46 protein-coding genes, 4 tRNA genes, 2 pseudogenes and 1 riboswitch (2 of these 53 only partly in view) are annotated in these 57671 nt (G+C 72.4%); of the genes and pseudogenes, 19 read left to right on the forward strand and 33 right to left on the reverse strand.

The window, feature by feature from the left end; translation table 11 throughout:
* Positions 1-132: the 5' portion of a hypothetical protein gene (locus PZB77_RS16145; protein ID WP_275493306.1), read on the reverse strand. 186 nt of this gene lie to the left of the window's left edge; only the first 132 of its 318 coding nucleotides appear in the window; it begins with the start codon at positions 130-132; its stop codon lies off the left edge, out of view.
* A 497-nt stretch (positions 133-629) separates the two neighbouring features.
* Here PZB77_RS16145 and PZB77_RS16150 point away from each other — a divergent pair, with 497 nt between their 5' ends.
* The 4 genes from PZB77_RS16150 to PZB77_RS31255 all read left to right on the forward strand — a co-directional run bounded on the left by PZB77_RS16150 (position 630) and on the right by PZB77_RS31255 (position 4525).
* Complete coding sequence (locus PZB77_RS16150; RefSeq protein ID WP_275493307.1) at positions 630-1496, forward strand: winged helix-turn-helix domain-containing protein; 867 nt, start codon at positions 630-632, stop codon at positions 1494-1496.
* Entirely contained in the window at positions 1486-2187 is a 702-nt protein-coding gene (locus PZB77_RS16155; protein ID WP_275493308.1) for an HAD family hydrolase, read from the forward strand. The genes PZB77_RS16150 and PZB77_RS16155 overlap by 11 nt, the downstream gene beginning before the upstream one ends.
* 254 nt (positions 2188-2441) lie before the next feature.
* Positions 2442-3545: a DUF3578 domain-containing protein gene (locus PZB77_RS16160; RefSeq protein WP_275493309.1), complete on the forward strand. Its 1104-nt coding sequence runs from the start codon at positions 2442-2444 to the stop codon at positions 3543-3545.
* Between the two features lie 275 nt (positions 3546-3820).
* Positions 3821-4525 (forward strand): DUF6009 family protein, encoded by a 705-nt coding sequence (locus PZB77_RS31255; RefSeq protein ID WP_343299902.1) that lies wholly within the window; start codon positions 3821-3823, stop codon positions 4523-4525.
* 399 nt (positions 4526-4924) lie between these two features.
* Here PZB77_RS31255 and PZB77_RS16170 read toward each other — a convergent pair whose 3' ends face one another.
* Both PZB77_RS16170 and PZB77_RS16175 read right to left on the reverse strand, forming a co-directional pair.
* The gene (locus PZB77_RS16170; RefSeq protein WP_275493310.1) at positions 4925-5941 is read right to left on the reverse strand and encodes an ImmA/IrrE family metallo-endopeptidase; all 1017 of its coding nucleotides are present in this window, start codon (positions 5939-5941) and stop codon (positions 4925-4927) included.
* A complete protein-coding gene (locus PZB77_RS16175; protein WP_275493311.1) occupies positions 5914-6237 on the reverse strand; it encodes a hypothetical protein in 324 nt (107 codons plus the stop codon). Before PZB77_RS16175 ends, PZB77_RS16170 begins: the two co-directional genes overlap by 28 nt.
* A gap of 1324 nt (positions 6238-7561) precedes the next feature.
* On the opposite strand from PZB77_RS16175, the gene PZB77_RS16180 reads away from it, so the two are divergent.
* Positions 7562-7636: transfer RNA gene (locus PZB77_RS16180), tRNA-Trp, on the forward strand.
* Between the two features lie 50 nt (positions 7637-7686).
* On the opposite strand, the gene PZB77_RS16185 is transcribed toward PZB77_RS16180, so the two are convergent.
* A complete protein-coding gene (locus PZB77_RS16185) occupies positions 7687-8877 on the reverse strand; it encodes a glycosyltransferase family 39 protein (RefSeq protein WP_275493312.1) in 1191 nt (396 codons plus the stop codon).
* A 150-nt stretch (positions 8878-9027) separates the two neighbouring features.
* Complete coding sequence (locus tag PZB77_RS16190) at positions 9028-9981, reverse strand: bifunctional DNA primase/polymerase (RefSeq protein ID WP_275493313.1); 954 nt, start codon at positions 9979-9981, stop codon at positions 9028-9030.
* Positions 9982-10778: 797 nt separating this feature from the next.
* Between PZB77_RS16190 and PZB77_RS16195 the strand changes: the two genes are divergently transcribed.
* From PZB77_RS16195 to PZB77_RS16205, 3 genes are all read left to right on the forward strand, one after another.
* Entirely contained in the window at positions 10779-13946 is a 3168-nt protein-coding gene (locus PZB77_RS16195; RefSeq protein WP_275493314.1) for a glycosyl hydrolase 115 family protein, read from the forward strand.
* 332 nt (positions 13947-14278) lie between these two features.
* Positions 14279-14887 carry a SigE family RNA polymerase sigma factor gene (locus PZB77_RS16200; protein WP_275493315.1) on the forward strand — a complete coding sequence of 203 codons (609 nt, stop codon included), beginning with the start codon at positions 14279-14281 and terminating at the stop codon, positions 14885-14887.
* 84 nt (positions 14888-14971) lie between these two features.
* Entirely contained in the window at positions 14972-16621 is a 1650-nt protein-coding gene (locus tag PZB77_RS16205) for a long-chain fatty acid--CoA ligase (protein WP_275493316.1), read from the forward strand.
* Positions 16622-16771: 150 nt separating this feature from the next.
* Here PZB77_RS16205 and PZB77_RS16210 read toward each other — a convergent pair whose 3' ends face one another.
* Complete coding sequence (locus PZB77_RS16210; RefSeq protein WP_275493317.1) at positions 16772-21082, reverse strand: PAS domain-containing protein; 4311 nt, start codon at positions 21080-21082, stop codon at positions 16772-16774.
* Between the two features lie 323 nt (positions 21083-21405).
* A pseudogene (locus PZB77_RS16215) lies at positions 21406-21813 on the reverse strand (SSI family serine proteinase inhibitor); the annotation flags it as partial.
* Between the two features lie 717 nt (positions 21814-22530).
* Between PZB77_RS16215 and PZB77_RS16220 the strand changes: the two are divergent.
* Both PZB77_RS16220 and PZB77_RS16225 read left to right on the forward strand, forming a co-directional pair.
* Positions 22531-22621, forward strand: a tRNA-Ser gene (locus tag PZB77_RS16220).
* Between the two features lie 420 nt (positions 22622-23041).
* Positions 23042-23114, forward strand: a tRNA-Arg gene (locus PZB77_RS16225).
* Between the two features lie 156 nt (positions 23115-23270).
* On the opposite strand, the gene PZB77_RS16230 is transcribed toward PZB77_RS16225, so the two are convergent.
* The 3 genes from PZB77_RS16230 to sigJ form a co-directional block, all read right to left on the reverse strand.
* Positions 23271-23741, reverse strand: a complete 471-nt coding sequence (locus tag PZB77_RS16230) for a hypothetical protein (RefSeq protein ID WP_275493318.1) — start codon at positions 23739-23741, stop codon at positions 23271-23273.
* A 126-nt stretch (positions 23742-23867) separates the two neighbouring features.
* The gene (locus PZB77_RS16235; protein WP_275493319.1) at positions 23868-25103 is read right to left on the reverse strand and encodes an FAD-dependent oxidoreductase; all 1236 of its coding nucleotides are present in this window, start codon (positions 25101-25103) and stop codon (positions 23868-23870) included.
* Positions 25104-25217: 114 nt separating this feature from the next.
* A complete protein-coding gene (sigJ, locus tag PZB77_RS16240; RefSeq protein WP_275493320.1) occupies positions 25218-26165 on the reverse strand; it encodes an RNA polymerase sigma factor SigJ in 948 nt (315 codons plus the stop codon).
* Positions 26166-26292: 127 nt separating this feature from the next.
* Here sigJ and PZB77_RS16245 point away from each other — a divergent pair, with 127 nt between their 5' ends.
* Both PZB77_RS16245 and PZB77_RS16250 read left to right on the forward strand, forming a co-directional pair.
* Complete coding sequence (locus PZB77_RS16245) at positions 26293-27255, forward strand: DUF2797 domain-containing protein (RefSeq protein ID WP_275496084.1); 963 nt, start codon at positions 26293-26295, stop codon at positions 27253-27255.
* Between the two features lie 188 nt (positions 27256-27443).
* Positions 27444-28184, forward strand: coding sequence for a response regulator transcription factor (locus PZB77_RS16250; protein WP_275493321.1), 741 nt, complete (start codon positions 27444-27446; stop codon positions 28182-28184).
* 50 nt (positions 28185-28234) lie between these two features.
* On the opposite strand, the gene PZB77_RS16255 is transcribed toward PZB77_RS16250, so the two are convergent.
* A complete protein-coding gene (locus PZB77_RS16255; RefSeq protein ID WP_275493322.1) occupies positions 28235-29395 on the reverse strand; it encodes a serine hydrolase domain-containing protein in 1161 nt (386 codons plus the stop codon).
* A 495-nt stretch (positions 29396-29890) separates the two neighbouring features.
* Between PZB77_RS16255 and PZB77_RS16260 the strand changes: the two genes are divergently transcribed.
* Positions 29891-30682: a TetR family transcriptional regulator gene (locus PZB77_RS16260; protein WP_275493323.1), complete on the forward strand. Its 792-nt coding sequence runs from the start codon at positions 29891-29893 to the stop codon at positions 30680-30682.
* Positions 30683-30975: 293 nt separating this feature from the next.
* Here PZB77_RS16260 and PZB77_RS16265 read toward each other — a convergent pair whose 3' ends face one another.
* From PZB77_RS16265 to PZB77_RS16285, 5 genes are all read right to left on the reverse strand, one after another.
* Entirely contained in the window at positions 30976-31956 is a 981-nt protein-coding gene (locus PZB77_RS16265) for an NAD(P)-dependent oxidoreductase (RefSeq protein WP_275493324.1), read from the reverse strand.
* Positions 31957-31967: 11 nt separating this feature from the next.
* Positions 31968-32438 (reverse strand): PPOX class F420-dependent oxidoreductase, encoded by a 471-nt coding sequence (locus PZB77_RS16270; RefSeq protein WP_275493325.1) that lies wholly within the window; start codon positions 32436-32438, stop codon positions 31968-31970.
* A 210-nt stretch (positions 32439-32648) separates the two neighbouring features.
* On the reverse strand, positions 32649-33464 hold the full coding sequence (locus tag PZB77_RS16275) for a YceI family protein (RefSeq protein ID WP_275493326.1): 816 nt from the start codon (positions 33462-33464) through the stop codon (positions 32649-32651).
* Positions 33465-33634: 170 nt separating this feature from the next.
* A complete protein-coding gene (locus PZB77_RS16280; protein ID WP_275493327.1) occupies positions 33635-36106 on the reverse strand; it encodes an MFS transporter in 2472 nt (823 codons plus the stop codon).
* A gap of 23 nt (positions 36107-36129) precedes the next feature.
* Positions 36130-36711 carry a MarR family winged helix-turn-helix transcriptional regulator gene (locus tag PZB77_RS16285; RefSeq protein WP_275493328.1) on the reverse strand — a complete coding sequence of 194 codons (582 nt, stop codon included), beginning with the start codon at positions 36709-36711 and terminating at the stop codon, positions 36130-36132.
* Positions 36712-37049: 338 nt separating this feature from the next.
* Between PZB77_RS16285 and PZB77_RS16290 the strand changes: the two genes are divergently transcribed.
* Positions 37050-37265, forward strand: coding sequence for a hypothetical protein (locus tag PZB77_RS16290; RefSeq protein ID WP_275493329.1), 216 nt, complete (start codon positions 37050-37052; stop codon positions 37263-37265).
* 261 nt (positions 37266-37526) lie between these two features.
* On the opposite strand, the gene PZB77_RS16295 is transcribed toward PZB77_RS16290, so the two are convergent.
* The 8 genes from PZB77_RS16295 to PZB77_RS16330 all read right to left on the reverse strand — a co-directional run bounded on the left by PZB77_RS16295 (position 37527) and on the right by PZB77_RS16330 (position 42505).
* A complete protein-coding gene (locus PZB77_RS16295) occupies positions 37527-38381 on the reverse strand; it encodes an RNA polymerase sigma factor SigF (protein WP_275493330.1) in 855 nt (284 codons plus the stop codon).
* Between the two features lie 235 nt (positions 38382-38616).
* Positions 38617-39495 carry an RNA polymerase sigma factor SigF gene (locus PZB77_RS16300; protein WP_275493331.1) on the reverse strand — a complete coding sequence of 293 codons (879 nt, stop codon included), beginning with the start codon at positions 39493-39495 and terminating at the stop codon, positions 38617-38619.
* 528 nt (positions 39496-40023) lie between these two features.
* Entirely contained in the window at positions 40024-40317 is a 294-nt protein-coding gene (locus PZB77_RS16305; RefSeq protein ID WP_275493332.1) for a Dabb family protein, read from the reverse strand.
* Positions 40318-40330: 13 nt separating this feature from the next.
* Entirely contained in the window at positions 40331-40495 is a 165-nt protein-coding gene (locus PZB77_RS16310) for a hypothetical protein (RefSeq protein WP_275493333.1), read from the reverse strand.
* A gap of 289 nt (positions 40496-40784) precedes the next feature.
* A tRNA-Ser gene (locus tag PZB77_RS16315) sits at positions 40785-40869 on the reverse strand.
* Positions 40870-40914: 45 nt separating this feature from the next.
* Entirely contained in the window at positions 40915-41343 is a 429-nt protein-coding gene (gene tadA / locus PZB77_RS16320; protein ID WP_275496086.1) for a tRNA adenosine(34) deaminase TadA, read from the reverse strand.
* Between the two features lie 114 nt (positions 41344-41457).
* The gene (locus tag PZB77_RS16325; RefSeq protein ID WP_275493334.1) at positions 41458-42033 is read right to left on the reverse strand and encodes a hypothetical protein; all 576 of its coding nucleotides are present in this window, start codon (positions 42031-42033) and stop codon (positions 41458-41460) included.
* A 217-nt stretch (positions 42034-42250) separates the two neighbouring features.
* A complete protein-coding gene (locus tag PZB77_RS16330; RefSeq protein WP_275493335.1) occupies positions 42251-42505 on the reverse strand; it encodes a hypothetical protein in 255 nt (84 codons plus the stop codon).
* Positions 42506-42655: 150 nt separating this feature from the next.
* Here PZB77_RS16330 and upp point away from each other — a divergent pair, with 150 nt between their 5' ends.
* Positions 42656-43291: a uracil phosphoribosyltransferase gene (upp, locus tag PZB77_RS16335; RefSeq protein WP_275493336.1), complete on the forward strand. Its 636-nt coding sequence runs from the start codon at positions 42656-42658 to the stop codon at positions 43289-43291.
* Between the two features lie 90 nt (positions 43292-43381).
* Here the strand turns inward: upp and PZB77_RS16340 are convergent, their stop codons facing one another.
* The 5 genes and pseudogenes from PZB77_RS16340 to PZB77_RS16360 form a co-directional block, all read right to left on the reverse strand.
* The gene (locus tag PZB77_RS16340) at positions 43382-43981 is read right to left on the reverse strand and encodes a LytR C-terminal domain-containing protein (protein ID WP_275496087.1); all 600 of its coding nucleotides are present in this window, start codon (positions 43979-43981) and stop codon (positions 43382-43384) included.
* A gap of 179 nt (positions 43982-44160) precedes the next feature.
* On the reverse strand, positions 44161-44457 hold the full coding sequence (locus PZB77_RS16345; RefSeq protein ID WP_275493337.1) for a type II toxin-antitoxin system VapB family antitoxin: 297 nt from the start codon (positions 44455-44457) through the stop codon (positions 44161-44163).
* A 355-nt stretch (positions 44458-44812) separates the two neighbouring features.
* Positions 44813-46384, reverse strand: a complete 1572-nt coding sequence (locus tag PZB77_RS16350; protein ID WP_275493338.1) for a M20/M25/M40 family metallo-hydrolase — start codon at positions 46382-46384, stop codon at positions 44813-44815.
* A 155-nt stretch (positions 46385-46539) separates the two neighbouring features.
* A pseudogene (locus PZB77_RS16355) lies at positions 46540-47154 on the reverse strand (HhH-GPD-type base excision DNA repair protein); the annotation flags it as partial.
* A 73-nt stretch (positions 47155-47227) separates the two neighbouring features.
* Positions 47228-47659 (reverse strand): YciI family protein, encoded by a 432-nt coding sequence (locus tag PZB77_RS16360; RefSeq protein ID WP_275493339.1) that lies wholly within the window; start codon positions 47657-47659, stop codon positions 47228-47230.
* Positions 47660-47852: 193 nt separating this feature from the next.
* Here PZB77_RS16360 and cbiE point away from each other — a divergent pair, with 193 nt between their 5' ends.
* Together cbiE and cobM are read left to right on the forward strand one after the other, a co-directional pair.
* Entirely contained in the window at positions 47853-49127 is a 1275-nt protein-coding gene (gene cbiE, locus PZB77_RS16365; RefSeq protein ID WP_275493340.1) for a precorrin-6y C5,15-methyltransferase (decarboxylating) subunit CbiE, read from the forward strand.
* The gene (cobM, locus tag PZB77_RS16370; RefSeq protein ID WP_275493341.1) at positions 49124-49873 is read left to right on the forward strand and encodes a precorrin-4 C(11)-methyltransferase; all 750 of its coding nucleotides are present in this window, start codon (positions 49124-49126) and stop codon (positions 49871-49873) included. The genes cbiE and cobM overlap by 4 nt, the downstream gene beginning before the upstream one ends.
* A gap of 18 nt (positions 49874-49891) precedes the next feature.
* On the opposite strand, the gene PZB77_RS16375 is transcribed toward cobM, so the two are convergent.
* Positions 49892-51058: a cobalt-precorrin-5B (C(1))-methyltransferase gene (locus PZB77_RS16375; RefSeq protein ID WP_275493342.1), complete on the reverse strand. Its 1167-nt coding sequence runs from the start codon at positions 51056-51058 to the stop codon at positions 49892-49894.
* A 14-nt stretch (positions 51059-51072) separates the two neighbouring features.
* Between PZB77_RS16375 and PZB77_RS16380 the strand changes: the two genes are divergently transcribed.
* Positions 51073-51885, forward strand: coding sequence for a cobalt-precorrin-6A reductase (locus PZB77_RS16380; RefSeq protein ID WP_275493343.1), 813 nt, complete (start codon positions 51073-51075; stop codon positions 51883-51885).
* Here the strand turns inward: PZB77_RS16380 and cobJ are convergent.
* The 3 genes from cobJ to cobG form a co-directional block, all read right to left on the reverse strand.
* Complete coding sequence (gene cobJ / locus PZB77_RS16385; protein ID WP_275496088.1) at positions 51870-53315, reverse strand: precorrin-3B C(17)-methyltransferase; 1446 nt, start codon at positions 53313-53315, stop codon at positions 51870-51872. The genes PZB77_RS16380 and cobJ overlap by 16 nt on opposite strands.
* Before the next feature lie 113 nt (positions 53316-53428).
* On the reverse strand, positions 53429-54055 hold the full coding sequence (locus PZB77_RS16390) for a precorrin-8X methylmutase (RefSeq protein WP_275493344.1): 627 nt from the start codon (positions 54053-54055) through the stop codon (positions 53429-53431).
* 134 nt (positions 54056-54189) lie between these two features.
* Positions 54190-55533, reverse strand: a complete 1344-nt coding sequence (cobG, locus tag PZB77_RS16395; RefSeq protein ID WP_275493345.1) for a precorrin-3B synthase — start codon at positions 55531-55533, stop codon at positions 54190-54192.
* 208 nt (positions 55534-55741) lie between these two features.
* Positions 55742-55821, forward strand: a riboswitch (cobalamin riboswitch).
* Positions 55822-55875: 54 nt separating this feature from the next.
* Between cobG and cobN the strand changes: the two genes are divergently transcribed.
* Positions 55876-57671, forward strand: the 5' portion of a protein-coding gene (gene cobN / locus PZB77_RS16400; protein ID WP_275493346.1) for a cobaltochelatase subunit CobN. The gene runs 1813 nt beyond the window's last position; only the first 1796 of its 3609 coding nucleotides appear in the window; its start codon is at positions 55876-55878; the stop codon falls past the right edge of the window.

The raw sequence follows: 57671 nt of genomic DNA on the forward strand, positions 1-57671 counted from the left end.
GGGGGACTCGTGGGTGAGCGGGCCACGGAACAGGTCACGGTCCAGGCCGAGAGGCAACTCATCGAATCCGAGGGCCATTTCCTCGAACTCGGCGGGGGTAAGCACCTGATGGGTGCCGATGTACGTACGCATGGTGGATCTCCTGAAAGGCGAAGGGGCAAGGTGATCCGGAGCGGTCGCGGTCTTGTGGTGAGAGACGACCCGCCCCGGGATGGAACCCGTAACTTCCGGCTCCCCTCAGCCCCGCCCGTACAGCCGAAACGGCCGGACGGGCAGGGGAGGCAACCGGCGCAGCATGAGGCGCTGCGAACAGGAAGGGGTTGCGCTGTACATCACGCGGAGACCCGCGTGGCCGCCTACTTGGCCGAGGAGAGGCGGCGTGATCCCCATTCAGTTGTCAAAGATCAGCAGCTCCGAGATGAGTGCGGTAACCCTGGATCAGGGCTCCCGTTCACACGGGACTCACCAAGCGCTGATGGGCGCAGAACTGGGTAGAACCGTCCGACCCGGCCTGACCAACCTGGCTAGCCCGGCTCGGATGAGAACAACGTAGCCATCCTGGCTAGTCACGTCAACACCTGACTAGGTTGGCTGTCCTAATCGGCTCAGGAGGTCGTAACATCGAGGGCATGACCTTCACTCCCGAAGCACTGGACCCGGACGACGCCCGGCCGCCGTACGAGCAGGTGGCGAGCAGTCTGAGCGCCGCCATCAGGACTCGGAAGCTGGGCCCCGGAGAGAAGATCCCGTCTCAGAAGGAACTGACGGAGGCGTATGGATTCGCCCGCGCCACGATCCAACGGGCTCTCCGAGAGCTGGAAGACGAGGGGCTGATCGTCTCTCGCAAGGGCAGCGGCGTGTTCGTGCGGAACCGCACCGAACGGCCGGCGGGTCTTCGGCCGTACGTCGAGCAAGCCTTCGCCAGCCAGAACGTGTCGATCGACTTCGCAGGCTTCTCTAGCGAGACGCTCCACGGGGCACTTCAGGAGCCGATCGACAAGATCCGCGTGGGGCGTCTGACTCCGTCAACCATCAACATCCGCATCCTGGTGCCAGACATGTCGGTGCCCCAGGCTGCGCCTGTTCGGCGAGAGGACGGTAGTGATGACCCCCGGCTCCGGGCCCGGATGCACGACATGATGGTGAGCTTCACTCGGAGCATCGCCAACACGATGCATGAACTCAGCGTGCTCGGGCTGGTCAGCGAAGCGAAGGTCAGCGTGCGCGTTCACAGCGGCACGCAGTTCTTCAAGCTCTACTTGATCAACCAGGACGACGCCTTTTTCGGGTACTACCCGATCCGCCCGAACAAGGTCGTCACTCAAGGGGAGGTCATAGAGATCTATGACCTCGTCGGGGCGGAGGCCACGCTGTTCCACTACTCGATGAACGAGGGGGAGTCGTCCAGTGGTGCTCAGCAGGTGAGCCAGGCCCGTATGTGGTTTGACAGCGTGTGGGAGACCATCGGGAGGGACTTTGACCCGGATGGAAAGTAATGACCTCAGGGGCCTGTTCGGGGCCACCAGGGCAGTCCTGTTCGACTTTGATGGACCCATCTGCGATGTGTTCGCGGGGCAGCCAGCCCCCGACGTCGCGCGTCACCTGGCTGCGACTCTGGCGAGCTTCGATCGCTCTCTGGGGGACAAGGCGCACGGCACAGACGATCCGATGCAGGTTCTTCGTCTGGCTCCGCAGGCTGGGGAGGCAGCCTTGCGGGCGATCGAGGATGAGCTGACGGAAGCGGAGGTGAGTGCGGTGCGCGTGGCCGGTCTGCCTGTGTCAGGTGCTGTGACCGCGCTCGAAGCCGCCCGAACGCCAGGCCGGAAGGTCGCCATTGTCAGCAATAATTCGGCTGCGTGTGTAAATGCGTTCCTGCTGCTCCATGGTCTTCTGCCTTTGGTAGACACAGTGGTGGGCCGGGCCCCGTATCAGCCGGAAGCGATGAAACCCGCCCCCGGCTCATTGGTGCGCGCTGCCAGGGAGCTGGCTACTCCTCTGCGGGACTGCACGCTCATCGGGGATTCGGTGACCGACATCGAGGCCGCGAGGAGGACCGGCGGGCGCTCTGTTGGTTTCGCCAACAAGGCAGGCAAGGAACGTGCTCTAGCCGTGGCGGGGGCCGACGTAGTCGTAACCACGATGCTGGCTGTAGCTGATGCGCTGGGCCCCTCCCAGAGGCAGGCTTGACATAGCGAATGCGAGGTGTGCCGTCAAGCGATCGGCCCCTCGTGACATTCACGGCTGACATCAACATCGGCTTACAGCGGGTGCTTCAGGCTTCCGAGACAGGACTGAAACGGCTGGACGGAGCAGGTTCTCTCCAGTAGCCGCGCCGCTCCATGCCTACCCCACCTGTCAGTTCAGTTGCTCCGATCGATCCCGTCGAGCGAAGTGGGCAGAAGCCACGGTTGGTGTCAGACCTATTCACTACGCTGCCCGGCATGGATTCGCTCTTGCGTGAGGTGCTCGATCTCCAGCAGTCATGGACGGCCAAGAAGAACCCCGAGATGGATAAACGCGGTTCCCTGATCTCCTCTCAACTTCCCGCTGAGCTGCGGAAGTCACTACCGCTGCTGGCGTCGGTCCTCGGTGTAGCCGAAGCAGAGGTGGGTGTGGAAGGGAGCAACGGCGCGGGCTTCAATGCCAAGATTCCGTGGGTTCGCGTCTACGAGCCGCGTCGCTCCCCCGGAGCCACGATCGGCTGGTACCTCGTCTATCTCTTCAGCACCACTGGGGACCGGGTCTATCTGTCCTTGATACAGGGCACCACCGTGTGGACCGGAGGCATGTTCGCCCCCCGGAAGCCTGCGGAGCTGCAGTCACGTGTTGACTGGGCTCGCCCGCTGCTGTCGTCCAGCGTCACGAGTCGCACGGACCTCGTCACCTCCCTCACGTTGCAGGGCAATCAGGCCAGGTTGAGCAGTAGCTACGAAGCAGGCAACGTCGTCGCCATCGAGTATCAGCGCGAGAAGATCCCTGAGTCGTCCAAGCTGCTGGACGACCTGCTGTTCATGACCGGCCTGCTGCGAGATGTCTACCGCGCTGAAGACACTGCCTCCTACGTGCCCGGTGATCCTGTCCCCGAGGTGGTGGAGGCGCGGGAGGCCGCGGCACGGACGGCAGGTCGACGGAAGCGGACGGCGCCGGGCCAGGGCTTTCGCTTGTCCGCCGACGAACGGCGCGCTGTCGAGCTGCACGCGGTGCAGATGGCAACCGCCCACTTCGTGAAGCAGGGTTGGTCGGTCAAGGACGTGGGAGCCAAGGAGTCATACGACCTGCTGCTATCGCGGGGAGATGAGCGCCTGCATGTCGAGGTGAAGGGCACTACCTCTGCTGGCGGTCAGGTCATCCTCACCCGTGCCGAGGTCGAGCGTCAGCGAGAGTTGGCTCCGGACAATGCTCTTGTAGTCGTGCACTCCATCATCCTGGATAGGAGCGCCCCAACCAGCATTGCCGGCGGCGGCATCCTGGAGTGCCTCACCCCATGGACCATTGCGGACGAAGATCTGACAGTTGTCTCCTTCGTCTACCGGACAGGGCTTTGATCTGTACGGCTGACACCAACGCAGTCGAGCGAACCCAGACCGGAACCCCCGGTCACGTGCGGCCGATGGTCTTGCCCCTCTGAGCCATTCAGTTCGAACCCCCACGAACGCCCCCGAACGGCCGTGCGGAAAGTTGGAAAGCGTGAGGGATGGAACAGGTGGAAGCCCAGACAGACGGTCCGGGCTCGGGGCACTGGACTCGCGAGTGGGTCTCTCAGGTGTCCGGCTGTCTGGTTGAAGCGGAGCCAGCCTGGGGAGGCTGCGTTTTCAAAGACATGTGGGAGGGGCGGAGCGTGCGAAGTCAACCTGAGGACATCAAGCACGAGGACGAGATCGTATGGACAGAGGACGTCAGCTCATTCGACTACGTCCGCGAGACCTTAGTCGACGGTGTCGGCACTCGGCGGCGTCCCGTCTCATGGCGTGGCCAGGCAGGACGCCGAGTCGGCTACGCACTTCTCAAGTCCAACGCGCCTAGTGACCGGGATGCGCCGGGCATGTTCACGCGGCGCGTGTTCTGGGTGAAGGAGCACGATCGATCCGAACAACCGGACGGGGCTTACAGCTCCGGCGCACCATCGGAAGCGGTCGACCCTCGAACGGTGGCCCCACGGGTCTGTGGGGAGCTAACAGAGCGAGCATGGGGTGGACCTGTAGACGCCACTCCCCCCAAGGAGCGAGCCGCTGCGAAGCAATCACAGCGTGCTCGCCCCTCACGGGTGGCGGCAGAGGCAAGTTCGCCCGAGGCGCCGGCTGCCGTAGAGCAGGGCGTCAAGGAAGCCTTTGCCGACTGGCTACGCTTCCGCGATGTGAGCGTCCCCGAGACACTCGGCGCGGCTGCTGAGGAAGCCTTCTCTCGTTGGCTCTGGGGGAACTCTAAAGAACTGACGGAGGCGATCGCTGCGGCCATCGCCAAGCGAGTCTCGCTTACGGAGACGCCATCCCCCGCAGCTGCCGAAGCGCCCCGCGAACAGAAGTAGCGCCGTCACGCTCAGCGCGGCCGCCCTCCTACCTACTGGCGGACGCGGGCACCGGGCCGTCTCAGTTTCCGTCTCATTCAGTCCCGTTCAAGGGCGGCCGGAGGTGTCCGCGCGCAGCGTGGGCAGACGGCTGTGAACGGGTTCGTACGGACTCGGATCATGCTATGAGCAGCATGAACAGACCTCGAAAGCGAGTGTGGCGTAGCCCGATACCCTGGAGTCAAATCCCACCGCCTCCATCGGTAGGCCAAGGGTCCGACTCATCTGAGTCGGGCCTTCGCTTTGCCCTCCGTCTCAGATGGCCGGCGCTCGTTTCCCGCGAGATATCCGGGCACATCGGCCATTAAGCGCTCAGCGCCAGGCGTAGGCTGATCCAGCCCCTGCTCTGACGGGTCGCCATTAGCCTGCTGCCCTCTCCGCCCTTCTTTCCACGATGGCACGAGCCCTTTTATGCAGATATAGCGGAAACTCGTGATCCGTCAAGATCTCTCGCAAGTCAGAGTTCTCTTGGATTCGCTGCCAAACCACAGAAATGATTGCATTCTCATGCCAATGCAATTCAATGTTTCTAGTCATTCCGCCAACGACGCCATTGATCGACATGGCCTTGCTGTTAGCGCACTCTTCACCGAAAACTCTGAAGCAAGACGACACGAGTATCTGATTTGGTGTGCGCGAGTCCAGAAGCGCACGTTCCTCTTCACCTGAGCGGTCAAGCGATGGGATGGTGATAGCCCAATAGACCGTTCGGCCCTGATGCACAAAATCCTCGACCGTGACGGCTCGCTCAAGAAACCGCTCGATCTCGCATCTATCGAGAGGCGGAGTGCCGGGCCACGCGGTCCCTTGGCTGATAGCGAAAGACTCATCCACGAAAAAAGCGTGCCCGGGGATAAGGTGCCTCGACAAGGCGATTAGACCGGCGTGGGCCGAAATCTCAGCACTAGCCAACCGGTCCAAAACCAACTGCATCGAGTCTCGATCGATGGATGTCAATTCGCTGACCATCGTTGACAGCCAGCGATCCGGAGCGAGGAAACGGGAAGCAAACTCGTTGGCCTCTCGCTCTTGCATACCGCTAACTGCAGCAGTCGCAAATTCGCTGCCGATGGAAATAGAATCGAGCGAACAGTCAAGAGTGCCCGAATGCCAAGCTAGCTCAATATGGGCAAGCTCATGGGCAAGAGTGAAGCGTTCTCGGAGTGGAGGTAGACCACTTCGAACAAAGACTCGTGGCGTTTCCTCGCCCAGCACCGTCACGGCATCACATTCGTGCGCCCAGTCAACATACTCGACCTGTGCTCGGGCCTTGAGGATCGCCTTGACGTCAACGGGTGGTTTTAGGTCGAACTTTTGGACCAGCGTCTTCGCCCTAGTGCGGGCAGCTTTTAAAGACGGCCAGTTTTCTGAAGCCAAGTTAGGACGCCTTCAACTTCGTTAGCAGAGGCTGCGCGGGCAGCAAGCCGGAGCCCGTTGGCAGACTTAACCAATTCATCACTGATGGTGCGCCCGTGCCGATGGGCAGAGACGATGTACCGCAACGTGGTCGGCTTCTCGACCCAAAGACGGTACTCGTCCCAGGTCATGCCCAACCACTCATGCAACTCAAGGTCCGTGTCATCTGCGTCGTGCCAAGCATCGACGTAGGAGTCGATGTCATCGACACCCGCCACGCCCACGAGTGCGTCGTCGACGAATGTAGTATCAGACATCGATCCTCCTTCCCCTGACGGCGGGCTTGATCATTTCTCGCGTAACGGGATGAGCTACACCGAGATGGCGTCCTCGCTTATTGAACACCTCGACCTCACCCCCATGTTCCCCGTCCCAGGTGTAGATGCGCTCCCCATCGGGGGAGTACCAGCGCTTGGATGGGGAGACGAAGCGTGATTTGAGGCCGTGCAAGAAGCAGTCTTCTGGCAAGTTTACCCAGGGCACAGCAGTGATGCTAGCTCCCGTGACTCCCCGGAGCACCCGGTTTGCCTACATCAAGGCCCAAGATGCAAGCTCAGCAGCTGTGCCGCCGGGGCCAGCTACTAGCGCCTCTTGTCCTGTTTTTTTGTTCAGTCCGCTCGTGCCCGCAGTGGTTCGCCGTCGTACGTCGACCCTGGCTGAGCTGCCGAACGATCGCTCATGGACACTCCTGAACAGCCACGCGCACAGCTGGAAAGCGTGTTGGTGATGTAGCGCCGAGGACCAGTCCCGTCGCCAGGCGTGGGCCATGTGCGGGCCAGGCGTTAAGCCTGGCGAGCCGCATCGAAGATAAGCGCAGGTCGGCGCGCTGGTAGTTGGCTAGGGTGCCCGGTCTTGAAAACCGTCGTGGCAGCGATGTCACCGTGGGTTCAAATCCCACACCCACCGCACGTGAACGGCCCCTGACCGGGTGAATCGGTTGGGGGCCGTTCTCGCGAGTACGGTCCGTCGGCGACCGTGACTCTCCCGTTGTCTCCTCCCGGACGGGCACGGGAGGGCACGGTCACCCGGCGACTACTGTTCCGCCATGCCACCTGACCGAGCGAGTGCCCCCGAGACGAATGATGACCCGACAGCGGGTGGTGCGGGCTTCCTGATCATCGGCATGCTGGTCCTCGCCTTCGCCCTCTGTGCGCGTGGGAGAGGGTGGAAGCTGCCGCCGGAGGGCCCGTGGTCGGCACGGACAGCGCTCGTGCAGGGGGCGGCTTCCATGATCTTGGGTCTCGGGATGCTGGTCCATGGATATGCGTGCAGGTGAAACGCACTCCACCACCGCCTACCGCTTACCGCCTCCGCGACCCGAGCCGCCGGACGGTGAGGACACCGAGAGCCGCGAGGGCGAGGAAGGGCATCGCGATGATCGCCATTTCGACGGGGCGCAGTGCTGACAGCATGTCTGTCTCCTCCGCTGCCTGACGGCAGTTGGACGCCACGCGGGCGTGCGCCGCGTGGAGAGGAACCTCGCACACCGCACCTGCTTCCGGAGGCCGAAGCGGAGAGGCTTGAGGAGGTTCTGAGCTTGACCCCCGACTGCGGGCCGCGCGGTCCGGATCACGGCGGGGCGGAGCCGTAGCGCAGAGGTCGTCGCGCGCGGTCCCCAAAACCGCGAGGACACCGGTTCGAATCCGGTCGGCTCCGCCTCTCCGGCCCGTGCCGACAGCGCCCGTCCCTCACCGCGCCCCCCACCCCTACGGCGGCCCCGACCCCGTGAGCCAGAAGGCGCCGTAGACGGCGGAGGCGGTGGTGAGGACGGTGAGGGCCGTCCAGGTGAGGGCGGGCCGGCGTCGGGCCAGGGCGACGGCGAGGGGGATCAGGAGGGGGAACGCCGGGAGGAGCAGGCGGGGTTTGGAGCCGAAGTAGCCGGAGGCGCCGACGGCGAGCAGGGTGACGAGCGCCGAGTAGGCGAGGAGTGGCGGGGGTTGGCGCTGTTTCGCGCCCATGTGGTGCGGCCAGTACGCCAGGAGCAGCAGCGCGACGAGGGCGGCGACGGCGAGGGGGACGGAGCCGCCGGTCAGGAAGCGGGCGAACGCCCAGCCGCCGTCGAAGCCGTTGCCCCACTCGTCCTGTACGTCGAGGTATCCCAGCGGGTGTCCGCGCCGGGCGCCCACCCAGAGGATGTACGAGGCGGCGCCGACCGGTGCGACGAGGCAGCCGACGGCGGCCCGGGTACGGTCCCGGGAGCTGCCCTCCCCGGGGCGGTGGTGGAGCCGGACCGCGAGGAACAGGGCGGCCGTGACCGCGAGTCCGACCGGGCGGGTCAGACCCGCGAGGCTCGCCAGGATCCCGGCGGCCACCCACCTCTCGCGGAGCACGCAGAGGAGCCCCCAGGCGGCGAGGGCGGTGAAGAGGGACTCGCTGTACGCCATCGACTGGACGATCCCGACGGGTACCGCCGCCCACAGCACCACGCACACGACCCCAGCCCGTTCACCGTAGGTGCCGCGCACCACGAGGTGGATCCCCCAGGCGGCGAGGGCGGAGGCGACTGCGGAGACGAGGAGCCCGGCGGCGGGCAGGCTCAGGCCGGTCACCGCGCGGATACCGCGCTCCAGCCAGGGGAGCAGTGGGAAGAAGGCCGTGCTCGACAGGGAGCGGCCGTCCGGCGCGTGCAGCGTGTAGGTGTACCCGTGCTCGGCGACCCGGACGTACCAGAGGGAGTCCCAGCGTTCCGACAGCAGCACGCGCGAGCTCTCGCCGTCCGATGCCGCGCGGACGGTCAGGGCGGCGAGGGAGAACGCCCGTACGCAGAGGAAGAGGGCGACCGCGAGGAGCGCGTACCGGTCGACGCGGAGGGGACACCCCGGACGGAGCCGGCGCCGGAGGGCGTTCCGTGCGGTGCCGCCGTCGTGCTCCCGGGTGGTGGGCGCTGCGGCGGGCATGGGAGGCCGATCTCTCCGGGACGTACGTGACGCGGTTGGCGTGCACCGGTCCTGCGGGCTGCGGAGACCGGGAGAACCCTACTCCCCGCCCGGGCCGCCCCACCGGGCCGGGCGGAGACGGTCCGGCCGGACAGGTCCGGTCCCGGGGCTTCAGGCGGCCTCGGAGCGGCCCGCCGTCAGACGGGCGGCGGAGGCGAGGGTGGCGCGGGCCTCGTGCGCGGCCAGACCGGCGCGTACGGCCGCCTCGGTGAGGGCCGGGGCGAGGGCTTCGCCGAAGCCGTGTTCGTAGGCGCGGCAGGCGGCCCAGAACAGCCGGGTGTTGCGCTCTCCGGCGCGGGCGGCGCGCACGAAGTGGACCAGGCCCTCACCCTGTTCGAGCCCTCGCGGCGGCCGGGGTCCCGCTCTCCCCGTAGCCTCCGCCGTTCCCGCCGTTCCCGCCGTTCCCGCCGGGCGGACCGGGGGTGTCAGCAGGCGGAGCAGGGTACGCGGGCATGGGGCGGGCGGGAGGTTCGCGGTGCCGGGGGCCAGGCGGTAGCTGCCGTACGGGGTGTGCGATCCGGGGCCGATGAGGTAGCCGCCGGTCCCCCGGACGTCGACGCCCGGGGCGAGACGGCTCGCCGAACTGGGGACCACCACGTCCGTGGGAACGGTGAGCCAGAGGTGCCGTCCGCCGCCCGGGGTGAGCACGGTGAGGGTCGGCGGGATCGTGAAGAGGTGCTGCAGCGCGAGTTGGCGGAGCGCCCCGTCCGTCTGCGCGCCCGGGTGTCCGTCCGGCCGCACGGCCGGGCCGACGGCGTCCGCGTCCAGGTCGATGCCGATCAGGCGGTGCGGGCCGCGGCCGCACGCGATGCCGTAACCGGCCGTGTGCGGGGCCGCCGCGAAGAGCGCGCGGACGGCCGTCGGGTCGGTGGTCGCGTCGTGCACCCCGTGTCCGGGCCGGCCACAGCGCCCGGTGCAGGCGGGGCGCGCCGAGCCCTTCGGGTGCGGGGAGCGCAGTGCGGGGAGTTTGGCGGCGGTGAGCGGGATGACGGGGAGTCCCCGCTCCGCGGCGTTCAGCGCGTGGGCCAGGGCCAGGGTGGCGAGCTGCCGGTCGGTGGTGGCCATGGATTCATGTTCGTACACACGTTCGAAGAAGGCAATGGGGCGGGGGGTGACTCTCGGCACCCCCTCCGCTGTCGCCCCTCCCGGCCCGTCGCCTCCTCCCCCCGTCGTGACCCTCCCCGCGTCGTGGCCCCTCGCCCCGTCGTGACCCGTCCCCCGTGGCGACCCCTCGCCCCGTCGTGACCCGTCCTTCCACCCGTCGGGACCCCTCGCCCACCCGTCGGGACCCCTCGCCCACCCGTCGGGACCCCTCGCCTCGATCGACGCCCCTGCCTCCCGTCGCCGCAGTGCCTCACGGTCGCCGGTGCCCCTCCGGGTGCTCCCCCTCCGCAATCGATCGCTGCAGGGGGATTGACCGCTGGAAAAGCCGGGCTTTAGGTTCCAGAAAATTGCGGGTCGATATTCGAAATGTTTCGATCGGCGGCCGGATGTCTGTGCGGTCGTATGTCGGAATTCCTGGTATTCGAGTGCCTTGGCTCGATAAGGGAGAGATCGGTGAGCTGCGCGGCTCTGGCACCGGACGACTTGTCCCGCCCTGTCGACCGCCGTGACCTGCGCGATCTCTCCCATGTCCGGAGTGGCGACTCGTTTATCGAAACTTTTAGCGGAGGTCAATCGTGGAACCGCAGCTTCCGGGCTCACAGAATTCTGGCTCGGATCCGGAATCGCAGACGCCGGAATCGCAGGCGCCGGGGTCGCAGGATCCGGGCGCACCGCTCCCGGACTCGCACGCCCACCACCCGCAGGACGCCACGGACCCGACGAACCCGCAGGGACCGGGCCGTGCGAGCCGCCGGTCGGTGCTGGCGCTCGGGCTGGGCCTGAGCGTTCTCGCGTCCCCGCTCGTCTCCCTCGCCGGTGCGGCGCCCGCCGTGGCAGCGCCGAGCGGGGCGCAGGGGGTCGGCGGGTCGGTGGGCGGGACGTCCGGCGCCCGGCCCACCGACCCCGGGGCGTACCTCTCCTTCGGCCCGGTTCCCGGCGGATTCGCCCTGGTGGCGTCGGGCCGCGCGGTTCCGCTCGTCGTCAGCGGGTCCGACCACGCGGGGGTCATCCGGGCCGTCGGTGACCTGCGGTCCGACATCGAACGGGTCACCGGGGTGCGCCCGGCCGTGGTGCGGAAGGCGGGGGCCGGTCAGCGGGAGATCGCGATCGTCGGCACCCTCGGACGCAGCCCGCTGATCGACGCGCTGGTGGACGCGGGCAAGCTCGACGTGAGCGGGATCGCGGGCATGTGGGAGACGTCCCTCCAGACGATCGTGGAGCGGCCGATGCCCGGTGTGGACCGGGCCTTCGTGATCGCCGGCAGCGACCAGCGGGGCACGATCTTCGGGGCGTACGACGTCTCCCGGGGCATCGGGGTCTCCCCCTGGTACTGGTGGGACGACGTGGTGCCGGAGCACCGCGACCAGATCCACGTCCGCCCGGGCCGGCACACCCAGGGCACCCCCGCGGTGAAGTACCGGGGGATCTTCGTCAACGACGAGAACCCCGCGCTCGGCACCTGGGCGCCGAAGTTCTTCGGGCCCGGCAAGGCGGCCGGCTTCGAGGGCGGATTCAACGCCGACTTCTGGGCCCGGGTCTTCGAGGTGCTGCTCCGCCTCAAGGCCAACTACCTCTGGCCGGCGGTCTGGGGCCGGGCCTTCGCCGAGGACGACCCGCTGAACCACGCCACCGCGACGGCGTACGGCATCGTGATGGGCACCTCGCACGAGGCCCCCATGATGCGCGGCATCGAGGAGTGGAACCGGCACGCGGTCGCCGCCGTGCGCGACAGCGCGGGCACCATCATCACGCCCGGCCACGACCCCTACGGCGGTACCGGCGAGTGGTCCTTCCGGCGCAACTCCGATGCGCTGAAGGCCTACTGGGCCGACGGCATCCGCCGCATGAAGGAGCAGGACTTCGAGGGCGTGGTCACCCTCGGCATGCGCGGAAACGGCGACACCAGCCTGCCGGACGGTGACGCGATCGAGCTGATGAGCGAGATCATCGCGAGTCAGCGCGCCATCATCGCCGACATCACCGGTGACGAGAGGTCCGTCCCGCAGGTGTGGACGCTCTACAAGGAGGTACAGCGCTACTGGGACCGAGGGCTGCGCGTCCCCGACGACGTGACCGTGGTGCTCACCGACGACAACTGGGGCAACGTCCGCAAGCTGCCCCGGCTCGACACCGACGACCGGGCCGGCGGTTACGGCCTCTACTACCACTTCGACTACGTGGGCGTCGGCCGCAACTACAAGTGGGTGGACACCACGTCGCTGCCGAACATGTGGGACCAGCTCAACCAGTCGTACACGTACGGCAACCGCAACCTGTGGGTCACCAACGTCGGTGACCTGAAGGGCAACGAGCTCGCCACGCAGTTCTTCATGGAGTACGCCTGGAGCCCGGAGCGCTGGGACCTCGACCACATCCCCGAGTGGGAACTCGCCTACGCGCGCCAGCACTTCGGCGACAAGCAGGCCCGGCGGATCGCCGAGATCCTCTCCGAGTACGCGCACCTCCAGCAGATCCGCAAACCGGAGCTGCTGAACCGGCGCATCACCCTCGATCCCGCGAAGAACCCCGCCACCGACCCATCGGCGATCGTCTACGACGACCGGGCGACCCCCTTCAGCCTCGTCGACCACCGCGAGCTGGAGCGGGTCACCGACCGCTGGCGGGCGCTGGCGGCGAAGTCCCGCGAGGTCGGCGAGCGACTGCCCGCCGCCTCCCAGGACGCCTGGTTCGAGCTGGTCGGGTACGAGGTCGAGGCCACCGCGAACGTCTACGAGCTGCGCGAGGCGCAGTTCACCAACCTCTTCTACGCGGACCAGGGCCGGGCCCTGACCAACGAGCTGGCCGCCGCCGCCGAAGCCCGCCTCGCCGACGACTTCGCCTTCTCTAAGAGGTTCAACACCCGCGTCGCGGACGGGAAGTGGGAGGGCTTCCAGACCCAGCCGCACATCGGGTACGGAGACGTCGCCCGGTACGGGCCCAACGCTCCCTGGCAGCAGCCCGAGCTGAACAACGTCGCCCTGGTGGACGAGATCTACCCTCCGGTGAAGCGCATCGAGCTGCCCCGGGCGGCCGAGATGGGCGTCGCCGTCGAGGGCAGCGGGGAGTGGTGGCCGGTCGGCGGCTCGGGCGGGGCGACGCTGCCGGTCCTCTCCCCGTACGCCACCGGCCCCGACCCGTACCTCGACGTCTTCAACCGCGGGCGGACGCCGTTCGACTACCGGATCACCACGGGTGAGCCCTGGCTGGTGGTGGACCGGCCGCGGGGACGGGTCACCACGCAGACCCGGGTCACCCTGCGGGCCGACTTCGCACGCGCGCCCCGGGGCGTCAGCCGGGTACCGGTCACCGTGAGCGGCCCGGGCGGGGCGAGCGTCGTGGTGACCGCGGTGATCGACCGGCCCCGGACGCCGAAGTCGGGCCTCTCGGGGTTCGTGGAGGCCCGCGGGTACGTGTCGATGGAGGCCGGGCACTACACCCGCGCGGTCGGCAGCGGCTCGGTGCACTGGCGCCACCTGCCCGGGATCGGGCGTACGACGGGCGGTATGGAGCCCTTCCCGGTGACGGCGGCCCGGCAGACGGCGGGCCGGGGGCCCCGGCTGGAGTACACGGTGAGCCTCTTCACCACCGGACCGGTCACGGTCTGGGCGTACCTCTCCCCGAGGAACGACGCGCTGGCGGGCGACGGCCTGAAGTACGCGGTCTCCTTCGACGACGACGTGCCGCGCACGGTGAACGCCACGGCGGTCACCGGCCAGGACGACGGCACGATGAACCCGCAGTGGGCCCGCGGCACGTCCGACAACGTCAACCGCACCGCCACCGAGCACGTCGTCGTCCGGCCGGGAAAGCACGTACTGAAGTTCTGGATGATCGACCCCACGGTGGTGCTCCAGAAGCTGGTGGTCGACACCGGCGGCCTGCGGCCCGTCTACCTCGGGCCGCCCGAGAGCCTGCGACTGCGCTGACCCGCCAGCGTGGCGGACGGTCCGCACGGCGCCCCCGGTGCCCGTGCGGACCGTCCCTCCTGCCCGTGCGGACCGCTCCCGTCCGGTCCGGCGGTGACCGGGGGCCTCGGCGCCGTCCCCGTCCCGCCGTCCCCGTCCCGACTCCCCACCCGCCACCCGCCGCCGACCGGGGTCGCGGCCCCGAGCCCGTCCCCCATCCCGCCCCCGACTCTCCGCCCCGCCCCCTCCACCCCCAGAAGGTGGATCCCGCCCCGCGCCTACAACCTGAGGCGGACGCGCTGTCGGGACCTGGGGCCGATCCGTCACCCGGCCATCACTCCTAGGTTGGAGCAATGACCACGCCAGTCTGCACGGGGGCCTCCCGGCACTCCGCTGCCGCCGCCGGACACACTCCGCCCTACCCGTCGTTCTCCTGCTACGTCCGGGCGCGCGGTCCCGGCCTGCTGCGCACCGCCCGTTCGCTCACCGCCAACCCCAGCGATGCCGAGGACCTGCTCCAGACCGCGCTGGCCAAGACGTACGTGGCCTGGGAGCGGATCGAGGACCACGGGGCGCTGGACGGTTACGTCCGCCGCGCCCTGGTGAACACCCGTACCTCGCAGTGGCGCAAGCGGAAGGTCGACGAGTACGCCTGCGACGAGCTCCCCGAGCCGCGGACCGCGCCGGTCCCCGACCCCGCCGAACGCCAGTCTCTGCACGACGCGATGTGGCGGGCCGTGCGGAAGCTGCCCGACCGGCAGCGCGCGATGGTCGTCCTGCGGTACTACGAGGACCTCAGCGAGGTGCAGACCGCCGAGGTGCTCGGGGTCTCCGTCGGCACGGTGAAGAGCGCCGTCTCCCGTGCGCTCCGCAAGCTCCGCGAGGACCCGGAGATCTCCCTCGTCCCCCGGACGGACCGGGCCCGCGAGCACGAGTCCGCCGGCACGCGTTCGGATCGGTAGGGCCGGGAGTAGTGACATACCGCGCGGTATGTGCGCAGAATCAGCGGACCCCTACTGCCGCGTAGCGCCCACCGGGAGGATGCCGTGCTGAGCACCATGCAGGACGTACCGCTGACTGTCACCCGCATCCTGATCCACGGGATGACGATCCACGGGAAGTCGCAGGTCACGACCTGGACCGGAGATCCCGAACCGCACCGGCGAAGCTTCGCCGACATCGGGGTCCGGGCGATCCGGCTCGCCAACGCCCTCCGGGACGAGCTGGGCGTCGACGCCGACCAGAGGGTCGCCACCCTCATGTGGAACAACGCGGCCCACGTCGAGGCGTACCTCGCGATCCCCTCCATGGGGGCCGTACTGCACACGCTCAACCTGCGGCTCCCCGCCGAGCAGCTCATCTGGGTCGTCAACCACGCCGACGACAAGGTGGTGATCGTCGACGGCTCGCTGCTGCCGCTCCTCGCGCCGCTCCTGCCCCACCTGCCGTCCCTGGAGCACGTGGTCGTCGCCGGCACGGGCGACCTCACCCTGCTGGACGGGGCCGTACCGCGGGTGCACGACTACGAGGAACTGCTCGCCGGCCGCCCGGACACCTTCGACTGGCCCGAGATCGACGAGCGCCAGGCCGCCGCCATGTGTTACACCTCCGGCACCACCGGGGACCCCAAGGGGGTCGTCTACTCCCACCGTTCGATCTACCTGCACTCGATGCAGGTCAACATGACCGAATCGATGGGACTGACCGACTCCGACACCACCCTGGTGGTCGTCCCGCAGTTCCACGTGAACGCGTGGGGGCTGCCGCACGCGACCTTCATGTCCGGCGTCAACATGCTGATGCCCGACCGCTTCCTCCAGCCCGCCCCGCTCGCCGACATGATCGAGCGGGAACGCCCGACCCACGCGGCGGCGGTCCCCACCATCTGGCAGGGCCTGCTCGCCGAGGTCACCGCGAAGCCGCGGGACCTCACCTCGATGGCCCGCGTCACCATCGGCGGCGCCGCCTGCCCGCCCTCGCTGATGGAGGCGTACGACCAGCTGGGTGTCCGCCTCTGCCACGCCTGGGGCATGACGGAGACCTCACCCCTCGGCACCATGGCCAACCCGCCCGCCGGGCTGAGCGCCGAGGAGGAGTGGCCCTACCGCGTCACCCAGGGCCGCTTCCCGGCCGGCGTGGAAGGCCGGCTGGTCGGGCCGGACGGCGAACACCTCGCCTGGGACGGCGAGTCGGCCGGTGAGCTGGAGGTCCGGGGACCCTGGATCGCCGGTGCCTACTACGGCGGGGCGGACGGCGCACACCTGCGCCCCGAGGACAAGTTCAGTGCGGACGGCTGGCTGAAGACGGGCGACGTCGGCGTGATCAGCCCGGACGGCTTCCTCACCCTCACCGACCGGGCCAAGGACGTCATCAAGTCCGGCGGCGAGTGGATTTCCAGCGTGGAGCTGGAGAACGCGATCATGGCCCACCCGGACGTCGCCGAGGCCGCCGTGGTCGCCGTCCCCGACGACAAGTGGGGCGAGCGCCCGCTGGCCACGGTCGTCCTCAAGGAGGGTGCCAGCGTGGGCTTCGACGTCCTCAAGGCCTTCCTCGCCGACTCCGGCGTCGCCAAGTGGCAGCTTCCGGAGCGCTGGACGCTCATCGCGGCGGTGCCGAAGACGAGCGTCGGCAAGTTCGACAAGAAGGTGATCCGCAGGCAGCACGCGGACGGCGAACTCGACGTCGCCCTCGTCTGACCGGCCCGGCCCGGAGCACCGGCCCACGCGGCGAAGAACAGGTCGAAGGGCAGGGCGACGGGCAGCGCGACGGGCGAACGGCAGGGCGACGGGTGAGGGGCGGTACGGAGTCTCCGTACCGCCCCTCACCCTTCACCGTTCACCGCGAGGTCAGTTGGTCCCTATCTTCGCCAGCAGGTCGACGATCCGGGACTGCACCTCGTCGCTGGTGGAGCGCTCGGCCAGGAAGAGCGCCGTCTCGCCCGAGGCGAGCAGCGACAGATCGGGTCCGTCGAGTCCGGCCGAGGTGTAGACGACCAGCGGGGTGCGGTTCAGACGCCCGTTGGCCCGCAGCCAGTCGATGATCCCGGCCCGCCGACGGCGTACCTGCATCAGGTCCATCACCACCAGGTTGGGCCGCATCGACGTGGCCAGGTCGACCGCCTCACTGTCGGTCGCCGCCCGTACGGCCTGCATCCCGCGCCGCTCCAGCGTCTGCGCCAGGGCCGTCGCGATCTCCTCGCGCTCCTCGATGACCAGTACGCGCGGCGGGTGCTGCTCGCTGTCGCGCGGAGCGAGCGCCTTGAGGAGGACGGCCGGGTCGGCGCCGTACGCGGTGTCCCGGCTCGCCTGCCCCAGACCCGCCGTGACCAGCACCGGAACCTCGGCGGCCACCGCCGCCTGACGCAGCGACTGGAGGGCCGTACGGGTGATGGGGCCGGTCAGCGGATCCACGAAGAGCGCGGCGGGGAACGCGGCGATCTGCGCGTCCACCTCCTCGCGCGAGTGCACGATCACCGGCCGGTAGCCGCGGTCGCTGAGCGCCTGCTGGGTCGACACGTCGGGGGCGGGCCAGACCAGCAGCCGCCGGGGGTTGTCCAGCGGCTCCGGGGGCAGTTCGTCGTCGACCGGCCGGGGCTGGGGACGGTTGGCGACCTCGACCGCGCCGCCCGGACCGTCCAGCGGCTCCGGTCCCTCCGCACCCGCGTCGGGTGCTCCTATGGCGTACGAACGGCCCTCGGCGACCGGCGCCAGCAACGGTCCGGGGGGCGCGGCCGGGGTGACCGGCCGCGGGGGCTGCGCACCGGCGGCGGGCCGTGCGGGCTGCGGCGCCGGACCCTGCGCGGGGGCCGTGGTGGCCGGGGCGTCGCTCTCGGGGGGCGCCGCCAGCTTGCGCCGCCGGCCGGCCCCGCCGAGCGTCTGGTTCTGCTGGTGCCCCAGGTGCTGCACGAGCGGCACGCCCTGACCGAGCGTCCGCACGCTGAACGCCCGGCCCTGGGTGTCCGAACCCCCGGGCGCCGGCATTTCGGCGGGCAGCGGCTGCCTGCGGGCCGCCGGCACGGCGACGGGCGGTACGAGGGTGCTGCCCGTCGCGTGCGTCGTGGGCCCGGCGTCACCGGGCACCGGCCCGGAGGCGGCGGGCGGCGACGGCGGTGCGACGGCCGCGGCGGGCGGTACGACGGCGGACGCTGCCGTCGGGGCGGCGGGGCTCTCGGAACCGCTCCGGGCGCGTGCGGCGTACGCGAGGGCCGGCTGCGGTGCCGCGTCCCCCTCCGGGACGGCGTCGTCGCCTGGGCGCCGGTGGTCCGCGGGGGCGGCGGGGGCGTTGGGGGCGTTCTCACCGGTCCACCCGGTCGAGTCGACCCGTGACCAGCTCTCCGGTGAACCCGCCGACTCTTCGGGGTGGGCCCGGCGGCGGCCGGACGGGGAGGAGACCGGGTGCGGCTGCGGCGGCGTGTGGTCCTCGTCCGGCCCGACGGTGGCGTCGTGCCGCTCGGGCATCGGTACGGGCGCGGGCCGGTCCGCGTCGGCGGGGGGCAGCGCGAACGGGGTGCGCGGACCCGCGTTCTCGGCGGCCAGCCGCTCCTGCGCGGCGGCCAGCGCACGCCGGGCACGGCGTCCGGCGGGCTGGAGTTCCGGCGCGAGCGCCTCGGGCTGCGGGAGCCCTTCGTCATGGACGGCGGGAGACCGCACCGGCAGCGCCGGACGCACCGGCTGCCCGGTGGGCCGGGACACGGGAGCCTGCGGGCCCCGCACCGGTGAGCCCTGCACCGGTGAACCCTGCGGCGGAGCGACCTGAGCCTGCGTGCCCGCCGGAACCCCGTGCGGCGGAACACCCTGCGGCGGCACGGTCTGCCCGCGCTGCGGGCGTCCCGCACCCTGGGCGCCCTCGGCCGCCGTCACGACCGAGCCCTCCGAGGGGGCGTTGCCGGCCGCCGGAAGCGCGAGCGCCTGCCCGGCGCCGCGCCCACCCGCCTGCGCGGGCCCCACCTGCTGGGCCGGAGCCGGTTCGGGCACGGGCGCGGACTCCGCGGGAGGACCGCCCTGCGCCGGCACCGGGGCCGGCTCCGCCGGGCTGGGACGGCCGCGTCTGCGGCCCGAACCCTCGCTCGGCCGTGGCAGCAGCGCCTCCGGGGTCTGCTCCTCCACCGCTGCCGGGCCCCGCCGCGCCCGGCGACGCCCGGTCGCACCGGCGCCGCCGGACGTGTCACCGCCGACCGGCACGCCGTCGGCCGGGAGCCCCGCGCCGTCGGAACCCGCCACCGGCGGGGCGCCCTCCGCCTCGGCGCCCGTGAGGCTCCCGGGCTCCTCCGGGTCCAGCGCGCTCTCGAGGAACGCGTCCGTCGAGGACCTGCGCGCCCTGCGGCGGCCCCCACTGACGACGGCGGGAGCGCCGACCGCCTCGAAGGCTGCGACGTCCTGCTGCTCCGGCACGGCGGCCGGCAGCGAAGGAGCCTGCTCGGGCTGGTGCGGGACGGTGCCGGACCCCGTGCCCAGCGGCACTTCGAGGACGTACGCGCTCCCCGCCATGCCGGGCATCTCATGGGTCTGGAGCACTCCGCCGTGCGCCCGGACGATCCCGCTCACGATCGGCGCGTGCACCGGGTCGCCGCCGGCGAACGGGCCGCGCACCTCGATCCGTACGACGTCCCCGCGCTGCGCCGCCGCCACCACGACGGTCGAGTCGAGATAGCCGCCGCCGGGGGCGATCCGGGCCTTGCCGGTGGAGTCGATGCCGGCCACGTCCGCGACCAGGTGGGCCAGGGCGGTCGCCAGCCGGCGTGCGTCGACCTCGGCCTCGATCGGCGGGGCGTGCACCGCGAACTGCGCGCGCCCCGGCCCGATCAGCTCGACCGCGCCGTCGATGCCCGCCGTCACGACGGCGTCGATCGGCGCCGGGGCCTTGTCCAGGGGATCCGTACCGAAGTCCAGACGCTGGTAGCCCAGGACGTTGTCGACCAGGGTCGTCATCCGGGCGTAACCGGCGGACAGGTGGTGCAGGATCTGGTTCGCCTCGGGCCAGAGCTGGCCCGCCGGGTCGGAGGCGAGGGTGGAGAGTTCGCCCCGCAACTCCTCCAGCGGCCCGCGCAGCGACTCGCCGAGAACGGCCGTCAACTGCGCGTGCTGCGCCTCCACCAGGGCGATGTGCTCGGCCCGCTCCTCCAGCTCGGAGGCGTACCGCTCGGTGCGGTCGGCCATCTCGGAGGCGTGGCCCTCGGTGAGGCCGGTGACCTCGGTGGCATGGCTCTCGGTGAGGCCGGTGACCTCGGCGGTGTGGCTCTCGATCAGCTCCGCGACCTCGGCCGCGTGCTTCTTCGTCAGCTCGGCGATCTCGGCGGCGTGCTGCTCGGTCAGCCCGGCGACCTCGGCCGTGTGCTGCTCGGTCAGCTCCTCGTACGGCCTGCGGTCGGTGAAGGTCATCACCGCGCCGACCAGTTGGTCGCCGTCCCGGACCGGAGCGGTCGTCAGGTCCACCGGGACCCGGGCGCCGCTCTTGGACCAGAGCACCTGGCCGCGCACCCGGTGCTTGCGCCCGGAGCGCAGGGTGTCGGCGAGCGGCGACTCGTCGTACGGGAACGGGTCGCCCTCCGCACGCGAGTGCAGGATCAGCGGGTGCAGCTCCTTGCCGCCCAGGTCGCTGGCGCGGAACCCCAGGATCTGCGCGGCGGCCGGGTTGACCAGGACGACCCGGCCGTCCGTGTCCGTACCGACGACACCCTCGGAGGCGGCCCGCAGGATCATCTCGACCTGCCGCTGCGAACGGGCCAGTTCGGCCTCGGTGTCGACGGTGCCGGAGAGGTCCCGGACGACGATCATCAGCAGCTCGTCGCCGGTGAAGGACGGGGCGGGGAAGTCGTTGTAGGCGGCCTGGCCGCTGTCGATGCTCGCGCTGGTGACCTCGACGGGGAACTCGTGTCCGTCGGTCCGCCGCGCGATCATCCGCGTCGGCTTGGTCCTCCCCCGGGAGTCGGCCGAGTCCGGCCGCCGCATCGACCCGGGGATCAACCGCGAGTCGAACTCGGAGAGCAGGTCGAGGAGTCCCCGGCCCACCAGCCCCGTGCCGGGTGCCTCGAACATCTCGAGCGCGATGGCGTTGGCGTTGACGACCGTGCCGTTGGCATTGACGAGCAGCAGCCCGTCAGGAAGGGCGTCGAGTATGGCTGCGAGGCGAGCAGTGCCTCGGGATGGCCTGCTGCTCACGACGACGCTTCCTCCCTGTTTACCGCACCTTGCCGGCCCGGGCCCCCATCTTGCCCCTCGGGCCACAGGCTGTCACGGGAGGAGTCTACGGGCACCGGGGCGGGCGGGGGCGGTGGATGAGGGGGAGCTCTCATCGAGCTTCTGTGCAACCGGTGCGCACCGGCGCCCTCCGTACACCCCAACGCGCCCTGTACGTACGGCTGGGGAGGGGTCCTCGCAGCCGTACGCGGCCGCCCCGGGAAAGGCTTCGGACAAAGCCCCATTCGGCCTACTGCCCGGGGCGCCACGAGCTCTACGGACTCGCCCTCACCTCCCGGTCCGGGTCACTCCCCCGTGGCCGGGAGCAGCGGGCGCAGGGCGTTCCAGCGGGCGATCTCGCAGCCGTTCTTCCGGTTCACGGACGCGTCGACCGGCCGGCCGCGCCACGTCCCGGTGATCCGGGCGCCGGCCGGTCCGCCGTACATCTGCGTGCACATCGCGTCCTCGTCGACCGGCCGGAACAGGTCCTCGCCCGCCCTCTCCGCCTCCGCCAGCCGGTCGCAGGCGGCCTGTGCCTGCGGGTGGTCGCCTCCGGCCCGGGTGCCCGAACGGGTCCCGGAGTCAGGCGTGCACGTCACTTCGTACGAACCGTCCGCGAGGGGCTGACCGGCCGCGGGCTTCCCGGAAGCGGTGACGGCGGGGGCGTTCCCCGTGTCCTGGACGGTCACCGTCAGCCGTGTCGGGGCGTCCGCCGCGCCGTCAACCGTCCCGCCCGTCGGCGCGGGAAGGGTGGTGGGCCGGGCGGCGGGGCGCGTGGCGGGCCGCCCGGTGTCCTCCGGCGTGCCGGTACGCCCGGGGAGAGCGGGTACGTCCGTGTCGCGCGGGCCACGGGCCTCCGCCGGTCCGCCCTTGCGCGCGGGGCGGAGCAGGCCGCCGTACGGCGATCCGGCGAGCCCGGACGAGACGACCGGCCCCGACAGGGGGGCGGGCCCGGACTGCTCGGATACGGGGAGCGGTCCGCTTCCCTCCAGGGGTACGGGCAGCGGTCCCACGGCCGTGGCGAGGGGGGCGGCGGTGGACAGCACGGCGAGCGAGACGACGGCGGTGAGGGCGAGACGGCGCAGCATTGCGGCACTCCTGGTCCTGGGGCGGGCACGGATCGGCGGCGGGCAGCGGCTGACCCATCTCGACTCCCTGGATCACGTCGGCCCTTTCTGATGTCCCTAACGTCCCTCCCGCCCCGACGTTGCGCGATCCGGAAGGGCCGCACGGAGCACACCGGGGCGCACGCCGGTGTGGACAGGCGCGCACCGGCTGCGGGGCGTCAACCGATCGGCCTCCCGCGAACCGGCGCGGTATGTGCTTTGCCCTCGTGCCCACCTGCCTAGTACCGTGGGCCGCGATTGGTGACACGGCCTCCGGCTGTGTCATCATCTGCACGCACCACTCGCGCTTGCGCGAGGTGTGCTGGAGGCGTCGCCTAGTCCGGTCTATGGCGCCGCACTGCTAATGCGGTTTGGGTTTTAAAACCCATCGAGGGTTCAAATCCCTCCGCCTCCGCTCCACTCGAAGCCCCGTGCCCCGGCACGGGGCTTCGGTCGTTCCCGGGGCGGCTTCGCTCGTCGGCCGTTCCCGGCGACGGCGGGAGGGGGCAGCGGGCGCCGGGGCGAAAGCGCGGGGCGGCCGGTCGCCCCGCGCTTTCGCGCGAGGCCGTTGGTGGGTAGGACCGCCCGGGGTGCCGCACGATCGGTGCCTTCTGCGGTTCTGCGGCTTCCAGGGTTCCGCGGGTCCTGCGGTTCTCCGGCCGGAAGGGGCGATGGCCCAGGAACGGGACCCGCCCCCGACACGGTGCAGATTCACCCTCTGGAGGCGTTTGCGCAGGTCAGGGCAGGTGCGGGCAATGGATTTCGCGTCACGGCCGAGGTCATGTAATGTTGTTCTCGCAACGCCGACCGGGAAGAAAAAAGCCCGGAACGCCAAGCACTCGTAGCTTAACGGATAGAGCATCTGACTACGGATCAGAAGGTTGCAGGTTCGAATCCTGCCGAGTGCACAGCAGGCCAGAGGCCCTCAGGAGAAATCCTGAGGGCCTTTCGCGTTCTCCGCTCCCGTACGGCGGAGGTCGCTCACGCCGCTCCCCCGCGGAAGATCGCGCGGGGGAGCGGCGTTCGGACGGTACCGGTGCCGGTACCCGAGCGGTGCGGGTCCCTCAGGCGGCGCCGGTGCCGTGGCCGAGCAGGGGGATCCGGTCGCCGGGCAGGGCGCCGGCGTAGACCTCGACCTCGTCGACGTCCCCGTGCGGGTAGTCGCCCCAGCGTCGGCGGTCCGCTCCTGGCCCACCTGCAACGGGCCCTCGCCGGGCAGGCCGTCGGTCAGGTGTGCCGGGGATCCGGCGGCGTCGCCGTCGGCGTAGAGGGTGGCCGTGTCGGCGTGGTCGTCGAGGACGACCACGCCGGGTGGCCGTGTCGGCCCCCGCTCGGTACGAGGCGATGACCCTGTCCTCGCCGGCCGGCGCGCTCGCGGGGAGGACCAGTTGCCAGGCGCGGGGTGCCGGGTCGTAGCGGAGCTGGAGGGTGTCGGTCCCGGCTGCCCGGAGGGAGAGGAGCGCCATGGGGCGGGCGGGGTCGTTCTCCGCGAGCCGGACGACCGCGCCGACGGTGAAGCTGTCCCGGGTGTCCACGACCGGGGCGCGCAGGTTACGAGGACCGCCGGAGGCTGACAGCGGCAACTGGCAGTGCCGCAAGAACCGTTCGGGCCGCGGGCGGACCTCTCCTCCGTCCACGGCCCGTGACGGTCGCCGGGTCGGTCAGGACGCCGGCCCGGGCGCCGGGGTGGCCGCCGGGGCAGCCGCCCCCGTCGTCCCCCGCACGACCGGCCGGCGGCGTGACGGGAGGCCGAGGATGGGGTGGGCGACGCCCCAGGCCGCGCCCTTGCAGACCAACTCCTTGTAGAGGGCGGCGAGGCGGCCGGTGAGGGCCGCGTCGACGGCGCGGTCGTCGGCGGTGACGTACTGGATCAGACCCTCGCTGCGGCCGAGCGAGATGCACTGGTTGACGTAGCGGACCGACGCCTCCGGGACCTTGCCGCCGGTCAGCCGGGCCGCGATGGTGTCAGCGGCCTGCCAGGCGGTGGGGACGCCCGAGGCGCAGGACATCCGCAGGGGCTTGTCGCCCGGGCCCATGGCGAGGGCGGCGTCGCCGATGGCGTAGACGTCCGGGTGCGAGAGGGAGCGCAGGGTGGCGTCTACGACGATCTGACCGGTGTCGCTCGTCTCCAGGGTGGTGGCCCGGGCGATCGGGTGGACCGCGAAGCCGGCGGTCCACACGGTGACGGCGGCCGGGAGCGAGGTGCCGTCCGCCGTGGTGACGTGGCCGGCCGCCACGTCGCTGACGGCGGTGTGCTCGTGGACGGTGATGCCGAGCTCGTCGGTCACCTTCCGCAGGTGGCGGCGGCCCTTGGGGGAGAGCCAATCGCCGAGTTCACCGCGTGCGACGAGGGCGACGCCGAGGTCGGGGCGGGCCTCGGCGATCTCGGTCGCGGCCTCCACTCCGGTGAGGCCGCCGCCGACGACGACCACGGGCGCTCCGGCGCCGAGCCCGGCCAGGCGCTCGCGGAGCCGCAGGGCGCCGGGGCGGCCGGCGATGTCGTGGGCGTGCTCGGCGGTGCCGGGGACACCGTGGGTGTTCCAGCCGCTGCCGAGGGCGTACACGAGGGTGTCGTAGCCGAGTTCCTCCGCCGGGCCGTCCTCGGCCGGCGCGACGGTGACGGTCCTGCGGTCGACGTCGACGGCGGTGACCCTGGCGAGCCTGAGTGCGACGCCGGTGCCGGCGAACATCTCGGCGAAGGGCCGGGGCCGGAGCTCCTGGCCCACCGCCAGCTGGTGCATCCGGACCCGCTCGACGAAGTCCGCCTCGGCGTCGACGAGGGTGAGGGCGACATCCTCGCGGCGCAGCCGCCTGGCGAGGCGGCCTGCGGCGATGGCCCCGGTGTAGCCGGCTCCGAGGACGATGATGCGGTGCTTGCGGACGGTGTGGTCCTTCATTTCCCTGCTCCTGTCTGGCGTCCTGTCCTGCGCGGTTCGCCTCTTGAACCGGACAGCCCGACGATTCCTGACAGGGGTGCGGTGTGAAGCGGCTCACACCGGGCGCGGGGGCGCTCAGAAGGGGCGGACCAGGGGCTCGCCGTGGTCCCCGGACGCCGCCCACTGCCGGGTCGCGCGGACGAGTTTGTCGGGGTTGACCTGGCTGCGGAACGCGGCGATCCCGTCGGCGGTGATCTCCATGCAGACGATGCCGATGACCCGGTCGTCGAGGACCACCACCAGGGCGGGGGCGTTGTTGGCGGTCGAGGCCCAGATCCCGGGGGAGCCGCCGACGAGGTCGCGTTTGGCACGGCCGGGCTTGAAGAGGCCCCGCATGAACGTCGCGACCGCGAGGGCTCCCTCGAACGCCTTGGCGCGCGCCGGGACCTTCCCGCCCCCGTCGCCGACGGCGACCGCGTCGCCGGTGAGGAGCCGTACGAGGGGTTCGGTCCGGCCGCTGGTGGCGGCGGCGAGGAACTCGTGGACGATCCGGCGGGCGGCGGCCTCGTCCACCTCGGTGCGGGACGTGCCCTCGGCGAGGTGCTTCTTGGCGCGGTGGAGGATCTGCTGGCAGGCGGCCTCGGTGAGGTCGAGGATCTCCGCGATCCTCCGGTGCGGGTAGTCGAACGCCTCGCGCAGCACGTAGACCGCGCGCTCGTTGGGGGAGAGGCGTTCCATGAGGGCGAGGACGGCGTACGAGACGGACTCGCGCTGCTCGGCGGTGTCGGCGGGGCCGAGCATCGGGTCTCCGGCGAGCAGCGGTTCGGGCAGCCACTGGCCGACGTACGTCTCGCGCCGGGCGCGGGCGGAGGTCAGCTGGTTGAGGCACAGGTGGGTGAGGACCTTCGTCAGCCAGGCCTCGGGGACCTCGATGCGGCCGATGTCGGCGGCCTGCCAGCGCAGGAAGGTGTCCTGCACGGCGTCCTCGGCGTCGCCCGACGAGCCGAGGAGGCGGTAGGCGATGGCCTCCAGGCGCGGTCGGGAAGCCTCGAAGCGGTCCACGTCGTCCATGGTCAGTGCCATGGCCCGGGATTGTAGGGCTTTTCGTACGGCCGATGGGGACCGGAACTGCGCGGAAACGACCGGAACCGAGCGAAGGCGACCCGTCCCGTGAGGCGCCGTAGGGTTGATCCCTCGCGGGATCAGGATGATGACGGCCTCGGGGGTGTGCGACGTGACGTGGCGGTGCACCGGGCTGCGGTGGCCCGGGGACGCTCCGGAGCTGGGGTGGCGGAGCGGACCGGACCGGCGGGCGAGTGTCCTCGCGTACGGGAGCGGGCTCGGCTTCCGGGCCGTCGGCGGGCGGACCTGTATCGGTGCGCGGGAGAACGACTGCCCCCTGGGGGCGACCGTGCCGGGGCGCGGTACCGGCGCCAGGTGCCCGGAGTGCGCGCGGCTGGACCGGGCGCACTCGGTGGCGGCGGACACGGTCGCGGACGATCCGCGGACCTACCGGGTCTACCTCGCCTGGTTCGGGCCGGGGATGGTCAAGGTCGGGATCACCGCCGAGGAGCGCGGCGCCGCACGGCTGCGGGAGCAGGGCGCCGTGGTCTTCAGCTGGCTGGGGCGGGGCCCGCTCATGGCGGCACGGCGGACCGAGGAGGTGTTGCGCGCCGCGCTGGGGGTCCCGGACCGGATTCCGTACGCGCGCAAGCGGGCGGTGCGCGGGGTGCTGCCGGAGGCCGGGGAGCGCGGTGCGGAGCTGGCGGATCTGTACGGACGGGCGGCGGCGCTCGAAGGGCGCGGCTGGCCGGAGTCGTTGGAGCGGCTGCCGTACGGGGCGGTGGACCACGCCGGGCCGTTCGGGCTGGGGAACCTGGAGGCCGGTGGCGCGGTCGCGGCGGTACGGGAGCTGGTCGCGGGCGGGGTGGTCACCGGGCGGCTGGTGGCCGCCGCGGGGCCGGACCTGCACCTGGTCACGGGGGACAGCGGTGCGGTGGTGGTGCTCGACACCCGGCTGATGACCGGCTGGGAACTCGTACGGGCCGGCGGCGGGGGGCGGGGCGGGACGCACGGGGGTGACGGTGCCGACGGTGCCGGGGACCGGGGTCCGGCGGTGAGCGTCCCCGTCGACGTCCTGGGGCGCGGCGGGGTGCAGGACGGGCTGTTCTGAGCTGGACCGTCTTCTCGCGCCGCGGGGGCGTTCCGAGGGGCCCTGTCACGCGGGGCGGTCCCCGGACGACGGGCGTTGCCCCGGCTTGACCGGCTCCCACCCCTTCATGACCAGCTCCTGACTCGTTTCTCAGGGTTTTCACAGAATCGGGCAAGCTCCCTCTCAGAGCGGTCTCACAGGGTGGGAGCATGACGACGACCTCGCCCCAGGGGCGTACCGCAGTGCTCAGGGCCGACCGCAATCCCGTCCGCGTGCTCGTCGTGGACGACGAGCCGCCGCTCGCCGAGCTGCTCTCGATGGCCCTGAGGTACGAGGGGTGGGACGTGCGCAGCGCCGGTGACGGTGCCGGCGCGCTGCGCACCGCCCGCGACTTCCGCCCCGACGCGGTGGTCCTGGACGTGATGCTCCCGGACATGGACGGCCTGGCCGTGCTCAGCAGGCTGCGCCGTGACCACGCCGACGTACCGGTGCTCTTCCTGACCGCCCGGGACGCGGTGGAGGACCGGATCGCGGGACTCACGGCGGGCGGCGACGACTACGTCACCAAGCCGTTCAGCCTGGAGGAGGTCGTGGCGCGGCTGCGCGGCCTGATCCGCCGCTCGGGCGCGGCCACCACGGCCCGCAGCGAGTCCACGCTCGCCGTCGGCGATCTTCTGCTCGACGAGGACAGCCACGAGGTGAGCCGGGGCGGTACCGCGATCCACCTCACCGCCACCGAGTTCGAGCTGCTGCGCTTCCTCATGCGCAATCCGCGCCGGGTGCTGAGCAAGGCGCAGATCCTGGACCGGGTGTGGAACTACGACTTCGGCGGCCAGGCCAACGTCGTCGAGCTGTACATCTCCTACCTGCGCAAGAAGATCGACGCCGGCCGCACCCCGATGATCCACACCCGCCGGGGCGCGGGCTACCTCATCAAGCCCGGGGAGTAACCGGTCGCCCGCTTCACCGCGCTCCGGAAGCCGCTGCGGCCGGCACGGGTTCAGCCCGTCGCACCGGCGGCGTACGTCCAGAAGTCCCGCATCAGCTGCGGCGGTGTGGGGCCGCCCAGCTCGACCTGGGTCAGCAGCAGGGTGGTCAGCCCGGTGGACGGGACGAGGTGGCCGGCGGTGCCGGTGCCGCCGACCCAGCCGTACCGGCCGCGTACGTTCCACGGCTCCTTGGTCTCCACGTCCACCGAGCCGCCGAACCCCCAGCCCTGGCCCTCGGTGAAGAGCCCGCTCGCCTCCCGCTGGGCGGGGGTGAGGTGGTCGGTGGTCATCTGCCGTACGGAAGAGGCCGTGAGCAGCCGCCGTCCGTCGCCGGTCACACCGCCGGCCAGCAGCATCCGGGCGAAGGCCAGCCAGTCGTCCGCGGTGGACACCAGACCGCCCGCCCCCGAGGGGAACGCGGGCAGGGTGCTCCACTGCCCGTCCGCCGGGTCGACCAGGTCGAACCCGCCGTCCGGGTGCGCGCGGTAGTACGAGGTGAAGCGGCCGAGGTCCGCCGCCGGGACGGCGAAACCGGTGTCCTTCATGCCGAGCGGTTCGAAGAGCCGCTCGTGGAGGAACTCCGGCAGGGACCGCCCCGAGACCCGGGCGATCAGCACGCCGAGGATGTCGGAGCAGGTGTTGTAGAGCCACGCCTCGCCCGGCTGGCGCAGCAGGGGGATGTGGGACAGGGTCCGCATCCAGGTGTCCGGCTCCGCCGCCGCCCGGGGCTGCGGCGATCCCTGGTTCAGCTCGGCGAAGAGCGGCGCCACGGCCGGGAGCGTGAAGTCGGAGGGGAAGCCGTACCCGGCGCGGAAGGTGAGCAGGTCGAAGACGGTGATCGGCCGTCGGGCCGGGACGACGTCGTCCACCGGACTGTCCGGTGTCCGTACGACCCTGGGTGCGGCCAGCTCCGGCAGCCAGGTCCCGACGGGATGGCCGGGGGTGAGCCGGCCCTCGTCGATCAGCGTCATGGTGGCGGCGGCGACGATCGGCTTGGTGAGGGAGGCGATCCGGAAGATCGTGTCGCGGGCCATCGGCACGGTGCCGCCGGTGTTCGAGGAGCCGGCCGCCGCCACCTCCACCCGGTCGCCGCGGGCCACGAGCGCCACGGCGCCGGGGACAGCGCCCCGTGCGACGTAGGGGTCCAGGAATGCGCGCAAGTCCGTCGTCATGGGTCCCACCTTCTCCGTCCGGCCGACGGAAGCGGGACTCCCGCGCCGACCGGGAGGCGTGTGACCGGGAGGCGCGAGGGCGTGTGACCGGCCGCCGGGGCCGCGGCCCGTTCGCCCGTACGGGTGAGCGCGGGAGGTTTCCTCGTACGCCGTGGAGGTGCCCCGGCCCGTCCCCGGTGGCGGCCGCGGCCGGCGCCGCCCCGGTTCGGCCGTGCGGAAGCGTGGGAGCGGAGCGCCTTGCACCGTAAGGCGGCAGCGCCGCGGTCACGGACGCCTTCGCCGACGGGCCGCGACGCGGCCGACCGGCCGGCGGCGTGCTCGTGGCGTTCCGCTGCACCGGGCGGGGCCGCTGAGGGCGGGGCACGGCGCGGCACGAGGTGCGAACACGCCGGGGGAGCCCACCGATCCGGCGGCATAGCATCGGAACGGGCATCCGGGGCATCCGTGACGGTGCCCCGCCCGGTCCGTCCCCCGGGTACACGAGGAGAGTGCGTCATGGAGTCCGCGGCCGACCCCGCGCCGGAGCCCGCGCCGAAGGCCGCGACGGCGCCGCCGGCCGTGCGGACCAGCGTCTGGCTGGTCCGGCGACCCGCCTCGCGCGCCCGCCGGTCGGACGGTTCGCCCGCCGGTCTCGACCGGGACCGGATCACCGCCGCGGCGGTCCGGCTGCTGGACGCGGAGGGACTCGCGAAGTTCTCCATGCGCCGCCTCGCCGCCGAACTGGACGTCACCGCGATGTCCCTCTACTGGTACGTGGACACCAAGGACGACCTGCTGGAACTGGCGCTCGACGCGATCCACGGAGAGATCTCCGCTCCCCGCGAGGACGCCCCGTGGCCCGACCGGCTGCGCGAACTCGCCTCCGCGTACCGGTCGTTGCTGGTACGCCACGGGTGGGCCCCGTTGCTCGCCGGGAACTTCCTCAACATCGGTCCGCACTCCCTGCTCTTCACCCGTGCCGTGCGGGACGTCATCCGGGCGACCGGCCTCCCGCCGCACCAGCGGTCCGGCGCGCTGGCCGCGGTCTTCCAGTTCGTCCACGGTTTCAGCACCGTCGAGGGCGACCTCCGCCGGCGCTCCGCCGCCGCCGGGATCAGCCAGGACGAGTACTTCCGGCAGACGATGACCGCGTACCGCTCCGAGCCGAGCCTCGAGCCCGTCGTGGACGTCTCGCAGGACCTGATGGACGCGCGGGGCGGTGACACGGTCGAGGAGATGCGCGAACGGGACTTCACCTTCGCCCTCGACCTGCTGATCGCGGGCATCGAGGCGATGCGGGACCGCTGAGCCGGGCGGTGCGGCGGGAAACCTCGGGGGGCAGCTCGGCGGCGGGGACCGGTCATCGGGGTCATCGGACCGGCCGGACACCGCCCGGGCCGGGAAGCAGGTGGCGGACGGCCCGGGTGACGGCCTCCCCCGCCGCGGGGAACGTGCCGAGGACCTGGCGGACGTTTCCGGTGGCCACCCCGTACGTCCCGCCGGTGGGGGCGAAGAGGCACGGTCCTTGGCGGAAGTGCCGGAGCGGAAGTGCCGGAGCGGAAGTGCCGGCCCGCAGCTCGCTCAGAACCCGGGGCGGCCCGTCAGTAGCCGCGGCCCAGGTCCACGGTGAGCGCGGGCCGCCGTCCCGCGCGGAGCTCCGCCCAGCAGGCGGCGAAGTCGGTGACGACGTCCTCGTCCGCCGTGATCCCCGCCGAGTGCGAGGTGACGACCGTGCGGGGCAGCCGCCAGCACGGGTCGCCCGGGGCGGCCGGTTCGGACGGGAGGACGTCGAGCACCGCCCGACGTACGGAGCCGACCCGCAGCGCGTGTTCCAGCGCCGCCAGGTCCACCGTCGCCCCCCGCCCCACGTTGACGAACGACGCCCCGCGTACGCACCCGAAGCGCTCCGCGCCGAAGAAGTCCTCCGTCGCGGCGGTGAGCGGCAGCGCCGCGACCACCCAGCGCGCCTCGCCGAGCGCCTCCCGTTCGGCCTCCCCGCCTGCAGTCACCACCCGGTCGAAGCCGGCCGGCGGGAGGGCGGGTACGGTCCGGGCCACGCCGACCGTACGGAGTCCGCAGGCCCGCAGCAGGACCGCCACCGCCGAACCGATCCGGCCGGTGCCGTGCACGAGGGCGGTTCGCCCGGCGGCGAGTTCGGACGGCTCGCGCCGCCACTCCTCGCGCGCGTGCCGGGCCGCGAACTCCGCCACCCCCTGGCATTCGGCCAGCACCCAGGCGAGGACGTACTGCGCGATCCGCTCGCCCATCCTGCCGACCGTCCGGGTCAGCAGCGCCCCGGCGGGCCAGGGGCCGGGGGCGAGCAGGGCGTCCGTACCGGCGTTGACGCTGTGGAACCAGACCAGGCCCTCCGCCGGTAGCCCCGTCGGCCGCGCGTCCCCGACGTACACGACGGGCTCCCCGGCCCGGACGGCCGGCTCCCCGTCCGCCGGGTACGCGGCCCAGGGACGGCCGGTGACCTCCGCCAGCCCGCGGCCCACCGCCGGCGCGAGGCCGGGGGCGGTGAGCAGCCGGGCGCGAGCGAGGAGGCCGGGGCCGGGCAGCGCTGGCGTCGTGGAAGGCACGGGGGCGGTCCTCAGTCGTCGGCGACGAGCCGTGCCGGGAAGCCGCCGGTGGCGATCGGGCCCCAGCGTTCCGGCGTGATCCGGATGATCGACTTGCCCTGCTTGATCATGGCGGCCCGGTACTCGTCCCAGTCCGGGTGCTCGCCCGAGATGGTGCGGAAGTACTCCACGAGCGGCTCGACCGAGTCGGGGGTGTCGATGACCTCGGCGGTGCCGTCGATCTGCACCCACGGGCCGTTCCAGTCGTCGGAGAGGACGACGACGCTGACCTTCCCGTCCCGCTTGGCGTTGCGGGTCTTGGCGCGCTCCGGGTAGGTGGAGATCACGATCCGGCCGGCGTCGTCGACCCCGCAGGTCAGCGGGGAGGCCTGGGGACGGCCGTCGGACCGCGCGGTGATCAGCAGCGCCCGGTGGCGGGGTGTCACGAACGCCAGCAACTCGTCACGGTCGGCGGTGGTGTTGGTCGCGATGTGGGGAGCCATACGTCCAGCCTATGCCGCACTCCTCACCGTCCCGGCGCCCGACCCGACCGGCCGGCCCGCCCGCCCCGCCTGGTTACGCGCGCGCCGGGCCGGTCACCGGTGGGAGGCGTACCTTCCCCGGCGACCGGCCTGGTGACCGGCCCGGCGACCGCCCCGGCCGCGCCGCGCCCGCCCCGGCAGGAGCCCGCCCCGCCGCCCGCTGCCCGCCGCTCAGCCGGGCAGGGCCTCGCCCTGGACCGCCTGGACGTCCAGTTCCACGCGGAGCGTCGTGCCGATGGCGGAGATGCCGGCCTTCACGACCTGGTTGTAGTTCATGGCGAAGTCGTCGCGGCGCAGCTCGGCCGTGGCGCGGAACGCCGCCCGGACCCCACCCCACGGGTCGGGGCCCGTGCCGAGGTAGCTGAGGTCGAGGTCGACGGGGCGGGCGATGCCCCGCATCGTCAGCTCGCCGCGGACCGTCCAGCGGTCCGGTCCGGCGGGGACCAGTCCGCTGGAGTGGTAGGCGAGCTCGGGGAACCGGTCCACGTCGAGGAAGTCGGCCGACCGCAGGTGCTTGTCGCGCATGCCGTTGCCGGTGTCGATGCTCGCCGCGTCGATGACCGCGTCCACCCGGGACCGCGCGATGTCCTCGTCGATCACGATCCGGCCGCTGAACTCCGTGAAGCGGCCGCGCACGCTGGAGATGCCCAGGTGCTGGGCGGAGGCGGCCACCGAGGAGTGCGCGGGGTCGAGCGACCAGTCACCGGGCGGCGGGAGTTCCACGCCGCCCTGGCGGGCGAGGACGACGGTGCCGGCCTCGATGCGGCCGCCTGCGGTGACGAGGGCGGTGGATGCGGCGGGCGCGTAGCCGACGGCGGTCACGATCACCGTGTACGCACCGGCCGGCAGCGGCTCGTCGGTGCGGGTCGTCCCGTCCTCGTCGGCGGTGGCGCGCAGTATCTGGCTGCCGGTCATGTCGGTGACCGTGACGATGGCGTGCTGGACCGCCCAGCCGTCCCGCGTCCGTACCTGTGCGCGAAGTCCCATACCGTTCTCTCCTTGCTCACTTGCGTAACGACTGAGGAAACGAGTCGGGCCCCGGGGCGGGGCGGCAGGCCGTCCCCTGCCTGCCGCACGCGCCACCGGGGCCCGTTTCCACCGGCCGGGACAGACTCTCCGCTGAAAGTGCCGTCCTGCCGGGGGTCTTTACCGCTCGGTCACTCGCCGGGGTGGACGAGTTCGATGTCGTGTCCGTCGATCCCGTGACCGGTGACGGTCACGGTGCTCGCCACCGGCGGGTAGCCGGTCGCGACGACGGAGTACTCACCGGCGTCCAGATCGGTGAAGGCGTACGCGCCGTCCGCACCGGTCGTGGACGAGGTCACGACGTTGCCCGCCGCGTCGATCAGGGTGACGCGGGCGTCCGCGAGGGCGGTACCGGTGGAACCGGCGCGCACCACGCCCCGGACCAGCGCACCGGCCTGGAGCGCGACCTCGACCCGGGTGACACCCGTGCCGGCGATCTCCACCGGGAGGGCCAGCGGGCGGTAGCCGGCCCCGTTCACCGCGATGGTCACCGCGCCGGGGACCAGCTCGCCGAAGGCGAACTCACCGGTCTCGCCGGAGGTACCGGTGGCGAGCACGTCGCCGCGGACGTCGGTCACGATGACCATGGCGCCGTGGACCGGGGTACCGGCCTCGGCGGCCCGGACCGTACCGGCCAGTCCGCTGGTGCCGGCGAGCAGGATGTCGTAGGCGACCGGCTCGTCGCCGACGACCACCGTGGACGCCTGCGGCTGGCAGCCGTCGGCGGAGGCGATCAGCACGTAGCTGCCGGTCCCGGGAGCGTCGAGGACGTAGGAACCGTCCGCCCGGGCGACCGAGCGGCCGAGCTGACGGCCGCCGAGCGAGATCAGCGTGACGGCTGCCTCGGCGACGGGGGCGCCGTCCGCACCGCGCACCACACCGCGCACCGGGGTGCCCTGGATGGTGAGGGTGTCGGTCGAGGTGGCCGCCGGAGCCTGCGGGGCGGAAGCCGGGGCCGCCGGAGCGGTGGCCGGGGCGGCGTCGGCCGAGGGGGCCGCGACCGCTTCGGCGGTGGCCGGGGCGGCCGCCCTCTCGCTGCCGGAGGTGGTCCGCAGGGCGACCTCCTTGATGAAGATCGCGAAGAGGAAGGCCAGCAGCGCGCACGGAGCGGCGAAGAGGAAGACGTCACCGACACCGTGGCCGTACGCGGACTCGACGACCGCACGCACCGGGGCGGGCAGGGTCGCCAGGTCGGGGATGCCGCCGCCCGTGCCGCCGGTGCCCTTGACGCCGAGGTCCGAGAGACCGTCCGTCACGTAGTGGGAGACGCGGTTCGCCATGACGGCGCCCAGCGCCGAGACGCCGATGGCGCCACCGAGCGAACGGAAGAACGTGACGACGGAGCTGGCCGCGCCGAGGTCGCTGGGGTCGACCTGGTTCTGGGCCGCGAGAACCAGGTTCTGCATCATCATGCCGACGCCGGCGCCGACGAGGAACATGAAGATCGCGACGTGCCAGTACGTCGTGTCGTACCGGATCGTGCCGAGCAGGCCGAGACCCGCGGTGACCAGGACGCCACCGGAGACGAGCCATGCCTTCCAGCGACCGGTCTTGGTGATGACCTGGCCGGAGATGGTCGACGAGAGGAAGAGACCCGTGATCATCGGGATCGTCATGACGCCGGACATCGTCGGCGACTTGCCGCGTGCCAGCTGGAAGTACTGACTGAAGAAGACGGTGCCCGCGAACATCGCGATACCGACGAAGAGCGAGGCCACCGAGGCGAGCGTGATGGTCCGGTTGCGGAAGAGCCGCAGCGGGATGATCGGCTCGCGGGCCTTCGACTCGGTGAAGACGAACGCACCGATGAGGACCACGACGCCCAGCAGCATCACGACGGTCTGCCAGGAGCCCCAGGCGTACTTGTCGCCCGCGAAGGTCACCCAGAGGAGCAGCAGCGAGACGCCGGCGCTGATGAAGAACGCGCCGGTCCAGTCGACCTTGACGTCACGCTTGACGACCGGGAGCTTCAGGGTCTTCTGGAGCACGAAGAGGGCGATGATCGCGAACGGCACACCCACGTAGAAGCACCAGCGCCAGCCCATCCAGCTGGTGTCGGTGATGACGCCGCCGAGCAGCGGGCCGCCGACGGTGGCGACGGCGAAGACCGCGCCGAGGTAGCCGCTGTACCGGCCGCGCTCACGCGGGGAGATCATCGCGGCGAGCACGACCTGCGCGAGCGCGGAGAGACCGCCGACGCCGATGCCCTGGATCACGCGGAAGACGATCAGCATGCCGGCGCTGGTCGACAGACCGGCGGCGGCGGAGCCCAGCACGTAGATGACCAGGGCTATCTGGACCAGCAGCTTCTTGCTGAAGAGGTCCGAGAGCTTGCCCCAGATCGGGGTGGTCGCGGTCATCGCCAGCAGGGAGGCGGTGACGACCCAGGTGTAGGCGCTCTGGCCGCCACCGAGGTCGGAGATGATGTGGGGGAGCGCGTTGGAAACCACCGTCGACGACAGGATCGCGACGAACATGCCGAGCAGCAGCCCGGTCAGCGCTTCCATGATCTGCCGGTGTGTCATCGGCGCGCCGTCGGGAGCTTCGGCGCCCCCGTGCTTGGCGTGGCCGCCCCGCACACCGGTCGGTGTGGTCGTAGCCATGAATGTCCTTTGCTTTGCTTCTGTTACAGAGGTGTACGGGTGTCCGTCGGGTCGTCGGCGACCGGGACGAGCCCTTCCGCGGGCTCCCGGTCCGGCTCGACATCCTTCGGGACGGCGGGTCCGGCGAGCCGCGCGCGACAGTCGTCGCCGTGCCGTCCGGGGGTGCACACACCAGGAGTGCGGGCAGCGAAGCTGCCGTTGAGCCGTGCCAGCGACGTGACGATCTCTCCGACTTCTTCGTCGGACCAGTCCACGAGGTTGTGCGCGAACACCTCCGCGCTCCGCCGACTGAGGTCGACGAGCACGTCGTGCCCGGACGAGGTCAGCCGCAGGATGCGGGAGCGCTTGTCCGCGGGGTCGGGTGACCGCTCTATCCAGCCGCGTTCTGCCACGTGGGCGACGTGTCGGCTGGTCACGGACATGTCCACGGAGAGCAGCTCGGCGAGTCGGCTGATGCGCATCTCGCCGTGTTGGGCGAGGAGCGTGAGCACCGCGGCCGAGCCGCCGGGGCAGTCGGAGGGAAGAACGCGAGCGAGTGCCCGTTTCACCACGCCTATGGCGCTGAGCTGCCGGGCCAGTTCTTCGTACTGACTCCGTGCGGCCACGGGAACCCCCCGACTTCGTGCGGTCTTCGCAGCGGACTGCTGCTCCCTACATCTTGTTGCTTAGGGCAACCATAGAAGCCGTTGGTTGCTGCAGGCAAACTAAAGAGGGCTTGCACAAGTAAAGGAAATCCAAAGGCTGCTTAGGCCGTCGGTCAAAGCCCCAGCGTGCGGCGTCGGCGGGCCGGCCGTGTGTCTCGCACCACAGGGGGAGGGCCCCGTCGGCGCACGTCGACGACGCGGGGCGCCGGTGGAGATGGGGGGGAATGTCCGTACGAACCGTCGCCCGGAGGTTCCCCGGGGGTTGGGCGGAAGGCCCGAGTTCGCTAGGGTCCTGGCCCATGGCACACAACCCCCACGCCCCTCAGCAGGGCCCCGCGGGCAATGACGACCCGGCGGGCAGTACGCAGATGTTCCGCGCCTTCGTCGACGACGGAGAGCCCCAGCGACGGCCCCAGCAGGCCGCGCCGTCCGGCGGCCCGAAGACCGGGGTGATCGTCGCGGTCGTCGCGGTCGTCGTCGTCCTGGCCGCGATCGCCTGGCTCGCGCTCGGCTGATCTCCCTCCTCGCGGGCGGCCTCCGGTGACCCGGGGGCCGCCTGTCGCGTTCCGGCGCGGCGGCGGAACGCGTCGGGGCGAGCGGCGAACGCGGCGTGAGGGCGCGGCAGCGCGGCCGGGCGGGCTGCCGCACCGGAGCACGCGGTGCCGAGAACCACCGGGTCGGCCGGACGTATCGGGGCGCGACCCGCCGACGTCCGGGCGCGCTCCGGGCTCGAGGGGCGCCGCCGGGTGCGCGAGCCTCGCCCGGCGGCGGGGCCGTCAGTCGGTGATGAGCCCTTCCCGCAGCTGCGCGAGCGTGCGGGTCAGCAGGCGCGAGACGTGCATCTGCGAGATGCCGACCTCCTCGCCGATCTGCGACTGGGTCATGTTGGCGAAGAACCGCAGCATGATGATCTGCCGCTCGCGGGGCGCCAGCTTGGCCAGCAGCGGCTTCAGGGACTCGCGGTACTCGACACCCTCCAGCGCGGCGTCCTCGTACCCCAGGCGGTCCGCGAGGGAGCCCTCGCCGCCGTCGTCCTCGGGGGACGGGGAGTCGAGCGAGGAGGCGGTGTACGCGTTGCCGACGGCGAGCCCGTCGACCACGTCCTCCTCGGAGACGCCGAGCGCCTTGGCCAGCTCCGGGACGGTCGGCGAGCGGTCCAGCCGCTGCGCCAGCTCGTCGCTGGTCTTGGTGAGCGCCAGGCGCAGCTCCTGGAGCCGGCGGGGGACCCGCACGGACCACGAGGTGTCACGGAAGAAGCGCTTGATCTCGCCCACGACCGTCGGCATGGCGAACGTCGGGAACTCCACCCCGCGCTCGCAGTCGAACCGGTCGATCGCCTTGATCAGGCCGATGGTGCCGACCTGGACGATGTCCTCCATCGGTTCGTTGCGGCTGCGGAAGCGCGCTGCCGCGTACCGCACCAGCGGGAGGTTGAGCTCGATGAGTGTGTCGCGTACGTAGGCCCGCTCCGGGCTGTCCGTTCCCTCGGGACCGAGTGCGGCGAGCCGCAGGAACAGGGAGCGGGACAGCGTACGGGTGTCGATGGCTTCCGACGAGCTGGTGAGCACGGCAGGCGCGGGCGCGCTCTTCGTGAGCGTGAGCACCTTCGAGCTGCCCTGGTCTACGGACATGCCACCCCCTTGAGGTCGCGGACGGTCGCGGTGGCCGCGACCATCGGAGGAACGCAGCCTCCACCTGAATACCGGAGGGGAGGCTGCGGCAAACGCGGTTCCAGCAGAATGTCACATGTCGGCAACACGCTGTAGTGACATGTCGATAAGTCAGCGCCGCGTATGTGCAGGAAGCGGGGGGTGTGCGACCCCGGGGCCGCGGGAAATCCGCTCGGAGACGGTCTACCCGTTCCGGTTACGCCTCGATCCTGTTTGCGGATCGCAGTCTGGCGAAGCTTCTGGCCAGAAGTCTTGACACATGCATCTGGGAGACCCCCAGTTCGGCGCTGATCTGGGACTGCGTCAGGTTGCTGTAGTAGCGCAACAGCAGGATCCGCTGCTCCCGCTCGGGCAGTTGGACGAGCAGGTGCCGTACGAGGTCGCGGTGTTCCACGCCGGCGAGCGCGGGGTCCTCGTACCCGAGGCGGTCGAGCAGACCGGGCAGACCGTCGCCCTCCTGGGCCGCCTCCAGCGAGGTCGCGTGGTAGGACCGGCCGGCCTCGATGCAGGCCAGCACCTCGTCCTCGGAGATCCGCAGCCGCTCGGCGATCTCGGCGGTGGTCGGGGAGCGCCCGTGCGCCGTCGTCAGGTCTTCGGTGGCCCCGGTGACCTGTACCCACAGTTCGTGCAGGCGGCGGGGCACATGGACGGTGCGGACGTTGTCCCGGAAGTAGCGCTTGATCTCTCCGACCACCGTCGGCATCGCGAACGTGGGGAACTGGACGCCGCGTTCGGGGTCGAACCGGTCGATCGCGTTGATCAGGCCGATGGTGCCGACCTGGACGACGTCCTCCATGGGCTCGTTGCGGCTGCGGAAGCGCGCCGCCGCGTACCGCACCAGCGGCAGGTTCGCTTCGATCAGTGCCGCCCGGACCCTGCGGTGTTCGCCCGTCCCGGGCTCGAGGTCCTTGAGCTGGCCGAAGAGCAGCTGGGTGAGCGCCCTGGTGTCGGCGCCCCGGGTTCTCGCGGGAGGCGCGGAAGGGTCGGGCGTCTCGGTCTGGATGTCGTCGGACGGTTCGGTCCGGACGTTCGGGGCGGTCTGGGGAGGCACTTGAGGCGCTGCACTGGCCGGCACGGTGACGCCACCCCTTCACGGTCGACTTCACGGTCGCACTTCACGATCGGAACGGTCGGGTCGCACGGTTGGACCGCACGGTCGACCGGCGGTCAACGTGACGGACAACTGCGGTCAATTCATCCATCAAAAGCGGTCATAGCATCACAAGACATGTCCACTGTGTGCAAGCACCGTATATAGCCGTGTTGGAGTCAAACGGGTTTAAAAGCCAACAAAAGCCCCTCGCCTGAAGGGCGGGAGGCTGCGGGGGGCGTCCGGGCACCGGTCGTCGCGCCGGGCGGGGCGTACCCGCGCGGGCCACACGCCCCCGGCGCGCGCCACCGCGAACGGCCCCCGCGCGGCTGGCTGTACGAGCCCGCGCACGCTTCCGGGTGCGGGCCGGACGTACGCACCCCGGTGCGGGCCGGCGCGCCCGGGGCGCACCACGGCGCCGCGCGCACACCGTCACGCCGGCCGGTCGCGGGAGCGGGGCCCGGCGCAAGGGAGCGGGGCCCGGCGCAAGGGCGCGGGCCGGGCGCGGGTGGCTCAGAAGGGGTAGTCGGCGATGACCCAGGTGGCGAACTCGCGCCACTGACCGGCCGCCGCCTGATGTGCGGGGTGCTCGATGTACCGGGTGAGCGCGTTCTCGTCCGCGACGGCGGAGTTGATCGCGAAGTCGTACGCGATCGGCCGGTCGGTGATGTTCCAGGCGCACTCCCAGAACTCCAGCTCGGGGACGACGCCGTTCAGTTCCCGGAACGCCTTCTCGCCGGCCACGACGCGCGGGTCGTCCCGCTCGACGCCGTCGTTCAGCTTGAACAGGACCAGGTGGCGGATCATCGGCGGCGCGCTCCTACTTCACCAGTTCGGACATGAAGTCCCCGACGCTCCGTGCGGCGCTGGAGATGCCTTCGAACCCTACCTGGACGAGGTCGGCGGCCCTCGCCGGCGACGTGATGATCGTGTACAGCACGAAGACCACCACGATGTAGAGCGCGATCTTCCTCGCTTGCGCCACAGCCCCTGCCTCCCCCTCGGTCCGGTGCGCGGTCGGCAGATTGTATCCGTACACCTGCTCGGAATCGGGGGCCGAGGGCGATCATTGTGGGATCTGCGGCGCGGGGTTCCCCGCGGTGGCCGCCCGGAGCACCGCAGGACCGGGGACCCGGCGGCCAGGCCCCTTCACCGGTCCGCACGGACGGTGCGGGCGGTCACGGGCGACGCACGCCCCGGCCACCTCTTCCGCGCACGCGCGTGCCGGACATGCTCGAAGGGCCCGACGCGATGCGTCGGGCCCTTCGTAAGAGCGGTAGCGGAGGGATTTGAACCCTCGGTGAGTTTCCCCACACTCGCTTTCGAGGCGAGCTCCTTCGGCCGCTCGGACACGCTACCGAGAGAGAGCTTAGACCATGCCGGGCCGGGATCAGAAATCGGTTCTCAGAGCGTCCGGAAGAAGCCCGTGAGCTGGGCCGAGCACTCCTCCTCCAGGACGCCGTGGATCACCTCGGGCCGGTGGTTGAGCCGCCGGTCGCGCACCACGTCCCAGAGCGAGCCGGCGGCGCCGGCCTTCTCGTCGCGGGCGCCGTAGACGACCCGGTCCACCCGCGACTGCACGAGCGCGCCCGCGCACATCGTGCAGGGCTCCAGGGTGACCACGAGCGTGCAACCGGTGAGCCGCCACCGCCCGAGGGCGGCGGCGGCTCCACGGACGGCGAGGATCTCGGCGTGCGCGGTCGGGTCGCCGGTCGCCTCGCGCTCGTTGTGGCCCGTGGCGACGGTCGATCCGTCCGGTCCCAGGACGACGGCACCGACCGGAACATCACCGGCCAGCGCCGCCTGCGCCGCCTCGTCCAGGGCGTGGCGCATCGGGGCCCGCCACGGGTCCCGTACGGGATCGGCGGCGTGGGACGCGAGAAGGGGGGTGGGGGAAGGAGGCGGGGGCGGGGGTTCTTCGGGGGGGCGCGCGGTCACCCGCGGACCTTAGCGGACGCTCTCCAGGACCTCGTCCGCTCCCAGCGCGTCGACGATCTCCGCCAGCGCGTCGGTCCGCAGCGTCAGCAGTGCCTGCTCGGAGAGGCCGAGGTCGGCGAGGATCGAGGCGTCCCCGATGGGTCCGGCCGGCACGGCCTCGGGGTCGTCGTCGGGGTCGGCGGCCCCGGCGGGGGGAGCGGCGGCGCCGTCTTCGTCCTGGTGGCCGAAGTCCGGCTCGTCGTCCTCGGTGCCGTCGAGGCCGACCAGTTCCTCCAGAGCGGCGATCTCGACCTCGGCCCCGGGTTCGCGGCCGAGCAGTTCGTCGGTGAGCAGGATCTCCCCGTACGAGGAACGGGCGGCTGCGGAGGCGTCCGAGACGTAGATACGGGGGTCCTCCTCACCGTCCACGCGGACGACGCCGAACCACGCGTCCTCCTGCTCGATGTAGACGAGGACCGTGTCCTCGTCCACCGAGGCGTCCCGGGCCAGATCCGTCAGGTCGGACAGGGCCTCCACGTCGTCGAGCTCCGTGTCGCTCGCTTCCCACCCGTCTTCGGTGCGCGCGAGCAGTGCGGCGATATACACCGTGACACTCCCACTGGTCAGAGGTGAATCGGTCCGGCGGGAGGGCGGACGATTGTCCGACCGCGCTGAGCCCCGCCCAATCGGCATCGTGGCAGAAACATCGGCCGAGCGAGACCTCTTCGGACGTTGCGTCGGCCATCAGTTCCGCGAGGGTCCGGTCGGCGGAAGCCGCTGCGGAGCGTTCGGCGAGGGCCGCGTGCGCCGGTCGGAGCCCCCGTCACCAGCGGAAGGTACGCATCCGCATCTGTTGGCGCATACGGGCCGCACGGGCCCGGCGGGGCTGGACGCGATCCCGCAACTGCTTCGCCTCGTGCAGCTCCCGGAGGAACTGCGCCCGGCGACGGCGGCGGGCCGCGTCACTCTCCTGCGCGTGCTCCGTACTGGTCGGCGCGTCGCGCTCGTCGCGCGCGTCACGCGGTTCGCGTCGTTCCCGCGTCGCGGGCTCGTCCCGCTTCCACTCCCGGTCAGACATCCGCACACCACCCCAAGGCTGGTCCGTACGCCTCACCTTCCCCCCGAACGGACGGATGATGCCAGCGCGAACGTCCGGGTGCGCGCGGACCGGGCGCCCGCAGCGAGGGACGAAGCTCGTGCCGTGCGGGAGGCCGTTACTGTGGACGGCATGCGGATCCACGTCGTCGACCACCCTCTGGTGGCGCACAAACTCACCACCCTGCGCGACAAGCGCACCGACTCCCCGACCTTCCGTCGGCTCGCCGACGAGCTGGTCACCCTGCTCGCCTACGAGGCGACCCGGGACGTGCGTACCGAGCTGGTCGACATCGAGACCCCGGTCTCCCCCACGGCGGGCGTGAAGCTGTCCTACCCCCGCCCCCTGGTCGTACCGATCCTGCGCGCCGGTCTCGGCATGCTGGACGGCATGGTGCGGCTGCTGCCGACGGCGGAGGTCGGTTTCCTCGGCATGATCCGCAACGAGGAGACGCTCCAGGCGGAGACGTACGCGACCCGGATGCCCGAGGACCTCTCGGGCCGCCAGGTCTACGTCCTCGACCCGATGCTGGCGACCGGCGGCACGCTCGTCGCCGCCATCCGCGAGCTCATCAAGCGGGGCGCCGACGACGTCACCGCCGTGGTGCTGCTCGCGGCGCCGGAGGGCGTCGAGATCATGGAGCGCGAGCTGGCGGACGCCCCCGTCACCGTGGTGACCGCCTCGATCGACGAGCGGCTCAACGAGAACGGCTACATCGTTCCGGGCCTGGGCGACGCGGGCGACCGGATGTACGGCACGGCCGACTGAGGGCCGTCCCCTTACGCACGACGGCCGGTCACGGGTGGGGTGACCGGCCGTCGTCGTGTCCGCGGGCGCCCGTGCTCCGGCCCGCGCCGCTCAGCAGCCGGAGGGGGCGGGGGCCGGCTTCGTCAGCGCGGCCAGCGCGGCGGCGGCCGCCTGCGGGGTGCTGAACGCCGTGAAGCGCGTGCCGAGGATCAGGTCCACCTCGGCGTTCTCGCGGGCCTCGGTCTTCCGGACGGTACCCGGCAGCTGGGTCTCCAGGACCGGGAACGCGCTGTCGGCGGCGGCCGGTGCGCCGAGCAGCAGCCCGGTACCGGGGACCTTCTTGTCGTACGCGGCGGGGGCATTGCCGACCTCACCGACTCGGAACCCGCGCTTCTTCAGCTCGTCGGCGGCGGACTTGGCGAGGCCGCCGCGCACCGTGGCGTTGTAGACGTTGACCGTGATCCGGCCCGGTGCGGGCAGCGTCTTCCGGGCCATCGCCTGCTGCGGAGCGACGGCGCACTCCCGCTTGTGGTCGGCCGCCCGCACCGTCGTGTCGCCGCCGGAATAGACGTCGATGAGCTGCAGCGTGCCCCAGCCGGCCAGTCCGAGGGCCACGAGGGCGGTGACGCCGGCGAGGACGAGCTTGCGGCGGCGACGGGGACGGCGCATCCGGGGATAGGCGTTACCCGTGATGCGGTACTTTCCGCCCATGCCGGGGGGAGTGAGCATGCTCATGTGCGCAGCGTAGTGCGGGTGGCCGATGTTGCGTACTAAATGATCAACCGATGGCACCCGCATGCGCGGTATTGCACCCGAAAGGCCCGGCCCTGCGGAGGATGGTCCGCGGGGGTGGTAGGGACGCCCGTCGGGCCGCGTGGGCGGCGCCGAGGTCAGCCGAGTTCGAGCACGCGGGCGTGGAGCACCTGGCGCTGCTGGAGCGCGGCCCGGACCGCGCGGTGCAGCCCGTCTTCGAGGTAGAGGTCGCCCCGCCACTTCACGACGTGCGCGAAGAGGTCGCCGTAGAAGGTGGAGTCCTCGGCGAGCAGCGTTTCGAGGTCCAGTTCACCCTTGGTGGTCACGAGCTGGTCGAGGCGAACCGGACGCGGCGCGACGTCGGCCCACTGGCGGGTGCTTTCCCGGCCGTGGTCGGGGTATGGCCGCCCATTTCCGATGCGCTTGAAGATCACACGGAAAGCCTACCGGGGAACAACCACCCTGCGCAGCCGGGAAAGGGGGGCCGCGATGCCGCTCGAAAGCGAGTGAAACCGTGTGAACCCCACGAAATCGGGAGGCGGATCATCCCGAAGGACGCGGGGGCGGTGCGGCGGACGGGGCCGACGCACCGGTAACGAGAGGGAGTTCACTCCGGCCCGGTGACCGTCGGGAGCGCGGGGTGGTGTCGGGGTGAACGGGAGCGGTCCATGACCTCCGGCGCGGGGAAGGGCGCGAAGCCCTGGCGCGCGTGCCCGTTCGCGCCGTACGCCTGTACGGGTTCCGGTGCCTCTGCCTCCCTCCGTCGCCCCGCTGTCCTGCGGGCGGGAGTCACGCCGCGTCGCGGCCGTGGCCGGTGCGCAGATGACCGCCGCCGTCCCGCCGGTCCGTGCCGGCCGCCGCGGGGAGCGGTCCGGTGAGGGACCGCAGGTCCTGGGAGTAGGTGCCGACCGCGTCCGCGATCACGTCGATGTTCGTCTCGAAGGCCGCCGGATCGACGTTGGAGAGGGTGTCGCAGGCCGCGTGGTAACAGGGGTCGTACGCGATCCCCGCGGTACCGCCGAACACCTCTGCCTGAGCGGCCGACTTGATGCCCTCGGCCCCGGTGTCCGTGCCGCCGGAGGGGATGCCGGCCTCGATGAACGGGCCGTAGTCCGAGCGGCCGGTGAAATCGGAACTCTGGTACGGCGTGGTGCGGCGGTCCAGGAACGCGGTGATGCCCCGCTCCAGTTGGGCGGAGCCGGCCGGGCCGGGGCCCGCTCCGGACGCGTCGGAGTCGTCGCCGTCGAAGACGAACTGGACTCCGTTGGGCGAGGCGATCATGTCGAAGTTGAGGTAGAGCGCGATCCGCCGGCGATCCGCGGCGGTCAGGCCGGCGACGTACGCGTCCGAGCCGACGAGCCCGTTCTCCTCGGCCGACCACCAGGCGAACCGGACGGCGTTGACCGGGGTGCGGTGGGTCGCGGCGAGGCGGAGGGCGACGTCGAGGAGCCCGGCGGAGCCGGAGCCGTCGTCGTTGATGCCGGGGCCCTCGGGGACGGAGTCCAGATGCGCGCCGAACATGACGGTGTGCGCGGGATCACCACCCGGGGTCTGGGCGACGACGTTGCCGGTGGTGCGCTCCTCTTGGCGCTCGCGGAGTTCGAGGGTGACGGTGACCGTGCCGCCGTCGGCCCCGGCGATCGCCTCCGCGAGTCTCTCGCCCTCGGCGCGGGTGATGCCGCCGGTGGGGATGCGGACGGCGGCGGGGTCGCCGAGGGTGCCGGTGAGCTTGCCGTCCAGGTGGTTGGAGATCAGCGCGCCGGCCGCACCGGCCGCTGCGGCCGTCGCCTGCTTCTGCAGGAAGGAACAGCCGCCCCGTACGACGAGCGCGATGCGGCCGGTGACCTCGGTCCCCGCGTAGTCGGCCGCCTCGCATCCGGGCGTCGCGTCCACCGGCACCCGGACCAGCTCGGCGGTGAGACCGCCCTCCGGCGTCGAGGCGGTGTACGTCATCGCCTCGACTCGGGCGTCCCGGGGGGCGGGGGTGACCACGGCCAGTTTTTCGGCGAGCGTCTCGGTCCAGGTGAAGGGGAAGGTGGCGTACCGGGCGTCGTAACCGGCCCGGCGGAGCTGCGTCAGGACGTACGACGCCGAGGCCTCGTGGCCCGCCGACCCGGCGGCGCGGTGGCCGCCCGCCGCGTCGGCCGCCTCCTGGAAACGGCGCAGGTGCTTCAGCGCGCCGGCTGTGGTGGAGGCCGCGACGAGTTCCCGGGAGAGGCGGGCGGCCTCCCGGGCCGGGTCCGGTCCGGCGGCCGGCGGCGGGGTGGCCGCCGTGCCGAGCAGCAGCGGAACGAGCAGCGCGCAGCCGGCGGCCGGCAGCGCACGACGGCGTGGCGGACGGGTCCGTGCGAGGGCGCTCATCGCGCGGTCCGGGGGGAGGCGGAGTGCGAGGCGCGGGCGGTCTTCCCGGCAACCGGTGCCGCCTTCCTGGCGGGAGTCGCGGGAGTCGCGGGAGCCGCAGGATCGTCCGGAGCCGGCGGTGCTGTCTTCGTCGCCTTCGTCGCCTTCGTCGCCGTCTTCGCCGCCCTGGCCTCCGCCTTCGCCCGCTGCTTGAACGCCCGGACCTCGGCGAGCGACTCCGGGCCGGTGATGTCGGCGACCGAACGGTGCGCGCCCTGCTCCCCGTAGGCCCCCGCCGCCTCCCGCCAGCCGGGCGGGCGGACGCCGAATTGCTTGCCCAGCAGCGCCAGGAAGATCTGCGCCTTCTGGGTGCCGAAGCCGGGCAGGGCCTCCAGCCGAGCCAGCAGTTCCGCTCCGGTGGCGGCGTCCGCCCACACCGCGCCCGCCTCCCCGTCGTACTCCGCCACGAGGTACTGGCAGAGCTGCTGCACCCGCTTCGCCATGGAGCCGGGGTAGCGGTGCAGGGCCGGTTTGCCCGTGAAGAGGGCGGTGAACGCCTCGGGGGAGCGGCCGGCGATCTCCCGGGCGTCGAGGTCGTCCGATCCCATCCGCCGGGCCAGCGCGTGCGGGCCGGAGAACGCCCACTCCATGGGGACCTGCTGGTCGAGCAGCATCCCGACGAGGGCGGCCAGCGGGCTGCGCGCGAGCAGTTCGTCCGCTTCCGGCTGCTGCGCGATCCGCAGGGTGGGGACGCCGTTCTCCCCGGATGCTCCGGCGCTGCTCGTGGTCATACTGCCGATGGTGGTGGCGGCCCCGGGCATCGGCGACTCCTGCTGCTGCCGATGGGGGCCGGCGGCCGGGGACTCACGCCGCCGCCGGCTCCTCGGCGGGGCCCTCCCCGATCGGGCGGATCGCCACCGGCCGGTCCGGGGCACCCTCGGGCTGCGGACAGGCGACGACCCGGGCGGCGATCTCGGTCACCCGGTCCAGGTCCGCGCACTCCAGCACCCAGTACCCGGCGGGCAGCACCTGGCTCCGGTCGTACGGGGCGTCGGTGACGACGGGCGGCCCACCGTCCGCGCCCGCCGTCACGAAGCGGGTCCGGTCCGGGGCGGCGAGGCCGTCGCAGGAGAGCATCTCGCCGGACGCGGCCAGGTCGTCGTTGAGCGCCTCCATGTGCGCGAACATCGCCCGGCGGTCCCGCTCGGTCCAGGCCGGGCCGCCCTCGGCCGACGCCGTACCGGACATCGCGTCGTAGTCGGCCTGTGAACCCTGCACCATCACCAGATACCTCATCGTGGATCGCACCTCCGCCGTCGTGCCCCCCGGGTCTCGTCCTTACCATCGGACACCGCGCGGGCCGCACCCGCGAGCGGGCCCGGCGGGCCCGGCCGGTCGTCCTTCGGGCTCCGGCAGTAGAGTGCGGCTTCGTCTCCGCCCGAGGCAGACCCCGAACGTCCCGATCGCCCCGAACCCCGAGGTCCCGGCCGTGTCCACCGCCCCGCCCGCATCCCCCGCGCCCCCGCCCGCACCGTCCCCGGTGGCCGTCGTGGGCATCGGCGCCGACGGCTGGGCGGGCCTCGCGGAACCCGCCCGCACCGCGCTGCTGGAGGCCGAGGTGGTGATCGGCGGCGGACGCCAGCTCGGTCTGCTGCCCGCCGTCTGCGCGGGCCGGCGGGTGGCGTGGCCCATCCCGCTGCGCCCCGCCGTCGGCGGACTGCTCGCCGCCCACCGGGGCAGCCGGATCGCGGTCCTGGCCAGCGGCGACCCGATGTTCTACGGGATCGGCCGGGCCCTCACCGAGGAACTCGGCGCCGGAGCGCTGCGCGTGCTGCCGCACCCCTCTTCGGTGGCGTACGCCTGCGCCCGGCTCGGCTGGCCCGCCGAGGAGACCGAGACCGTCACCCTGGTGGGCCGGCCCGCCGCCCGGCTGCTCGCCGCCCTGCACGACGGCCGCCGGCTCCTGGTGCTGAGCGCCGACGCCACTACCCCGGCGACGGTGGCCGCCCTGCTCGCGGAGCACGGCTTCGGCCCGAGCCGGCTCACCGTCCTCGAACAGCTCGGCTCCGCCGCCGAGTCCCGCCACGAGGGCACCGCCGAGGAGTGGGCCCACCCGGCGGGCGACCCGCTCAACCTCGTCGCCGTGGAGTGCCGGGCCACCCCGGACGCGCTCCGTCTCGGCCTCGTACCCGGGCTTCCCGACGCGGCGTACGAGCACGACGGGCAGCTCACCAAGCGCCACGTCCGCGCCGCCACCCTCGCCGCGCTGGCGCCCGCCCCCGGCGAACTGCTCTGGGACGTCGGCGGCGGTTCCGGGTCGATCGCCGTCGAGTGGATGCGCGCCCATCCGTCCTGCCGGGCGGTCACCGTCGAACGCGACGAGGCGCGCGCCGCCCGGATCGGGCGCAACGCCGACCGGCTCGGCGTGCCCGGTCTGCGGGTGGTGTCCGGCCGCGCCCCGCGCGCGCTCGCCGGCCTGCCCGCGCCGGACGCCGTCTTCATCGGCGGCGGGCTGACCGCCCCGGGGCTGATCGACGCCTGCTGGGAGGCGCTGCCCGCCGGGGGACGGCTGGTCGCCAACACCGTCACGCTGGAGTCGGAGGCGCTGCTCGCCGACCGCTACCGGCGCCACGGCGGCGAACTGGTCCGCCTCGCGGTGGCCCACGCCGTCCCGGTCGGCGGCTTCACCGGCTGGCGCCAGGCGATGCCCGTCACGCAGTGGTCCGTCCGCAAGCCCCACGACCTCCCGGGAGCGACCCCATGACCGTGTACTTCATCGGCGCAGGACCCGGCGCGGCCGACCTGATCACGGTGCGTGGCGCCCGTCTCCTCGCCGCCGCCCCGGTCTGCCTCTACGCGGGCAGCCTGGTGCCCCGTGAACTGCTCGCCGACTGCCCGCCGGACGCGCGGCTGATCGACACCCAGGGCCTGGACATCGAGCAGATCACCGCCGAACTGGTCCACGCCCACGCCGAGGGCCACGACGTCGCCCGGCTGCACTCCGGCGACCCGTCCGTCTTCAGCGCGGTCAACGAGCAGATGAAGCGGCTCGACGACGCCGGCGTGCCCTACGAAGTGGTGCCCGGGGTCCCCGCGTTCGCCGCCGCCGCGGCGGCGCTCAAGCGGGAGCTGACCGTACCGACGGTCGGTCAGACGGTCATCCTGACCCGGATCGCCCAGCGGGCCACCGCCATGCCGGAGGGCGAGGACCTCGCGACGCTCGGCCGGAGCGGTGCCCTGCTCGTGCTCCACCTCGCCGCCCGGTACGCGGACCGGGTGGTGGAGGAGCTGCTGCCGCACTACGGGGCCGACTGCCCGGCCGCCGTGGTGGCGATGGCCTCCCGGCCGGACGAGATCGTCCTGCGCGGCACCCTGGCGACGATCGCCGGCCAGGTGGAGGAGGCCGGGGTGATCCGTACGGCCGTCATCATGGTCGGGCGGACCCTGGGCGCGGAGCAGTTCCGCGACAGCCACCTCTACTCGCCGCACCGCGACCGCCCCACCTGCTGAGGAGGCCGCGGCCGGGGTTCAGCGGACCGCGCTGCGCCCGACCACCGTCCCGGCCCGGTCGACACAGATCACGTCCACCGCGACCGGGGCCCCGCGCAGGACCGCGAGCGCCTGGTCCCGGGCGGCCACCGCCACCAGATCGCCCAGCGGGACCCCGGCCGCCGCGCACGACTGGAGCGCGGCGAGCCCGGTGTTGGCGCTCGCCACCGCCGCGGCCAACTCCTCGTCCGCGCCGCCCTCCCGGGCCAGCCCGGCGAGGAACCCCTTGTCCACCTGGGAGCGCGCCGAGTGCAAGTCCAGGTGGCCCGCGGCGAGCTTCGACAGTTTGGCGAAACCGCCGCATACGGTGAGCCGGGGCACCGGATGACGGCGTACGTACTTGAGCACCGCCCCCGCGAAGTCGCCCATGTCCAGCAGGGCGATCTCCGGCAGGCCGTACTCCGCGACGACCGTCTTCTCCGAGGTCGAGCCGGTGCACCCGGCCACATGGGTCTGCCCGGCAGCCAGTGCCACGTCGACCCCGCGCCGGATCGAGTCGATCCACGCGGAGCAGGAGTACGGCACGACGACCCCGGTGGTGCCGAGGATGGAGAGGCCGCCGAGGATGCCGAGGCGACCGTTCCACGTGAAACGTGCGATCTCCTCGCCGTCGTCCACGGAGACCGTGACCTCCACGTCCCCGGTGCCGCCGTGCTCCGCCGCGACCCGGGCCACGTGGTCGCGCATCAGCTGCCGGGGCACCGGGTTGATGGCCGGTTCACCGACGTCCAGCGGCAGGCCGGGCAGGGTCACCGTGCCGACGCCGGGGCCCGCCCGGAACACCACGCCGGAGCCCGGCGGCAACGCCCGTACCGTCGCCCTGACCAGCGCCCCGTGGGTCACGTCCGGGTCGTCGCCGGCGTCCTTGACCACCCCGGCGGTCGCGGTGCCGTCCGCCAGCGACTCGACGGCGAGCGCGAAGGCGGGGGTCTGGCCCTTCGGCAGTGTGATGGTCACCGGGTCCGGGAACTCCCCGGTCAGCAGCGCGGTGTACGCGGCGGTGGTGGCCGCCGTCGCGCAGGCGCCGGTGGTCCATCCGGGCCGCAGACCGGTGTGCTTGAGTTGGGCCTCCCGGCCGCCCTCCGCCTCACCGGCCGTCCCCCCGTCCGCCCCGCCGCGGACTTCGCCGCTCGCCTCACTGCTCATGGAGAGACCCCCGGATGGTGCCGATGTCGCCGGTGAACACGCCCGCCCACGTCCTCGTGCTGGGCGGCACGACGGAGGCCCGACGGCTCGCGGAGGCGCTGGCCGCCGAGGCGCCGGACGGAGGCAGGGAGCGCCTGCGGGTGACGAGTTCGCTCGCCGGGCGGGTGGCCCGGCCGGTGCTGCCTCCGGGCGAAGTCCGCGTCGGCGGCTTCGGCGGTACGGAGGGTCTCGCCGCGTGGCTGCGGGAGCACCGGGTGGATGCGCTCATCGACGCCACCCATCCTTTCGCCGGAACGATCAGTTTTCACGCGGCCAGGGCCGCCGCCTCGGTCCATGTTCCCCTGCTGGCGCTCCGCCGCCCCGGCTGGGTCGCCGGCCCGGGTGACGACTGGCACCCGGCCGGCTCCCTGGCGGAGGCCGCCGCACTGCTGCCCTCGCTCGGTGAGCGGGTCTTCCTCACCACGGGGCGGATGGGACTGGCGGCGTTCGCGGGGCTGGACGCGCACTGGTTCCTGATGCGGTCGGTGGACGCGCCCGAGGCGCCCCACCCGGCTCGGGGCGAGGTGCTGCTCGACCGGGGGCCGTTCACCCTGGCGGGAGAGCGGGAGCTGATCCGCCGGCACCGCCTGGAGGTGCTGGTCACCAAGGACAGCGGGGGCGCCGCCACCGCGCCCAAGCTGGCGGCGGCCCGGGAGGCGGGGATACCGGTCGTGGTCGTGACCCGGCCACCGGTCCCCGAGGGGGTGCCGGTGGCCGGGTCACCGGCCGAGGCCCTGGCCTGGCTGGACACCCGCCTCTGCCGTGCGCCGCGTCACTCCTCCGGGTAGCGGCGCGGGGTCCAGACGACCGAGGTGCCGTCGGGCCCGTCCACCCGGCGGGTCTGCGAGGACCCGATGATCAGCAGGGTGCGCATGTCCACCTCGGCCGGGTCGAGATCGGCGAGGCGTACCGTGCGCACGCTCTCCGCGGGCCCGCCGACGTCCCGGGCGAGGACGACGGGGGTGTCCGGGGAGCGGTGTTCGAGGAGCAGGTCGCGGGCCTTGCCGACCTGCCAGGTCCGGCTCTTCGAGCCGGGGTTGTAGAGCGCGATGACCAGGTCGGCGGTGGCCGCCGCGCGCAGCCGTCCGGCGATGACCTCCCAGGGCTTGAGCCGGTCGGAGAGGGAGATCGTCGCGTAATCGTGGCCGAGCGGGGCGCCCGCGCGGGCGGCGGCGGCGTTCGCCGCGGTGACCCCGGGCAGGACGCGTACGGGGACGCCCGCGTAGTCGGTGTGCGCGGCGGCCTCCAGGACCGCCGTCGCCATGGCGAAGACCCCCGGATCGCCGCCCGAGACCACGGCCACCCGCTGTCCGCGCCGGGCCAGGTCGAGCGCGAACTCGGCGCGTTCGGCCTCCACCTTGTTGTCCGAGCCGTGGCGGACCTGGCCGGGTCGGACCGGTACCCGGTCCAGGTAGGTGGTGTAGCCGACCACCGCGTCGGCGGCGGCGAGCGCCCCGCGCGTCTCGGGCGTCAGCCAGAGCGGGCCGGCCGGTCCGGTGCCGACCACCACCACCTCGCCGGAGCCGGGTTCCGGCTCGGGGCGGGGGGCGCCGACCCGGCTGGGCAGGACGGCGACCGCGAAGTACGGCACCGAGCCGGTCTCCACCTCCGCGAGGTCGCCGGTGCGCTCCCCGGCCATGGTGGCGCGTTCGACGTACCGCGCCTCGGCCAGCCGCCCGGACGCCTCGAAGGCGCGGCGCACCGCCGGGAAGGTCCGGCCGAGCTTCATCACCACGGCGGAGTCGGTCGACGCGAGCCGGGCCGTCAGCTCCTCCTCCGGAAGGGTGCCGGGCAGGATCGTGAGGATCTCCTCGCCCTCGACCAGGGGGGTGCCGAGCCGTGCGGCGGCGGCGCTGACCGAGGTGACCCCGGGGACGACCTCGGCGGTGTACCGGTCCGCCAGCCGCTTGTGCATGTGCATGTACGAGCCGTAGAAGAGCGGGTCGCCCTCGGCGAGGACGGCCACCGTGCGGCCCGCGTCGAGGTGCGCGGCGAGCCGGGCCGCCGCCTCGGTGTAGAAGTCCTCCAGCGCGCCCCGGTAGCCGCCCGGATGGTCGGTGGTCTCCGTGGTGACAGGGTAGACCAGCGGCTCCTCGATGTGGTCCGGCCGGATGTGTGCGGCGGCGATCGAGCGGGCGATCGAGCGGCCGTGCCGGGCGCTGTGGAAGGCGATGACGTCGGCCTCGGCGATGGCCCGCACCGCCCGGACGGTCATCAGTTCCGGGTCGCCGGGGCCGAGGCCGACCCCGTAGAGTCGGCCCCTGCCCCCGGCGCCGGTGGAGTCGGCCCCGGGTGCGTGTCGGGCGGTCTCGTTCGCCGCCACGGTCCCGGTCACTCCTCCTCGCTCGCGAGGGCGTTGACGGCCGCCGCAGCCAGGGCGCTGCCGCCGCGACGGCCGCGCACCACGAGGTGCTCGACCCCGGAGACGTGCGCCGCGAGGGCCTCCTTGGACTCGGCCGCGCCGATGAAGCCGACCGGGACACCGATGACGGCGGCGGGCAGCGGGGCGCCCTCCTCGATCATCTCCAGCAGCCGGAAGAGCGCGGTGGGCGCGTTGCCGATGGCGACGACCGAGCCCTCCAGCCGGTCCCGCCACAGCTCCAGTGCGGCGGCGCTCCGGGTGGTCCCCAGGGTCCGGGCGAGCTCGGGCACCGCGGGGTCGGAGAGGGTGCAGACGACCTCGTTGTCCGCGGGCAGCCGCTTGCGGGTGACCCCGCTGGCGACCATCGCCACGTCGCAGAGGACCGGCGCGCCGGCGCGGAGCGCGGCGCGGGCGTGGGCCACGGCCTTGGGGGAGAAGGCGAGGTCGCGTACGAGGTCGACCATGCCGCACGCGTGGATCATCCGGACCGCGACCTGGCCGGCGTCGGCGGGCAGGCCCGAGAGATCCGCCTCCGCGCGGATGGTGGCGAAGGACTGGCGGTAGATCGCCGGTCCGTCCTTCTCGTACTGATGCACAGTCCTGTCACTTTCTTCGGTCGGGTCTTCGGTCGGGCCCCCGGGCCCGCCGGTGGTGCGCCGGGCGGCCGGGGACGGTCCGGGGCACGGGCGGGCTCCGGTGCCGCGGGGAAGGGGTTCAGGTGCTCAGGTGGTCAGGCACGGATGCCCCGGGCCGCGGCCACGGCGGCGGCGAGCGCGGCCGGATCGTCCCGGACGGTCACCGGGGTGGCCCGGGTGTCGCCCCGTACGTGGGTGATCCGGCGCCCTTCGGGGGTGGCGACCACGTCGATCCACTCCCCGTGCGGGTGTCCGCAGCGGCGTTCGCAGCCGGACCAGTACACCGGCAGCCGGCCGGCGGGTCCGAGCGCGGCCTCGGCCTCGGCCCGTACGTCGGCCAGCGACTTCGCGCAGCCGGGCCGTCCGACGCAGGCGCCGACGCCGGACCAGGGGGAGCCCGCTCCGGTCACCAGCCCGGCACCGGCGAGCGAGTCGAGCGCCTGCCGGGCGGCCGCGGCGTCCAGGCCGGGGACGACGACCCCGCGCCACGGGGTGCAGCGCAGTTCGCCGGAGCCGTGGTGTTCGGCGGTCTCCAGGAGCGCCCGCCACCGCCCTCCGGTCAGCCGGCCCATCGGTACGCCGACGTGCAGCGCGGTCCGGCCGTCGGGGCCGGTGACGGCGCCGGGCGCGGGAGCGCCGGCTGCGGCAGGCTCGCTCGGGGCGGCCTGCGCGGCCTGCGCGGGCCGCTCGGCCGGCGGTACGAGGCCGGCACGGCGGGCGACCTCGGCGGGGAGGGCGGCGCGGACGTCCTCGGGGAGGGCGGAAACACGCCAGATGCCCGGGTCGGCCGCCAGGTCGAGGAACGCCTCGGCGGCGAGCAACGCGGCGCGGGGGGCCGCTGCGCAGGGGACGGGGAGCGGGGTGCCGGTGTCGCCGGGCCCGATCCGCAGTGTCGCCCGGCCGTCCGGACCGGCGAGGAGGTTGAGGTCGGCGCCGAGCGCGGTCATGTCGCCGCGACCGTCGTCGAGCGCGAAGAGGAAGCGGCCGGAGAGGGCGGCGGCGCGTTCGCTCCCGCAGAGCAGCGCGTCCAACTCGACCAGCCAGGAGCGGAGTCCGCCATGGCCGAGACCGTCGAGCCCGGCGAGCGGGGAGGCGACGACATTCCGTGCCCGCTCATGGTGGACGGACGGCAACAAGCCCGCGGCGACAAGGAGTTCGGAAAGCTCGGGACCGTGCTCCCGCTCCAGTCCCCGTAGTTGGACGTTCCCGCGCGAGGTGAGGTGCAGTGCGCCGTCGCCGAGCCGCTCGGCGGCGTCGAGCAGGACACGGCCCTGATCGGCGGTCAGCACCCCGCCGGGTATCCGTACCCGCGCCAGCGCACCGTCGTCCGCCCGGTGCAGCCGCAGCGCACCGGGGCAGGCGTCGCCGCCGCCGTCCCGGGCGACGGCGGCCACGGGGGAACCGGGCGAATCGGCGGTTGCGGACATGGCGGCGAGCATACCCACCGCGTTCAGGACGTCACCGGCCGATCGATGTGACCTGTGCCGCGCGGGCGCACGGCGGCCGGCGCCGGGCGGGGTGCGCGGGTGGAGCCCGGGGCCGGGCGGGTGGAGGCGTTCCGGGACGCCCCCTGCCGCGCCGGGGACGCGTCTTCTAGGATGCTGCACGGCGGTCCGTTCGGTCCGCCGACGCCAGACGGCGCCATGGGAGGAAGCCCGGTGAGAATCCGGCGCGGTCCCGCCACTGTGAGTCCGGTCCGCTGACGCGGCCGGACGAGTCAGGAACTCCCGCCGTCCGACACCGCCCGGGGCGTGGACACCCCGGGGAAGGGCTGACTCGGCATGATCCTGCTTCTGTCGACTTCCGACACCGACCTGCTGAGCGCCCGCGTCTGTGAGGGCCCGGTCCGCTACAAGTACGCCAACCCCTCCCGCCTCCCGCTCGACACGCTCCCCGCGCTGCTCGACGGCGCCGACCTCGTCGTGGTGCGCCTCCTCGGCGGGGTGCGCGCCTGGGAGGAAGGGCTCGACCAGGTGCGGGCCGCCGGCCTCCCGGTCGTCGTCCTCACCGGCGAACAGGCCCCCGACGCCCAGCTGATGGCCGCGTCCACGGTCCCGATCGGTATCGCGGCCGAGGCCCACGCCTACCTCGCGCACGGCGGGCCGGACAACCTCGACCAGCTGGCCCGGTTCCTCTCCGACACCGTGCTCCTGACCGGCCACGGCTTCGAGCCGCCCGCCCCGGCCCCCGCCTGGGGCCCGCTGGAGCGGACCGCCCGCGCCCTCCCGGACGACGCGCCCACGGTGGCGGTGCTCTACTACCGCGCCCACCACATGAGCGGCAACACCGCCTTCGTGGACGCGCTCTGCACCGCGGTGGAGGACGCCGGTGCCCGCGCCCTCCCGCTGTACGTGGCCTCGCTCCGTACCCCCGAGTCCGCGCTGATCGGCGCACTGCGCGCGGCCGACGCGATCGTGACCACGGTCCTCGCGGCCGGCGGCACCCGTCCCGCCGAGGCGTCGGCGGGCGGCGACGACGAGTCCTGGGACGCGGGCGCCCTGACCGGGCTCGACGTACCGATCCTGCAGGCGCTCTGCCTGACCGGCTCACGCCGTGCGTGGGAGGAGAACGACGAGGGCGTCTCGCCGCTGGACGCCGCCACCCAGATCGCGGTGCCGGAGTTCGACGGGCGCCTGATCACGGTGCCGTTCTCCTTCAAGGAGATCGACGCCGACGGCCTGCCCGCGTACGTCCCCGACCCCGAGCGGGCCGCCCGGGTCGCCGGGATCGCCGTCCGGCACGCCCGGCTGCGGCACATCCCGAACGCGGAGAAGCGGATCGCCCTGGTCCTCTCCGCGTACCCGACTAAGCACTCCCGCATCGGCAACGCCGTCGGCCTGGACACTCCGGCGAGCGCCGTCGCGCTGCTGCGGCGGCTGCGCGCGGAGGGGTACGACTTCGGGCCCGAGGACCGGATCCCGGGGCTGGTCTCCGGCGACGGCGACGAGCTGATCTACGCCCTGATCGAGGCGGGCGGCCATGACCAGGAGTGGCTGACCGAAGAGCAGTTGGCCGCGAACCCGGTGCGTATCCCGGCCGCCGACTACCGCCGCTGGTTCGCCACGCTCCCCGCCCGGCTGCGCGCGGAGGTGGAGGAGCACTGGGGGCCGGCGCCCGGCGAGATGTTCGTGGACCGGTCGGCGAACCCGGAGGGCGACATCGTCCTCGCGGCGCTGCGGCGCGGCAATCTGCTGATCCTCATCCAGCCGCCGCGCGGCTTCGGCGAGAACCCGATCGCGATCTACCACGACCCGGACCTGCCGCCCTCCCACCACTACCTGGCCGCCTACCGCTGGATCGCCGCTTCCGCCGAGGACAACGGGTTCGGCGCCGACGCGATGATCCACCTCGGCAAGCACGGCAACCTGGAGTGGCTGCCCGGCAAGAACGCAGGGCTCTCCGCCGCCTGCGGTCCCGACGCGGCCCTCGGAGACCTCCCGCTGGTCTACCCGTTCCTCGTCAACGACCCCGGCGAGGGCACCCAGGCCAAGCGCCGGGTGCACGCCACGCTGGTGGACCACCTGGTGCCGCCGATGGCCCGCGCCGACAGCTACGGCGACATCGCACGGCTGGAACA

The sequence above is a fragment of the Streptomyces sp. AM 2-1-1 genome (genome assembly GCF_029167645.1).
GTDB lineage: Bacteria > Actinomycetota > Actinomycetes > Streptomycetales > Streptomycetaceae > Streptomyces.

Coding starts and splice junctions, on each gene's coding strand:
- PZB77_RS16150 (WP_275493307.1), top strand. CDS start 630: ATGACCTTCACTCCCGAAGCACTGGACCCGGACGACGCCCGGCCGCCG.
- PZB77_RS16155 (WP_275493308.1), top strand. CDS start 1,486: ATGGAAAGTAATGACCTCAGGGGCCTGTTCGGGGCCACCAGGGCAGTC.
- PZB77_RS16160 (WP_275493309.1), top strand. CDS start 2,442: ATGGATTCGCTCTTGCGTGAGGTGCTCGATCTCCAGCAGTCATGGACG.
- PZB77_RS31255 (WP_343299902.1), top strand. CDS start 3,821: ATGTGGGAGGGGCGGAGCGTGCGAAGTCAACCTGAGGACATCAAGCAC.
- PZB77_RS16175 (WP_275493311.1), bottom strand. CDS start 6,237: ATGTCTGATACTACATTCGTCGACGACGCACTCGTGGGCGTGGCGGGT.
- PZB77_RS16185 (WP_275493312.1), bottom strand. CDS start 8,877: ATGCCCGCCGCAGCGCCCACCACCCGGGAGCACGACGGCGGCACCGCA.
- PZB77_RS16190 (WP_275493313.1), bottom strand. CDS start 9,981: ATGGCCACCACCGACCGGCAGCTCGCCACCCTGGCCCTGGCCCACGCG.
- PZB77_RS16200 (WP_275493315.1), top strand. CDS start 14,279: ATGACCACGCCAGTCTGCACGGGGGCCTCCCGGCACTCCGCTGCCGCC.
- PZB77_RS16235 (WP_275493319.1), bottom strand. CDS start 25,103: ATGAAGGACCACACCGTCCGCAAGCACCGCATCATCGTCCTCGGAGCC.
- sigJ (WP_275493320.1), bottom strand. CDS start 26,165: ATGGCACTGACCATGGACGACGTGGACCGCTTCGAGGCTTCCCGACCG.
- PZB77_RS16245 (WP_275496084.1), top strand. CDS start 26,293: ATGACGGCCTCGGGGGTGTGCGACGTGACGTGGCGGTGCACCGGGCTG.
- PZB77_RS16250 (WP_275493321.1), top strand. CDS start 27,444: ATGACGACGACCTCGCCCCAGGGGCGTACCGCAGTGCTCAGGGCCGAC.
- PZB77_RS16255 (WP_275493322.1), bottom strand. CDS start 29,395: ATGACGACGGACTTGCGCGCATTCCTGGACCCCTACGTCGCACGGGGC.
- PZB77_RS16260 (WP_275493323.1), top strand. CDS start 29,891: ATGGAGTCCGCGGCCGACCCCGCGCCGGAGCCCGCGCCGAAGGCCGCG.
- PZB77_RS16270 (WP_275493325.1), bottom strand. CDS start 32,438: ATGGCTCCCCACATCGCGACCAACACCACCGCCGACCGTGACGAGTTG.
- PZB77_RS16275 (WP_275493326.1), bottom strand. CDS start 33,464: ATGGGACTTCGCGCACAGGTACGGACGCGGGACGGCTGGGCGGTCCAG.
- PZB77_RS16280 (WP_275493327.1), bottom strand. CDS start 36,106: ATGGCTACGACCACACCGACCGGTGTGCGGGGCGGCCACGCCAAGCAC.
- PZB77_RS16290 (WP_275493329.1), top strand. CDS start 37,050: ATGGCACACAACCCCCACGCCCCTCAGCAGGGCCCCGCGGGCAATGAC.
- PZB77_RS16295 (WP_275493330.1), bottom strand. CDS start 38,381: ATGTCCGTAGACCAGGGCAGCTCGAAGGTGCTCACGCTCACGAAGAGC.
- PZB77_RS16305 (WP_275493332.1), bottom strand. CDS start 40,317: ATGATCCGCCACCTGGTCCTGTTCAAGCTGAACGACGGCGTCGAGCGG.
- tadA (WP_275496086.1), bottom strand. CDS start 41,343: ATGCGCCACGCCCTGGACGAGGCGGCGCAGGCGGCGCTGGCCGGTGAT.
- PZB77_RS16330 (WP_275493335.1), bottom strand. CDS start 42,505: ATGTCTGACCGGGAGTGGAAGCGGGACGAGCCCGCGACGCGGGAACGA.
- upp (WP_275493336.1), top strand. CDS start 42,656: ATGCGGATCCACGTCGTCGACCACCCTCTGGTGGCGCACAAACTCACC.
- PZB77_RS16340 (WP_275496087.1), bottom strand. CDS start 43,981: ATGGGCGGAAAGTACCGCATCACGGGTAACGCCTATCCCCGGATGCGC.
- PZB77_RS16350 (WP_275493338.1), bottom strand. CDS start 46,384: ATGAGCGCCCTCGCACGGACCCGTCCGCCACGCCGTCGTGCGCTGCCG.
- PZB77_RS16360 (WP_275493339.1), bottom strand. CDS start 47,659: ATGAGGTATCTGGTGATGGTGCAGGGTTCACAGGCCGACTACGACGCG.
- cobM (WP_275493341.1), top strand. CDS start 49,124: ATGACCGTGTACTTCATCGGCGCAGGACCCGGCGCGGCCGACCTGATC.
- PZB77_RS16375 (WP_275493342.1), bottom strand. CDS start 51,058: ATGAGCAGTGAGGCGAGCGGCGAAGTCCGCGGCGGGGCGGACGGGGGG.
- PZB77_RS16380 (WP_275493343.1), top strand. CDS start 51,073: ATGGTGCCGATGTCGCCGGTGAACACGCCCGCCCACGTCCTCGTGCTG.
- cobG (WP_275493345.1), bottom strand. CDS start 55,533: ATGCTCGCCGCCATGTCCGCAACCGCCGATTCGCCCGGTTCCCCCGTG.